General features: G+C 65.0%; 56 protein-coding genes (1 of these 56 only partly in view). 25 read left to right on the plus strand and 31 right to left on the minus strand.

Annotated features, from left to right (window positions below; all coding sequences use genetic code 11):
* Positions 1-170: 170 nt before the first annotated feature.
* The 4 genes from G559_RS0119180 to rpmE form a co-directional block, all read right to left on the minus strand.
* Positions 171-1,439 (minus strand): malic enzyme-like NAD(P)-binding protein, encoded by a 1,269-nt coding sequence (locus G559_RS0119180; protein ID WP_028629798.1) that lies wholly within the window; start codon positions 1,437-1,439, stop codon positions 171-173.
* A 99-nt stretch (positions 1,440-1,538) separates the two neighbouring features.
* Complete coding sequence (locus tag G559_RS0119185) at positions 1,539-2,990, minus strand: M48 family metalloprotease (protein ID WP_028629799.1); 1,452 nt, start codon at positions 2,988-2,990, stop codon at positions 1,539-1,541.
* Positions 2,987-3,787, minus strand: coding sequence for a thermonuclease family protein (locus G559_RS0119190; protein WP_028629800.1), 801 nt, complete (start codon positions 3,785-3,787; stop codon positions 2,987-2,989). Before G559_RS0119190 ends, G559_RS0119185 begins: the two co-directional genes overlap by 4 nt.
* A 26-nt stretch (positions 3,788-3,813) precedes the next feature.
* Positions 3,814-4,026 carry a 50S ribosomal protein L31 gene (rpmE, locus tag G559_RS0119195; protein ID WP_028629801.1) on the minus strand — a complete coding sequence of 71 codons (213 nt, stop codon included), beginning with the start codon at positions 4,024-4,026 and terminating at the stop codon, positions 3,814-3,816.
* A gap of 167 nt (positions 4,027-4,193) precedes the next feature.
* On the opposite strand from rpmE, the gene G559_RS0119200 reads away from it, so the two are divergent.
* From G559_RS0119200 to G559_RS0119245, 10 genes are all read left to right on the plus strand, one after another.
* On the plus strand, positions 4,194-6,416 hold the full coding sequence (locus tag G559_RS0119200) for a primosomal protein N' (RefSeq protein ID WP_028629802.1): 2,223 nt from the start codon (positions 4,194-4,196) through the stop codon (positions 6,414-6,416).
* A 138-nt stretch (positions 6,417-6,554) separates the two neighbouring features.
* On the plus strand, positions 6,555-8,294 hold the full coding sequence (argS, locus tag G559_RS0119205; protein ID WP_028629803.1) for an arginine--tRNA ligase: 1,740 nt from the start codon (positions 6,555-6,557) through the stop codon (positions 8,292-8,294).
* A gap of 6 nt (positions 8,295-8,300) precedes the next feature.
* Entirely contained in the window at positions 8,301-9,014 is a 714-nt protein-coding gene (locus G559_RS0119210; RefSeq protein ID WP_028629804.1) for an SPOR domain-containing protein, read from the plus strand.
* Positions 9,015-9,110: 96 nt separating this feature from the next.
* Complete coding sequence (hslV, locus tag G559_RS0119215; RefSeq protein WP_028629805.1) at positions 9,111-9,641, plus strand: ATP-dependent protease subunit HslV; 531 nt, start codon at positions 9,111-9,113, stop codon at positions 9,639-9,641.
* A 29-nt stretch (positions 9,642-9,670) separates the two neighbouring features.
* Entirely contained in the window at positions 9,671-11,008 is a 1,338-nt protein-coding gene (gene hslU / locus G559_RS0119220; protein WP_028629806.1) for an HslU--HslV peptidase ATPase subunit, read from the plus strand.
* Positions 11,009-11,066: 58 nt separating this feature from the next.
* On the plus strand, positions 11,067-11,441 hold the full coding sequence (locus G559_RS0119225; protein ID WP_028629807.1) for a gamma-butyrobetaine hydroxylase-like domain-containing protein: 375 nt from the start codon (positions 11,067-11,069) through the stop codon (positions 11,439-11,441).
* Between the two features lie 276 nt (positions 11,442-11,717).
* A complete protein-coding gene (phaC, locus tag G559_RS0119230) occupies positions 11,718-13,397 on the plus strand; it encodes a class II poly(R)-hydroxyalkanoic acid synthase (RefSeq protein WP_028629808.1) in 1,680 nt (559 codons plus the stop codon).
* Positions 13,398-13,550: 153 nt separating this feature from the next.
* Entirely contained in the window at positions 13,551-14,408 is an 858-nt protein-coding gene (phaZ, locus tag G559_RS0119235; RefSeq protein ID WP_028629809.1) for a poly(3-hydroxyalkanoate) depolymerase, read from the plus strand.
* 172 nt (positions 14,409-14,580) lie between these two features.
* Positions 14,581-16,263 (plus strand): class II poly(R)-hydroxyalkanoic acid synthase, encoded by a 1,683-nt coding sequence (phaC, locus tag G559_RS0119240; RefSeq protein ID WP_028629810.1) that lies wholly within the window; start codon positions 14,581-14,583, stop codon positions 16,261-16,263.
* Between the two features lie 75 nt (positions 16,264-16,338).
* A complete protein-coding gene (locus G559_RS0119245; RefSeq protein ID WP_028629811.1) occupies positions 16,339-16,953 on the plus strand; it encodes a TetR/AcrR family transcriptional regulator in 615 nt (204 codons plus the stop codon).
* Positions 16,954-17,001: 48 nt separating this feature from the next.
* Here G559_RS0119245 and G559_RS0119250 read toward each other — a convergent pair whose 3' ends face one another.
* The 3 genes from G559_RS0119250 to G559_RS0119260 form a co-directional block, all read right to left on the minus strand.
* Positions 17,002-17,907: a phasin family protein gene (locus G559_RS0119250; RefSeq protein WP_028629812.1), complete on the minus strand. Its 906-nt coding sequence runs from the start codon at positions 17,905-17,907 to the stop codon at positions 17,002-17,004.
* Positions 17,908-17,917: 10 nt separating this feature from the next.
* Positions 17,918-18,349: a phasin family protein gene (locus G559_RS0119255; RefSeq protein ID WP_028629813.1), complete on the minus strand. Its 432-nt coding sequence runs from the start codon at positions 18,347-18,349 to the stop codon at positions 17,918-17,920.
* Positions 18,350-18,524: 175 nt separating this feature from the next.
* A complete protein-coding gene (locus tag G559_RS0119260) occupies positions 18,525-18,800 on the minus strand; it encodes a polyhydroxyalkanoic acid system family protein (RefSeq protein WP_028629814.1) in 276 nt (91 codons plus the stop codon).
* A gap of 130 nt (positions 18,801-18,930) precedes the next feature.
* Between G559_RS0119260 and ubiE the strand changes: the two genes are divergently transcribed.
* The 10 genes from ubiE (at position 18,931) to G559_RS0119310 (ending at position 25,492) form a co-directional block, all read left to right on the plus strand.
* A complete protein-coding gene (gene ubiE / locus G559_RS0119265; RefSeq protein ID WP_028629815.1) occupies positions 18,931-19,701 on the plus strand; it encodes a bifunctional demethylmenaquinone methyltransferase/2-methoxy-6-polyprenyl-1,4-benzoquinol methylase UbiE in 771 nt (256 codons plus the stop codon).
* The gene (locus G559_RS0119270) at positions 19,701-20,318 is read left to right on the plus strand and encodes a ubiquinone biosynthesis accessory factor UbiJ (protein ID WP_028629816.1); all 618 of its coding nucleotides are present in this window, start codon (positions 19,701-19,703) and stop codon (positions 20,316-20,318) included. Before ubiE ends, G559_RS0119270 begins: the two co-directional genes overlap by 1 nt.
* A complete protein-coding gene (gene ubiB, locus G559_RS0119275) occupies positions 20,315-21,907 on the plus strand; it encodes a ubiquinone biosynthesis regulatory protein kinase UbiB (RefSeq protein ID WP_028629817.1) in 1,593 nt (530 codons plus the stop codon). The genes G559_RS0119270 and ubiB overlap by 4 nt, the downstream gene beginning before the upstream one ends.
* Before the next feature lie 78 nt (positions 21,908-21,985).
* Positions 21,986-22,387 (plus strand): phosphoribosyl-AMP cyclohydrolase, encoded by a 402-nt coding sequence (gene hisI / locus G559_RS0119280; protein ID WP_028629818.1) that lies wholly within the window; start codon positions 21,986-21,988, stop codon positions 22,385-22,387.
* Positions 22,380-22,715, plus strand: coding sequence for a phosphoribosyl-ATP diphosphatase (locus G559_RS0119285; RefSeq protein WP_028629819.1), 336 nt, complete (start codon positions 22,380-22,382; stop codon positions 22,713-22,715). Before hisI ends, G559_RS0119285 begins: the two co-directional genes overlap by 8 nt.
* A gap of 25 nt (positions 22,716-22,740) precedes the next feature.
* Positions 22,741-22,998 (plus strand): twin-arginine translocase TatA/TatE family subunit, encoded by a 258-nt coding sequence (locus tag G559_RS0119290; RefSeq protein ID WP_028629820.1) that lies wholly within the window; start codon positions 22,741-22,743, stop codon positions 22,996-22,998.
* 6 nt (positions 22,999-23,004) lie between these two features.
* Positions 23,005-23,529, plus strand: coding sequence for a Sec-independent protein translocase protein TatB (tatB, locus tag G559_RS0119295; RefSeq protein ID WP_028629821.1), 525 nt, complete (start codon positions 23,005-23,007; stop codon positions 23,527-23,529).
* Positions 23,526-24,326, plus strand: a complete 801-nt coding sequence (tatC, locus tag G559_RS0119300) for a twin-arginine translocase subunit TatC (protein WP_028629822.1) — start codon at positions 23,526-23,528, stop codon at positions 24,324-24,326. The genes tatB and tatC overlap by 4 nt, the downstream gene beginning before the upstream one ends.
* A complete protein-coding gene (locus G559_RS0119305; RefSeq protein WP_028629823.1) occupies positions 24,323-25,030 on the plus strand; it encodes a 16S rRNA (uracil(1498)-N(3))-methyltransferase in 708 nt (235 codons plus the stop codon). The genes tatC and G559_RS0119305 overlap by 4 nt, the downstream gene beginning before the upstream one ends.
* 39 nt (positions 25,031-25,069) lie before the next feature.
* Entirely contained in the window at positions 25,070-25,492 is a 423-nt protein-coding gene (locus tag G559_RS0119310) for a UPF0158 family protein (RefSeq protein WP_028629824.1), read from the plus strand.
* Between the two features lie 173 nt (positions 25,493-25,665).
* Here G559_RS0119310 and G559_RS0119315 read toward each other — a convergent pair whose 3' ends face one another.
* The 5 genes from G559_RS0119315 to pip all read right to left on the minus strand — a co-directional run bounded on the left by G559_RS0119315 (position 25,666) and on the right by pip (position 29,759).
* Complete coding sequence (locus G559_RS0119315) at positions 25,666-26,400, minus strand: amino acid ABC transporter ATP-binding protein (protein WP_028629825.1); 735 nt, start codon at positions 26,398-26,400, stop codon at positions 25,666-25,668.
* Positions 26,393-27,355, minus strand: a complete 963-nt coding sequence (locus tag G559_RS0119320; protein ID WP_028629826.1) for an amino acid ABC transporter permease — start codon at positions 27,353-27,355, stop codon at positions 26,393-26,395. Before G559_RS0119320 ends, G559_RS0119315 begins: the two co-directional genes overlap by 8 nt.
* A gap of 80 nt (positions 27,356-27,435) precedes the next feature.
* Complete coding sequence (locus G559_RS0119325) at positions 27,436-28,227, minus strand: transporter substrate-binding domain-containing protein (RefSeq protein ID WP_028629827.1); 792 nt, start codon at positions 28,225-28,227, stop codon at positions 27,436-27,438.
* Positions 28,228-28,347: 120 nt separating this feature from the next.
* On the minus strand, positions 28,348-28,785 hold the full coding sequence (dtd, locus tag G559_RS0119330; RefSeq protein WP_028629828.1) for a D-aminoacyl-tRNA deacylase: 438 nt from the start codon (positions 28,783-28,785) through the stop codon (positions 28,348-28,350).
* Positions 28,785-29,759, minus strand: coding sequence for a prolyl aminopeptidase (gene pip / locus G559_RS0119335; protein ID WP_028629829.1), 975 nt, complete (start codon positions 29,757-29,759; stop codon positions 28,785-28,787). Before pip ends, dtd begins: the two co-directional genes overlap by 1 nt.
* Before the next feature lie 93 nt (positions 29,760-29,852).
* On the opposite strand from pip, the gene G559_RS0119340 reads away from it, so the two are divergent.
* The 4 genes from G559_RS0119340 to G559_RS0119355 all read left to right on the plus strand — a co-directional run bounded on the left by G559_RS0119340 (position 29,853) and on the right by G559_RS0119355 (position 33,314).
* Positions 29,853-30,284 carry a hypothetical protein gene (locus tag G559_RS0119340; protein WP_028629830.1) on the plus strand — a complete coding sequence of 144 codons (432 nt, stop codon included), beginning with the start codon at positions 29,853-29,855 and terminating at the stop codon, positions 30,282-30,284.
* Positions 30,281-30,754 carry an NUDIX domain-containing protein gene (locus tag G559_RS0119345; protein WP_028629831.1) on the plus strand — a complete coding sequence of 158 codons (474 nt, stop codon included), beginning with the start codon at positions 30,281-30,283 and terminating at the stop codon, positions 30,752-30,754. Before G559_RS0119340 ends, G559_RS0119345 begins: the two co-directional genes overlap by 4 nt.
* A 175-nt stretch (positions 30,755-30,929) precedes the next feature.
* Positions 30,930-32,342, plus strand: coding sequence for an NAD(P)/FAD-dependent oxidoreductase (locus G559_RS0119350; RefSeq protein WP_028629832.1), 1,413 nt, complete (start codon positions 30,930-30,932; stop codon positions 32,340-32,342).
* Between the two features lie 15 nt (positions 32,343-32,357).
* A complete protein-coding gene (locus G559_RS0119355; protein WP_028629833.1) occupies positions 32,358-33,314 on the plus strand; it encodes an alpha/beta fold hydrolase in 957 nt (318 codons plus the stop codon).
* A 51-nt stretch (positions 33,315-33,365) separates the two neighbouring features.
* Here G559_RS0119355 and hutG read toward each other — a convergent pair whose 3' ends face one another.
* The 12 genes from hutG to hutC all read right to left on the minus strand — a co-directional run bounded on the left by hutG (position 33,366) and on the right by hutC (position 47,209).
* On the minus strand, positions 33,366-34,169 hold the full coding sequence (gene hutG, locus G559_RS0119360; RefSeq protein ID WP_028629834.1) for an N-formylglutamate deformylase: 804 nt from the start codon (positions 34,167-34,169) through the stop codon (positions 33,366-33,368).
* Positions 34,162-35,370, minus strand: a complete 1,209-nt coding sequence (gene hutI / locus G559_RS0119365) for an imidazolonepropionase (RefSeq protein ID WP_028629835.1) — start codon at positions 35,368-35,370, stop codon at positions 34,162-34,164. Before hutI ends, hutG begins: the two co-directional genes overlap by 8 nt.
* Positions 35,367-36,899 carry a histidine ammonia-lyase gene (gene hutH / locus G559_RS0119370; protein WP_028629836.1) on the minus strand — a complete coding sequence of 511 codons (1,533 nt, stop codon included), beginning with the start codon at positions 36,897-36,899 and terminating at the stop codon, positions 35,367-35,369. Before hutH (G559_RS0119370) ends, hutI begins: the two co-directional genes overlap by 4 nt.
* An 11-nt stretch (positions 36,900-36,910) precedes the next feature.
* The gene (locus tag G559_RS29105) at positions 36,911-37,741 is read right to left on the minus strand and encodes a quaternary amine ABC transporter ATP-binding protein (RefSeq protein ID WP_081668116.1); all 831 of its coding nucleotides are present in this window, start codon (positions 37,739-37,741) and stop codon (positions 36,911-36,913) included.
* Positions 37,738-38,589 (minus strand): ABC transporter permease, encoded by an 852-nt coding sequence (locus G559_RS0119380; protein ID WP_028629837.1) that lies wholly within the window; start codon positions 38,587-38,589, stop codon positions 37,738-37,740. Before G559_RS0119380 ends, G559_RS29105 begins: the two co-directional genes overlap by 4 nt.
* 71 nt (positions 38,590-38,660) lie before the next feature.
* Positions 38,661-39,629, minus strand: a complete 969-nt coding sequence (locus tag G559_RS0119385; RefSeq protein WP_028629838.1) for an ABC transporter substrate-binding protein — start codon at positions 39,627-39,629, stop codon at positions 38,661-38,663.
* 209 nt (positions 39,630-39,838) lie between these two features.
* Positions 39,839-41,377: a histidine ammonia-lyase gene (gene hutH, locus G559_RS0119390; RefSeq protein WP_036997587.1), complete on the minus strand. Its 1,539-nt coding sequence runs from the start codon at positions 41,375-41,377 to the stop codon at positions 39,839-39,841.
* Positions 41,374-43,044: a urocanate hydratase gene (gene hutU, locus G559_RS0119395; protein WP_028629840.1), complete on the minus strand. Its 1,671-nt coding sequence runs from the start codon at positions 43,042-43,044 to the stop codon at positions 41,374-41,376. Before hutU ends, hutH (G559_RS0119390) begins: the two co-directional genes overlap by 4 nt.
* Positions 43,045-43,083: 39 nt before the next feature.
* The gene (locus G559_RS0119400) at positions 43,084-44,409 is read right to left on the minus strand and encodes a YjiH family protein (protein WP_028629841.1); all 1,326 of its coding nucleotides are present in this window, start codon (positions 44,407-44,409) and stop codon (positions 43,084-43,086) included.
* A 255-nt stretch (positions 44,410-44,664) separates the two neighbouring features.
* Positions 44,665-45,672: an ABC transporter substrate-binding protein gene (locus G559_RS0119405; protein ID WP_028629842.1), complete on the minus strand. Its 1,008-nt coding sequence runs from the start codon at positions 45,670-45,672 to the stop codon at positions 44,665-44,667.
* 185 nt (positions 45,673-45,857) lie between these two features.
* On the minus strand, positions 45,858-46,457 hold the full coding sequence (locus tag G559_RS0119410; RefSeq protein WP_028629843.1) for a HutD/Ves family protein: 600 nt from the start codon (positions 46,455-46,457) through the stop codon (positions 45,858-45,860).
* Positions 46,454-47,209, minus strand: a complete 756-nt coding sequence (hutC, locus tag G559_RS0119415; RefSeq protein WP_028629844.1) for a histidine utilization repressor — start codon at positions 47,207-47,209, stop codon at positions 46,454-46,456. Before hutC ends, G559_RS0119410 begins: the two co-directional genes overlap by 4 nt.
* 193 nt (positions 47,210-47,402) lie before the next feature.
* Here hutC and G559_RS0119420 point away from each other — a divergent pair, with 193 nt between their 5' ends.
* Positions 47,403-48,767, plus strand: a complete 1,365-nt coding sequence (locus G559_RS0119420; RefSeq protein WP_028629845.1) for a formimidoylglutamate deiminase — start codon at positions 47,403-47,405, stop codon at positions 48,765-48,767.
* Positions 48,768-48,794: 27 nt separating this feature from the next.
* Here the strand turns inward: G559_RS0119420 and G559_RS0119425 are convergent, their stop codons facing one another.
* The 7 genes from G559_RS0119425 to G559_RS0119455 form a co-directional block, all read right to left on the minus strand.
* Positions 48,795-49,328, minus strand: a complete 534-nt coding sequence (locus tag G559_RS0119425) for a lipocalin family protein (RefSeq protein WP_036997598.1) — start codon at positions 49,326-49,328, stop codon at positions 48,795-48,797.
* Between the two features lie 32 nt (positions 49,329-49,360).
* Positions 49,361-49,615 (minus strand): outer membrane protein assembly factor BamE domain-containing protein, encoded by a 255-nt coding sequence (bamE, locus tag G559_RS0119430; RefSeq protein WP_028629847.1) that lies wholly within the window; start codon positions 49,613-49,615, stop codon positions 49,361-49,363.
* Between the two features lie 68 nt (positions 49,616-49,683).
* Positions 49,684-50,283, minus strand: coding sequence for a DUF924 family protein (locus G559_RS0119435; protein ID WP_028629848.1), 600 nt, complete (start codon positions 50,281-50,283; stop codon positions 49,684-49,686).
* A gap of 3 nt (positions 50,284-50,286) precedes the next feature.
* Positions 50,287-51,297: a class 1 fructose-bisphosphatase gene (locus G559_RS0119440; RefSeq protein WP_028629849.1), complete on the minus strand. Its 1,011-nt coding sequence runs from the start codon at positions 51,295-51,297 to the stop codon at positions 50,287-50,289.
* Between the two features lie 155 nt (positions 51,298-51,452).
* The gene (locus G559_RS0119445; protein ID WP_028629850.1) at positions 51,453-53,102 is read right to left on the minus strand and encodes a histidine kinase N-terminal 7TM domain-containing diguanylate cyclase; all 1,650 of its coding nucleotides are present in this window, start codon (positions 53,100-53,102) and stop codon (positions 51,453-51,455) included.
* A 172-nt stretch (positions 53,103-53,274) separates the two neighbouring features.
* A complete protein-coding gene (locus G559_RS0119450; RefSeq protein ID WP_051246789.1) occupies positions 53,275-54,657 on the minus strand; it encodes a DUF3999 domain-containing protein in 1,383 nt (460 codons plus the stop codon).
* Positions 54,654-56,442: the 3' end of a DUF2339 domain-containing protein gene (locus G559_RS0119455; RefSeq protein ID WP_028629852.1), read on the minus strand. Its footprint extends 1,808 nt past the window's final position; 1,789 of the gene's 3,597 nt are visible here — the last part of the coding sequence; its start codon lies beyond the right edge, outside the window; its stop codon occupies positions 54,654-54,656. The genes G559_RS0119450 and G559_RS0119455 overlap by 4 nt, the downstream gene beginning before the upstream one ends.

Genomic DNA, 56,442 nt, shown 5'->3' on the forward strand with positions numbered 1-56,442 from the left:
CTCGTCCAACGACGGCGGAAACAGGCTGTCCTGACCGCGCGCCTCTCCCTGGATGTAGCCCATAAACGACAATGCCCGTATCGATCGATACGGGCATTGTCTTCAGCTTCGACTCAGACGGCTAGGTTTTCACACAGTCTGGACTGCGGGGCTTTTTATTGCTTCTCGACTTAGCCGTTGAACACGTCATCCACCGAAGTCAGCGGATAGTGCTTCGGATAGGGCAGGGTCGCTACGCCGGACTCGATGGCGGCCTTGGCCACAGCATCGGAGACAACGGTGATCAAGCGTTTGTCCATGGGCTTCGGAATGATGTACTCACGACCGAATTCCAGGGACGCCACGTTGTAGGCATCGCAGACGTCCTTCGGTACCGGCTCCTTGGCCAGGTCGCGCAGGGCATTAGCGGCAGCGATCTTCATTTCCTCGTTGATGCGGGTGGCGCGCACGTCCAGGGCACCGCGGAAGATGAAGGGGAAGCCCAGCACGTTGTTGACCTGGTTCGGATAGTCGGAGCGACCGGTGGCCATGATCACGTCGCTACGGGTCTCGTGAGCCAGCTCCGGCTTGATCTCCGGGTCCGGGTTGGAGCAGGCGAAGACGATCGGGTTGGCCGCCATGCGCTTGAGGTCTTCCGGGCTCAGCAGGTTGGCGCCGGACAGGCCGACGAACACGTCTGCACCGTCGAGCGCCTCGGACAGGGTGCGCTTGTCGGTCTCGTGCGCGAACACGGCCTTGTACTGGTTCAGGTCGTCGCGACCGGCGTGGATCACGCCTTTACGGTCGATCATGAAGATGTTCTCGACCTTGGCGCCCATGCTCACCAGCAGCTTCATGCAGGAAATGGCGGCAGCACCGGCGCCGAGGCAGACGATCTTGGCTTCGGCCAGAGATTTGCCGGCGATTTCCAGGGCATTGAGCATGCCGGCAGCGGTCACGATGGCGGTGCCATGCTGGTCATCGTGGAATACCGGAATGTCGCACTGCTCGATCAGGGTGCGCTCGATTTCGAAGCACTCGGGCGCCTTGATGTCTTCGAGGTTGATGCCACCGAAGGTAATGGAAATGCGCTTGACGGTATCGATGAACGCCTGCGGGCTTTCAGCGTCGACTTCGATGTCGAATACGTCGATGCCTGCGAAACGCTTGAACAGAACGCCTTTGCCTTCCATCACCGGTTTGGAGGCCAGCGGGCCAAGGTTGCCCAGACCGAGGATGGCAGTGCCGTCGGAAATTACCGCTACCAGATTGCCCTTGCCGGTGTACTTGAAGGCCAGTTCAGGATCACGCGCGATTTCGCGTACCGGCTCGGCAACGCCCGGGCTGTAAGCCAGCGACAGGTCGCGGGCGGTGGCGGTCGGCTTGGTCAGCTCGACACTGAGTTTCCCCGGGCGGGGTTGGGCATGGTATTCGAGAGCGGCCGTTTTCAGATCAGACATTTTGGCATTTCCGCTTTTGCTTGTGACAGACGTGACGGGCGAGCATACGCAAGATGCATGGGGCTAACAAGACCGTTCAGTCACCCGGCGTCAACCCCTCTAACGTACGACTTTTAGCCAATCTCCTGGCCTCGGCTCGCCGATTGGATACAAATTATTGAGCAATCGAATACGATTTTCCAGATCCACTTGCGTACCCGGCAGTTTGCTCTCTCTAGCCAGGCTGGCAATGGTCTGCCCCGACTTCACCTGGATCAGGTGCAGTCGTAATGGCTGGGCCAAGGCTTGCTCTTCCTTCTTCAGCGGGCGGAAGCTCCTGATCACAGACATGAAGTGATCGTCCTGGCTTTCCAGCGAGGCCTGATTGCGAATGGCACCGACGAACAGGTACGCCTTATCGTCCTTGTAGATCACCGCCACTCGCCGCGCCGGACTTCCCGGAAGCACCGCAGTAGCCCCCTGTAGCCCCGCTTGCTGCAACGGCTCCTCCATGGACAGGCGCTGACCGGCCTTTTTTCGCAGGTAGTCTGCGGGCATCAGGGTTGGCTTGCGGCCATCCAGGGTCATGGCGATGAATGCCTGCTGGTCGGCGCTGTGGGTGATCACCGCATCAGGGCGATTGACCAGCCCCCAGCCGTCCGGCAAATGCAGGGTGAAATCCAGTTCAGCGTGGTAGAAGTTCTGGTCACGACGCACGCCAGTTTCCGCCGAATCGCCGAAAGGTAGTCCCTCGAGGTGCTTGAGGAAGACCTCCCGGTTCACCACTTGATTACCGCCAGCCAGCGCGCTTGCCGGCCCCACCACCTGCTGCAGACGGGTATCGTTGTCAGGGTGCGTGTCGAACAGTCCGTGATAACCCGACGGCGGCGCGGATTGGCCCTTGCGCTGGGCCTGGTCGCGGGCGAACTCCTCCTGGTTTTTCAGCACCTTCACCACTTCGATCATGGCCTGAGGGTCATAACCACTGCGCGCCAGGTACTGCGCTCCGAGACCGTCAGCCTCCAGCTCCATATCGCGCCCATAGCCACGCACGAATGCGGTACCCAGCACATTGGTCAGGTCGCCGGCAGCACCGACACCGGTACCGATGGCCACCGCCTGCCCGAGGATGTTCCAGGCGGTGGACTGGCTCTGCTGCTGCACGCTGTGCCGCGCGGTGACATGCCCCACCTCGTGCCCCAGCACCGCGGCGAGTTCAGCCTCGGAGTTCAGGTAGGCCAGCAGTCCGCGGTTGATATAGATGTAGCCACCCGGCAGAGCGAAGGCGTTGATGTCGGGCGAGTCAACCACGGTGAACAGGTAGGAGATGTTGCTGCGGTGGCTGTGACGGGAGACACGCGTCCCCACTTCCTGCACATAGGCCTGCAGCTTTTCATCTGCGTATCGCGGATTCTGCTTGGCGATTTCCTGGTTGTAGCGGCGTCCGAGATCCAGCTCCTGCTGTTCGCTCATCATCACAAAGTTGGTCTTGCCGGTTGCAGGGTTGACTGCACAACCAACCAGCTGGGAAGAAGCGAGCAGTAGCGCCATGACGAGCGCAGCGGATCTCATCGAATCACCTCGAGCATTCCATTGTGGGTAAGGGGGAGCATCCAGCGGGAATCCCTCGTATTAACGCCGCCCCTGCGCGCGCGGTCAATTACCCAGCCCCGCGCCTCTACACGCCGCCCCACCAGGCGCTGCAGCGCGGCCGCATCGAACTGGCGCAGCTGCTTCAGCTCGATCCGCAATACCAGCGGCCCCTCCAGTTGAAGCCAGACGCCGCCGCGGTTGCGATCAACCTTCGTCACTCGCCCCTGCACCAGCGCAAAGCCACTCCGCCGCAGCTGCCAGGGCGACTGCTGGGGCGGGCGACGCCAAAGCCCACGACCAGCCCGACGCGCCGCGCGCTCGGCAATAGCGTGACAATCACTCAGGGCAGCGTTGGGGCCAATGGCGATGCGAAACGCCAAGCCCTCGGCAAGCAGGTGCTCCTCAAGGTTTCGTCCGCGACTGTCGTACAGGTGCGCCAGCGTGCGACCGTACTTGTCTTTCGATTCGCGCCCGAGCCGAAGCCCCACCCGTCCGCCACTGGACTTCACCAGCTCGTCCAAGCGCTGGCGTGCCGCTTTGGCGTAGGGTTCATCCGACCGCCCCTTGCGCGCCAACTCAGGCGCATTCAGACCGATCATACGAATGCTTCGCCCATCGATCAGACGCAGGGTGTCGCCATCAACGACTTTTCGGACTTTATAGGTAGGAAGCTTACCCGGAGCCGGGCAGGCGGCCTGCAGGGCGAAACTCAGTGCCCAGAAAAAGAAAAAGGCGCCTGCTAGAGGCGCCTTTTTTGTCAGCGGGGACATGGCCATTGGGCCTTCCCGGGCTGCTCGGACCCTTACTTGGTGCCGAACACGCCGAAACGCTGCTTGAAGCGATCGATACGGCCGCCGGTGTCCAGAACCTTCTGCTTACCGGTGTAGAACGGGTGGCACTCGGAGCATACGTCGAGGCTGATGTTCTTACCCAGGGTGGAGCGGGTTTTGATGACGTTACCGCAGCTGCAGGTAGCTTCGATCGCTACGTACTCGGGATGGATTTCCGGTTTCATTGCTTGATCCTCAGGTCTGGCGTGCCGCCACCCGACCCTATGTCGAGCACCGCACGGAAACAGGCGGCGGATGATACCAGAGTGAGGGGGCGTTGCAACCAGCCGGCCGCACCGGCTGTCGCGGCGGGCCATGCTAAGATCGCGCCTTTTCCGAAGGGACCGCCCGCTTGCCCGACGCCCTCATTCTGCGCCTTGCCCTGCCCTCTCCGCTGCGCCGCCTGTTCGACTATCGGGCGCCTGCCGGCGTGCCGCGTGCCGCCCTGCAGCCAGGTGTGCGCCTGCGCGTCCCCTTCGGCCGTCGCGAGATCATCGGCGTGCTGGTGGAGCTGGCGGAGACGAGCGAGGTGCCCGCGGACAAGCTCAAGCCCGCCCTCGAACTGCTGGACAGCCGACCGCCCCTGCCGCCGCCGCTGTTCAAGCTGTGCCTGTGGACCGCCCAGTACTACCAGCACAGCCTGGGCGACACCCTGAGCTGGGCATTGCCCGTGATGTTGCGCCAGGGTGAACCGGCCGAGGCACGGCAGGAGCGCTTCTGGCATGCAGCCCCCGGTGCCAGCGTCGACGATCCGCGCCTGGCCCGCGCACCACGCCAGCGCCAGGCCCTGGCTACCCTCGCCCAACACCCCCATGGCGTAGCCCACCAATTGCTCGCCCAGCTGCAGTTGAACAAGGACAGCCTCGATATCCTGCTGGAGAAGGGTCTGGCCCGCGTCGAAGTGCGCCGCCATGCCCCCAGCGAACGCCACGGCCCGCTGCTGGCCCAGCCGGAACTCCCGCTGAACTCGGAACAGCGCGCTGCCTTCGATGCCGTCCACGCCTCCTTTGGCAGCTTCAACGCCCTGCTCCTGGCGGGCGTCACCGGCAGCGGCAAGACCGAGGTCTACCTGCAACTGATCCGCCAGACCCTTGAAGCCGGTAAGCAAGCCCTGGTGCTGATCCCCGAGATCAACCTTGGCCCGCAGACCCTCGAGCGCTTTTCGCGACGCTTCAACGCACGGATTGCCCTGCTCCACTCGGCGGTCAACGACCGCGAACGTCTGGATGCCTGGCTAGCCGCCCGCGACGGTGAGGCCGATATCATCATCGGCACGCGCTCGGCACTTTTTACACCGCTGAAAAATCCTGGCCTGATCATCATCGACGAGGAGCACGACGCCTCATATAAACAGCAGGAAGGCCTGCGCTATCACGCCCGCGACCTCGCCCTGGTGCGCGCCCGCCAGGAGAACATCCCGATCCTGCTGGGCTCAGCCACACCCTCCCTGGAAAGCCTGCAGAATGCCCATGCCGGTCGTTACGGCCTGCTGCGCCTGACCCAGCGGGCCGGTGGCGCCAAGCAGCCACGCTTCCTGCGCCTGGATGTGAAGAGCCTGCCGCTGGACTCCGGCATCTCCATACCGTTGCAGCAGGCAATCGCACAGACCCTGGCCGCCGGCCAGCAAGTGCTGGTGTTCCTCAATCGCCGCGGCTTCGCACCCACCCTGCTGTGCCATGACTGTGGCTGGATCAGCCAATGCCCGCGCTGTGATGCGCGCATGACCCTGCATCAGCGCTTCAACGAACTGCGCTGCCACCATTGCGGCCACACCCAGCGCCAGCCGGCGTGCTGCCCCGATTGCGGAAAGGTTGACCTTCGCCCCGTCGGCGCCGGCACCGAGCGCGCCGAAGAGCGCCTGGCAATCCTCTTCCCGAAAACGCCGGTACTGCGCATCGACCGTGACAGCACCGCGCGTAAAGACGCCATGGACAAGTTGTTCACCACCATCCAGCGCGGTGAGCCCTGCATCCTTGTCGGCACCCAGATGCTCGCCAAGGGGCACCACTTCCCGAGGGTGACCCTGGTGGCCATCCTTGATGCCGACGGCGGTCTGTTCTCCGCCGACTTCCGCGCCAGCGAGCGCATGGCCCAGTTGATCGTCCAGGTCGCCGGACGCGCTGGCCGTGCGGAGGAGCCGGGCCGGGTGATCATCCAGACCCACCTGGCCGACCATCCGCTGCTGGTGCAACTCACCGAACAGGGCTATTTCGCGTTTGCCGAGCAGGCGCTCTCGGAGCGCCGAGCCGCCGGCCTGCCACCCTTCGCCCACCTTGCCCTGCTGCGTGCCGAAGCGCACAAGCCTGGCCAGGCGGAAGCTTTTCTCGACAGCGCCTGCATCGAAGCCGAGCAGCAATTGGCCGAGATGAGCCTCAATGGCGTCGAACTCCTGGGGCCGGTGCCCGCCCCCATGGAACGCCGTGCCGGCCGCTATCGAGCGCAATTGCTGCTGCAGGCCCATGCCCGCGCGCCCCTACACCGTCTGCTGACGCCCTGGAGCCAGGTATTGGAGCAGCTGCCTGGTGGTCGCACAGTGCGCTGGTCGCTGGATGTCGACCCTATTGACCTGTTCTAGCGCGGACCAACCGACCGACAGCACCCACTGGTCCTTGCAGCTCGCAGCTTAAAACTTGAAGCTGCTGCCGCAGCCCACCGATAATGCACAGTTTTCAACCAGTGCCAGCCCTCTCCGGGGCGGCCGGAAGAGCAGAAGATGAAAGACACCATTCGCCAGCTGATCCAGCAAGCCCTGACCCGACTCGCCACCGAGGGCGTGTTGCCCGAGGGCCTCAGCCCGGCCATCCAGGTGGAAAACACCAAGGACAAGAGCCACGGCGACTTCGCCAGCAACATCGCCATGATGCTGGCCAAACCCGCCGGCATGAAGCCGCGCGACCTGGCCGAGAAGCTCATCGCAGCCCTTCCCCAGGACGAGCAAGTGGCCAAGGTGGAAATCGCCGGCCCAGGCTTCCTCAACTTCTTCCAGAACACCCAGGCCCTGGCCCAACGCCTGGAGGCCGCCCTGGCCGACGACCACCTCGGTGTGCGCAAGAACGGCCCGCAGCAACGCGTCGTCGTCGACCTGTCGGCACCGAACCTGGCCAAGGAAATGCACGTCGGCCACCTGCGCTCCACCATCATCGGTGACGGCGTGGCTCGCGTCCTCGAGTTCCTCGGTGACACCGTCATCCGCCAGAATCACGTAGGCGACTGGGGCACCCAGTTCGGCATGCTGCTGGCGTACATGCAGGAGCAGCCGGTGGGCAGCGATGCCGAGCTGAGCGACCTGGAGTCTTTCTACCGCGCCGCCAAGAAGCGCTTCGACGAGTCCGAGGAGTTCGCCAACCGCGCCCGCGAGCTGGTGGTCAAGCTGCAGGCCGGCGACCCCGATTGCCTGCGCCTCTGGAACCGTTTCAACGACATTTCCCTGAGCCACTGCCAGGCCGTCTACGACCGCTTGGGCGTCAAGCTCACCATGGCTGACGTGAAAGGCGAGAGCGCCTACAACGACGACCTGCCCAACGTCGTTGCCGACCTGCGCGCCAAGGGCCTGCTCACCGAGAGCGACGGCGCCCTGTGCGTGTTCATGGACGAGTTCAAGAACGCCGAAGGCAACCCCCTGCCGCTGATCGTACAAAAAGCTGGCGGCGGTTACCTCTACGCCACCACCGACCTGGCCGCCACCCGCTACCGCGCCAATGTGCTCAAGGCCGACCGCGCGCTGTACTTCGTCGACCAGCGCCAGGCCCTGCACTTCCAGATGGTCTTCGCAGCTGCGCGCCTCGCTGGATTCGTGCCCGCGTCGTTCGAGATGGAGCACATGGGCTTCGGCACCATGAACGGTGCTGACGGCCGCCCGTTCAAGACCCGCGATGGCGGCACTGTGAAGCTGATCGATCTGCTGGATGAAGCCGAACAGCGCGCCTACGACCTGGTCAAAGGCAAGAACCCTGAGCTGGACGAGGCCGAGCTGCGCTTGATTGCCCGCGCCGTAGGTATCGGCGCCGTGAAGTACGCCGACCTGTCCAAGCACCGCACCAGCGACTACAGCTTCAACTTCGAGCTGATGCTGAGCTTCGAGGGCAACACGGCCCCCTACCTGCTCTACGCCTACACCCGCGTAGCCAGTGTGTTCCGCAAGCTCGGCAAGGACTTCTCCGAAGTCGACGGCCAGATCATCCTTGCCGCCGACCAGGAACAGGCACTGGCTGCCAAGCTGGCGCAGTTCGCCGATACCCTGGGCAACGTCGCCGAGAAGGGCGTCCCGCACCTCCTCTGCGCCTACCTCTACGACCTGGCCGGTCTGTTCTCCAGCTTCTACGAGAACTGCCCGATCCTCACCGCCGACGACCAGGCTACCCAGCAGAGTCGCCTGCGCCTCGCCGCGCTGACCGGCCGCACCCTGAAACAGGGTCTTGAGCTGCTCGGCCTGCAAACCCTGGAACGTATGTAACGGACTATGGCGAAGAAAAAAGCTGCACCCAAGCGCGGGGCCAGCCGCTACCAGGCGCCGGCCAAGAAGCCAGTGCCCGGCTGGGTCTGGCTCGCCATCGGACTGGTCATCGGTGGCTTCGTCGTTTTCCTGAACCAGCTCGAGCCGGGCCGCGACGAAGTACGCCGGACCAAGCCAGAGCAAGCCGCGACCGGTGCCGCCAGCGGCAAGGCCGGCAGTGATGCCGGCAAGCCACAGGCCAAGCCCGCACCGCAGCCCCAGGAGCCAGTGAAGCCGAAGTACGACTTCTACACCCTGCTGCCGGAGTCCGAGGTCATCGTGCCGCCGGAAGCGGTGCCCAAGGAGACGCCGCCCACACCGCCCGAGCAGAAGCCGGTCACGCCGGAGGAAGCCGCCAAGATCGACGCGGCGCGCGCCCAGGCCGCCCTCAACGGCGAGACCCCGCCCCCGCCGCCGGTGGTGGCCAAGGCGCCGGTCACCAACCAGTTCTTCCTCCAGGCCGGCTCGTTCCGCAAGCGCGACGACGCCGACCAGGTGCGTGCACAGATCATCCTGCTCGGACAAAACGTCCAGGTGGAGTCCGGCACCGTTCGCGAAGAAACCTGGTACCGCGTGCTGGTTGGCCCCTTCGCCAATCGCGAGCAGCTCGCCTCGGCACAAAAGCAGCTCGCCGGCAGCGGATTCAGCAATTTGCTGTTACAGCAGCGCCAGAGCCGTTGAGTCCATTGATAACCTTGCCCGGTTGAAAACCCGGGCAGGACCCCCCATCTGAGTTTCCATTCGGGCATTTCGCCCCGCTGCGTGGAGACTCTCCCCTTGACCACCATCGTTTCAGTCCGCCGCAACGGCAAAGTCGTCATGGGCGGCGACGGCCAGGTTTCCCTCGGCAACACCGTCATGAAGAGCAACGCCCGCAAGGTCCGTCGCCTCTACCACGGCCAGGTCCTGGCCGGCTTCGCCGGCGCCACGGCCGACGCCTTCACGCTGTTCGAACGCTTCGAGGGCCAACTGGAAAAGCACCAGGGCCACCTGGTCCGGGCCGCCGTCGAGCTGGCCAAGGACTGGCGCACCGACCGCTCCCTGAGCCGCCTGGAAGCCATGCTCGCCGTCGCCAACAAGGATGCCTCGCTGATCATCACCGGCAATGGTGATGTGGTCGAACCCGAGCACGGCCTGATCGCCATGGGCTCCGGCGGCGGCTTCGCCCAGGCCGCTGCCCTGGCGCTGCTGCAACACACAGAACTGTCCGCTCGCGAAGTGACCGAGACCGCCCTGAACATCGCCGGCACCATTTGCGTGTTCACCAACCAGAACCTGACCATCGAGGAGCTGGACAGCGCCGAGTAAGGCCGCTGTCCCGCAATGGAGCAATTTTCATGTCCATGACGCCCCGCGAAATCGTCCACGAACTCAATCGCCACATCGTTGGCCAGGACGACGCCAAGCGCGCCGTCGCCATCGCCCTGCGCAATCGCTGGCGCCGCATGCAGCTGCCGGCCGAACTGCGCGCCGAGGTGACGCCGAAGAACATCCTGATGATCGGCCCGACCGGTGTCGGCAAGACCGAAATCGCCCGTCGCCTGGCCAAGCTGGCCAATGCGCCGTTCATCAAGGTGGAAGCCACCAAGTTCACCGAAGTCGGCTACGTTGGCCGTGACGTCGAGTCGATCATCCGCGACCTGGCCGATGCCGCCGTGAAGATGATGCGCGAGCAGGAAATGCACCGCGTGCGCTACCGCGCCGAAGACGCCGCCGAAGACCGCATCCTCGACGCCCTGCTGCCCCCGGCCCGCACCGGCTTTGGCGATGAGCAGCCACGCGAGGACTCCAACACCCGCCAGCTGTTCCGCAAGCGCCTGCGCGAAGGCCAACTGGATGACAAGGAAATCGACATCGAAGTGGCCGAGTCCCCGGCTGGCGTGGAAATCATGGCCCCGCCCGGCATGGAGGAAATGACCAACCAGTTGCAGAACCTCTTCTCCAACCTCGGCAAAGGCAAGCGCAAGACCCGCAAGCTGAAGGTCAAGGAAGCCATGAAGCTGGTGCGCGATGAAGAAGCTGCACGCCTGGTCAACGAGGAAGAGCTGAAAGCCGCCGCCCTGGAAGCGGTTGAGCAGAACGGCATCGTCTTCATCGACGAGATCGACAAGGTGGCCAAGCGCGGTAACGTTGGCGGCGCCGATGTATCCCGTGAAGGTGTGCAGCGCGACCTGCTGCCGCTGATCGAAGGCTGCACCGTGAACACCAAACTGGGCATGGTGAAGACCGACCACATCCTGTTCATCGCCTCCGGCGCCTTCCACCTGTCCAAGCCCAGCGACCTGGTGCCGGAACTGCAGGGCCGCCTGCCGATCCGCGTCGAGCTGAAGGCACTCTCTCCGCAAGACTTCGAGCGCATCCTCACCGAGCCCCACGCCTCGTTGACCGAGCAATACAGCGCACTGCTCAAGACCGAGGGCCTGAACATCGAGTTCGCTCCGGACGGCATCAAGCGCTTGGCGGAGATTGCCTGGCAGGTCAACGAGAAGACCGAGAACATCGGAGCCCGACGCCTGCACACCCTGCTCGAACGCCTGCTGGAAGAGGTGTCTTTCAGCGCCGGCGACCTCGCCGCGCAGCATGACGAGACGCCGATCCTCATCGACGCCGCCTACGTCAACGGCCACCTCGGCGAACTGGCACAGGACGAGGACCTTTCGCGCTACATTCTCTGACAGGCGCGTATCACGGACAGCCGGCACTCGCCGGCTTTCTGTTTTTGGAGACTTCGAAATGCGAATTCCCAGCGGTATCGAACTGCACAAGACCTCCAGGACCTTGACCCTGAAGTACGGGCCGGAGGAAAGCTACACCCTGAGCGCCGAGTTCCTGCGTGTGCACTCTCCCTCGGCAGAGGTCCAGGGCCACGGCAAGCCCATTCTCCAGTACGGCAAGCTGAATGTCGGCCTGAGCAAGCTGGAACCGGCCGGCAACTATGCCCTGAAATTGACCTTCGACGACGGCCACGACAGCGGCCTCTTCACCTGGGACTACCTCTATCAGCTCGCCACCCGTCAGGAAGCGCTGTGGAACGACTATCTGCAGGAGCTTGCAGCCGCGGGCCGTTCGCGCGACCCCGACGAATCGGTGGTCAAACTCATGCTCTGAAGCGGTGCAGTCCGCGCCCCATACCGGCCCTTGCCGCCCAAGGTTAGGGCGCATTTTCTAAACGCTCGCGACATACTCCCGCTGCAGCGAACTCTCTGCGGTCAGCTTGCGCAAACTGACAAACTCGGGTAACCAAGTTCTGGCAGGTTCCATGCATTTGGCATCGCCAGATACAGAGAAATACGCGAAGTTCGCTTCGCCTTCCCGGTAACCCGAGCGTGTCAGCGCGCTAGTCCGCCAGGGCGCTGTTCGACTCAGGACAATGGAGCGTCGTAGATGAGCAACAAGAACAATGAAGACCTGCAGCGCCAGGCCTCGGACAACACCCTGAACCTCAATCCGGTGATAGGTATCCGCGGCAAGGATCTGCTGTCTTCAGCACGGATGGTGCTGTTGCAAGCCATCAAGCAACCTTTCCACAGTGCAAAACACGTCGCCCATTTCGGCCTGGAATTGAAAAACGTGTTGCTTGGCCAGTCCGGTCTGCAACCGGAAGCCGATGACCGTCGCTTCAATGATCCGGCCTGGAGCCAGAACCCGCTGTACAAGCGCTATCTGCAGACCTACCTCGCCTGGCGCAAGGAGCTGCACAGCTGGATCGACGAGAGCAACCTCTCGTCACAGGATGCCAGTCGCGGCCACTTCGTCATCAACCTGATGACCGAGGCGATGGCGCCCACCAACAGCATGGCCAACCCGGCCGCAGTCAAACGGTTCTTCGAGACCGGCGGCAAGAGCCTGCTGGATGGCCTCTCCCACCTGGCCAAGGACATGGTGAACAACGGCGGCATGCCGAGCCAGGTCAACATGGATGCCTTCGAGGTCGGCCAGAACCTCGCCACGACCGAAGGTGCGGTGGTTTTCCGCAATGACGTGCTGGAACTGATCCAGTACAAGCCCATCACCGAGAGCGTGTACGAACGCCCGCTACTCGTGGTGCCGCCCCAGATCAACAAGTTCTACGTCTTCGACCTGTCACCGGAGAAGAGCCTCGCGCGCTTCTGCCTGCGCAGCAACCTGCAGACCTTCATCGTCAGCTGGCGCAACCCGACCAAGGCGCAGCGCGAGTGGGGCCTGTCCACGTACATCGAGGCCCTCAAGGAGGCCATTGACGTCATCCTGAAGATCACCGGCGCCAAGGACCTCAACATCCTCGGCGCGTGCTCCGGCGGCATCACCACGGTCGCCCTGCTCGGCCACTACCAGGCCATTGGTGAAACCAAGGTCAATGCCTTCACCCAGATGGTCAGCGTGCTCGACTTCAACCTCGATAGCCAGGTCGCGCTGTTCGCCGACGAGCAGACCCTCGAAGCCGCCAAGCGCCGCTCGTACCAGGCCGGCGTACTGGAAGGCAAAGACATGGCCAAGGTCTTCGCCTGGATGCGCCCCAACGACCTGATCTGGAACTACTGGGTCAACAACTACCTGCTGGGCAACGAACCGCCGGCCTTCGACATCCTCTATTGGAACAACGACACCACGCGTCTGCCTGCAGCGTTCCATGGCGAACTGGTGGAAATGTTCAAGACCAATGCCCTGACCCGTCCAAATGCCCTGGAGGTCTGTGGCACGCCCATCGACCTGAAGCAAGTCACCAGCGACTTCTTCTGCCTTGCCGGCACCACCGACCACATTACCCCCTGGGAAGCCTGCTACCGCTCGGCGCTGCTGCTGGGCGGCAAATGCGAGTTCGTGCTGTCCAACAGCGGCCACATCCAGAGCATTCTCAACCCACCGGGCAACCCCAAGGCACGCTTCTCCACCGGCAGCGAGATGCCGAAAGATCCGAAGGCCTGGCTGGAAAATGCGACCAAGCACGCCGACTCCTGGTGGCTGCATTGGCAGCAGTGGATCGGCGAACGCTCCGGCAAGACCAAGAAAGCCAGCTTTACCCTGGGCAACAAGGCCTTCCCGGCCGGTGAAGCCTCGCCCGGCACCTATGTGCACGAGCGATGAGAGATTGCGCCCTGCGCACCACTGCCCATGGCACCAGGATGTGCCTTGCGCGCCGCTGGCAGCTGCCAGCGGCGTTGGTCAGGCACCGCCTGGCAAATTCGGGAGGAGCCACGGTTGGTTCCTCCCGACTTTCTAATCAATAGGGCTCCGCGCATGCCGCTACCTTTCGTTTTCCGAACCATCGAGCTGGACGGCCAGACCATCCGCACCGCCGTCCGCCCGGGTCAGTCGCACATGACGCCACTGCTGATCTTCAACGGCATCGGCGCCAACCTCGAACTGGTGTTCCCCTTCGTCCAGGCACTCGACCCGGACCTGGAGGTGATCGCCTTCGACGTGCCCGGTGTCGGCGGATCGTCCACCCCGAGCAGGCCCTACCGCTTCTCCAGTCTGGCCAAGCTCGCCGCGCGCATGCTGGATTACCTGGACTACGGCCAGGTCAGCGTCATTGGGGTGTCCTGGGGCGGCGCCCTGGCCCAGCAGTTCGCCCACGATTATCCGGAGCGCTGCAAGAAGCTGATCCTCGCGGCCACCTCGGCCGGTGCCGTGATGGTGCCGGGCAAGCCCAAGGTGCTCTGGCGCATGGCCAGCCCGCGACGCTACATCCAGCCGTCCTACGGCGTGCATATCGCCCCGGACATCTACGGCGGCGCCTTCCGTCGCGATCCCGGCCTGGCCATGGCCCACGCCAGCAAAGTGCGCTCCTCCGGCAAGATGGGCTATTACTGGCAGCTGTTCGCCGGGCTCGGCTGGACCAGCATCCACTGGCTGCACCGTATCCGCCAACCGACCCTGGTGCTGGCCGGCGACGACGACCCGATCATCCCGCTGGTGAACATGCGCTTGCTGGCCTGGCGCATCCCCAATGCGGAACTCCACGTGATCGACGACGGCCACCTGTTCCTGGTGACCCGCGCTGAAACGGTGGCGCCGATCATCATGAAGTTCCTCGCCGAGGAACGTCAGCGGGCGGTGATCCACCCCCAGGCCGTGCCGCTACGGAGCGGTTAACACCGCAACCGCTCCCTTGTGGGGCGGTGCATCGACGCCCGAACCAGAGCGGTGCGCATTGTCATCAACTTGAATTCTGCCCGCGATAGTCTGGAATGCACTTCGGGCTGCTGATGGTACAACCCTTGCTGTAGACCTCCAGAACCACGGACCGAATACGGAGCGATGCCCCATGCGAGAAAAACAAATCCCGGGCACCTTGCCGGTACCTGCCGCTTTCATGAATGCACAGAACGCGATTGTCGGCTTGCGCGGCAAGGATCTGTTTTCCACCGTACGCAACCTGGCACTGCAAGGACTGCGGCATCCGGTCCACAGTGCACGGCATGTGCTTGCCTTTGGCGGCCAGGTCGGTCGCGTGCTGCTCGGCGATACCCTGCACCAGCCAAATCCGCAGGACAGCCGCTTCGTCGACCCCTCCTGGCAGCACAACCCCTTCTACCGCCGCGGCCTGCAGGTCTACCTGGCCTGGCAGAAGCAGCTCGGCGCCTGGATTGACGAGAGCGACCTCAGCGACGACGACCGCGCCCGTGCCCGTTTCGTCCTCGCCCAATTGAGCGACGCCCTCTCGCCCACCAACAGCCTGCTCAACCCGCAGGCCGTGAAGGAGCTCTTCAACACCGGTGGTTTCAGCCTGATCAAGGGGCTCGGCCACCTGGTCGACGACCTGCTGCACAACGACGGCATGCCCAGTCAGGTCAGCAAGCATGCCTTTGAGGTTGGCCGTAACCTCGCCACGACCTCCGGTGCAGTGGTCTTCCGCAACGAGCTGCTGGAATTGATCCAGTACAAGCCCATGAGCGAAAAGCAGTACCTGCGCCCGTTGCTGGTGGTGCCGCCACAGATCAACAAGTACTACATCTTCGACCTCGCCCCGGACAAGAGCTTCGTCCAGTACGCCCTGAAGAACGGCCTGCAAGTGTTCATGGTGAGCTGGCGCAACCCCGATGCACGCCATCGCGAATGGGGCCTGTCCACCTACGTGCAGGCGCTGGAGGAAGCCTTCGAAGCCTGTCGCGCGATCACCGGCAGCAAGGAAGTCAACCTGATAGGCGCCTGCGCTGGCGGCCTGACCATCGCCGCACTTCAGGGCCACCTGCAAGCCCGCCGCCAGCTGCGCAAAGTCACCAGCGCCACCTACCTGGTCAGCCTGCTGGACAGTCAACTGGACAGCCCCGCAGCGCTTTTTGCCGACGAGCAGACCCTGGAAGCTGCCAAGCGCCGCTCGTACCAGGCAGGCGTGCTGGACGGCAAGGACATGGCCAAGGTCTTCGCCTGGATGCGTCCCAACGACCTGGTGTGGAACTACTTCGTCAACAACTACCTGCTGGGTCGTGAACCCCCGGCCTTCGACATCCTCTACTGGAACAACGACAACACCCGCCTGCCTGCGGCGCTGCACGGCGACATGCTGGATTTCTTCAAGCACAACCCGTTGACCCGCAGCGGTGGCCTGGAAATCTGCGGCACCCCGATCGATCTGCAGAAAGTCACGGTGGACAGTTTCAGCGTCGCAGGCATCAACGACCACATCACTCCCTGGGACGCGGTCTACCGCTCGACCCTGCTGCTGGGTGGTGACAGCCGCTTCGTGCTGTCCAACAGCGGCCACATCCAGAGCATCCTCAACCCGCCGGGTAACCCCAAGGCCAACTTCTACGAGAATGGCAAGCTGAGCTCCGACCCACGCGCCTGGTACTACGACGCCAAACACGTGCAAGGCAGTTGGTGGCAGCAGTGGCTGGGCTGGATCCAGGAGCGCTCCGGCGAGCAGCGGGAAACCATCATGGCCCTGGGCAACCAGGACTACCCGCCCATGGAAGCCGCGCCCGGCACCTATGTACACGTGCGCTGACACCCTTGGAGGCCGGCCGGGCAATGCACCGGCCGTCCCTTCCCCCTTCTACGGAACGTTTGGCAAGAACCCTGGATGAAAACCCGCGACCGCATCCTCGAATGCGCCCTCGACCTGTTCAACCGCAACGGCGAACCCAACGTCACCACCCTGGAAATCGCCACCGAGCTGGGCATCAGCCCTGGCAACCTCTACTACCACTTCCATGGCAAGGAACCACTGGTGATGGAGTTGTTCGCGCGATTCCAGGACGAACTCGCGCCGTTGCTCGACCCACCCGCCGACGCACAACTCGACGCCGAAGACTACTGGCTGTTCCTGCACCTGATCGTCGAGCGCCTGTCCCAGTACCGTTTCCTGTTCCAGGACCTGTCCAACCTGGCCGGACGCCTGCCAAAGCTGGCCCGCGGCATGCGCAATTGGCTGAACGCCCTCAAGCGGACCCTGGCCTCGCTTCTGGCCCGGCTCAAGGCGGAGCATCAGCTGACCAGTGATACCGAGTCCCTTGGCCAACTGGTGGAGCAGATCACCCTCACGCTGTTGTTCTCCCTCGACTACCAACGCGTGCTGGGCAGCGGCGGCGAGATTCGTCTGGTGGTCTATCAGGTGATGATGCTGGTGGCTCCGCATCTGCGGCCCGGCGCGCGACACGCCGCAGAGAGCCTGGCCAGGCGCTATCTGGAAGCCTGAAACGCAAACGCCCGGACAAGCCGGGCGTTTGCGTCATACCGATAAAGCTCAGGACTGGCTGGTCGGCGGTGTTGCCGATGCTGCCGGAGCCGGTGCCGCCGGTGCCATGCTGGGAGCCGGAGCAGCTGCGGCGGCCGGAGCAGACGGAGCCGGGCTCGCGGCAGGTGCAGCAGGCTTGGCAGCCTTTGGCGCAGCGGGCTTCTTCACTGCCGGTTTCTTCGCGGCGGCAGGCTTGGCAACCGCCGGCTTGGCAGCGGGCTTCGCTGCGGCCGGTTTGGCAGCGGCAGCTGGCTTCGCGGCAGCTGGTTTGGCAGCGGCTTTCACTGCCGGTTTGGCCGCTGCAGCCGGCTTGGTAGCCGGTTTCGCCGCGGCTTTGACAGCAGGCTTGGCCGCAGGCTTCGCAACGGCGGGTTTGGCGGCCGCGGCCTTGGCTGCAGGTTTCGCAGCGGCGACCTTGGCAGCCGGCTTGGCAGCGGGTTTAGCCGCAGGTTTGGCAGCCGCCTTGACTGCAGGCTTGACCGATTTGGCCGACACGCCCGTGAGTTTCTCGAGCTGCTTGGTCAGGGCATCCACCTTGCCTTGCAGATCCTTCACTTCGGTGCGGCTGGGCACGCCAAGACGGGAAATGGCACTGTTCAGACGCTTGTCGAAAGCCTCTTCCAGCTCGCCCCATTTGCCGATCGCCTTGCCCTTGACCTCTTCGACCTTGGACTTGGCCGTACCCACGCGGGAGCCGACCTTCGACTTGACCGCGTCTACTTGCTTGTCCACCTCGGTCTTGGCCTGCTTTTCAGCCTTCTCACCGTCCTTGACCAGCGTATCGAACAGCTTGTTGCCGTCGTTGCTGATCTTCGAGTAGGCCCCCAAGCCAGCCAGCCAGATCTGGCGCGAGTATTTCTCGATCTCGCCGATCCAGGAGTTGGTGTCTTTATCGGTTTTCTTTTTGCCAGCCATCCTGCTCTCCTTATTTGGTTCGCGCGACGTGCTCGAGCAACGCGCTCAGCTCATCAAGCTTAGCAGAGAGTGCCTCAACGTCCTGCCGGGAGGGAATACCAATGCGGTTGAGTGCACTGGCCACTCGGTTGTCGAAAGCCTTCTCGATCTTGTCGAGTTGAACCTCGACCTTTTCCTTCACACCGGTGACGCTGCTCTTGACACTGTCGAACTGAGTGTTGGCGGCTTCGACCTGCTCGTCCACCAGCTTCTTGCCCTGCTTCTCGACGCCTTCGCCGGCCTTCACCAGCTCCTTGAAGTAGTCGACACCCTCGGCGCCAGCCTTGGCGTAGGCACCCAGGCCAGCCAGCCAGATTTTGCGGGCATAGAGCTTCACGTCGGCAACGACGGTGGACTTGCTTTCGGCTTTCTCGACTTTCTTCTTGACGGCTACTTTGGCCATGGTGCACCTCACGCGGAATGGTAGATGACTCGCCCTTTTTCAGGACTTGAGCGCAAGGTAGCGAGGAAAATTAGAAACCGCATACTAGCCGCGAGATGGGGCATTTCGGGCGAGGCACGGCGGGAGCGAATCCATTGACGAAGGGCCGCGAAGCGGCCCCGGAAAAGCTCCTGGCTCAGACCAGATACTCATCCAGCGCCTTCTCGATTTCCCGCTTGATGCTCCCGCTCATGGCCGACAGCAGCAGGCCCAGCTTGACCTCCACCCGCACCTTGGCATCACTCACCTCGATCGCCCCTTCGGCGCCGCTGCGCTTGAACTCCAGGGTGTCGCCGCGCCACTGGTAACGCACGTCGTACTCGCGCGCCAGGCGCTCAGCCAGTTTTTCGGCTTTCTCCCGGACGGCCTCGTGGCCTAGGGCATGGGAACGTTCGACGTGGATGCGGGACATTGGCAACTCCTGACTGCGACTTTCGGTCGCGCGACTATAGCGCGCCCACCCTGGCCGCCGCACGCCGTTGCCAAGACAAAGCCGGACGCGGGCATTAGAATGGCCGCCATTCAATTCCGGTGGCAGCGACATGAACGATCCTCGCAAAGGCAACGACGCCGAACCCACGACCCACTTCGGTTATCAACAGGTCCCCGAGAGCCAGAAGGCCGACAAGGTCGCCGAGGTGTTCCACTCGGTGGCAGCCAAGTACGACCTGATGAACGACCTGATGTCCGGCGGCGTCCACCGCCTGTGGAAGCGCTTCACCATCGAGCTGTCCGGCGTCCGCCCGGGCAACCGCGTGCTGGACATCGCCGGCGGCACCGGCGACCTCACCCGCCAGTTCTCGCGCCTGGTGGGCGTGACCGGTGAAGTGGTGCTGGCCGACATCAACGCCTCCATGCTCAAGGTGGGTCGCGACAAGCTGCTGGACAGCGGCGTCGCCGGCAACGTCAGCTTCGTCCAGGCCGATGCCGAGAAGCTGCCCTTCCCCAACAACCACTTCGACGTGGTCACCATCGCCTTCGGCCTGCGCAACGTCACCCACAAGGACGAAGCCATTCGTTCCATGCTGCGCGTGCTCAAACCGGGCGGCCGCCTGCTGGTCCTGGAGTTCTCCAAACCCACCAGCGGCCTGCTGTCCAAGGCCTATGACGCCTACTCCTTCAGCCTCCTGCCGCTGATGGGCAAGCTGATCACCAACGACGCCGAAAGCTACCGCTATCTGGCCGAGTCGATCCGCATGCACCCGGACCAGGAAACCCTGAAAGCGATGATGGTCGAGGCCGGTTTCGAACGGGTCACCTACCACAACATGACGGGCGGCATCGTCGCCCTGCACCGCGGCATCAAGCCCTGATGCTGACCCAGGCGCTGCTGGCCGGTATCGAGCTCGGCCTCAACCGGGTGCTGACCCTGGACAGCACCGCGTTGCCGCGCATGGCCGCGCTGGAAGGCAGCGTCATCGAAGTCGACTGCCAAAACCCCGCGCTGACCTTGTTCCTGCTTCCCGGAGGCGATGGCCTGAAGCTTTCCGCCCACTGGTCCGCTCCCGCCGATTGCCGCCTGCGCGCACCGGCCAGCAGCCTGTTGAAGCTGGCCACCACGCGGGAGAAGACCGCCGTCCTGCACAGTCCGGAAGTGACCCTGGAAGGCGACAGCGCTGCGCTGCTGGAACTGGCTGCCATCCTCCAGGACCTAGAGCTGGACTGGGAGTATGAGCTGTCACGCTGGCTCGGCCCGGTAGGCACCCAACTGCTCGCCGGCCACTTGCGCAGCCGGGCCAACTGGGCCGGACAGGGCCTGGACAGCCTGCGGCAGAACCTCGCCGACTACCTGGCCGAGGAGTCGCGTACCCTGGTGGGCCGCCGTGAAGCCGACGCGCGCTTTGCTGAACTGGATCGCCTCAAGCTCGCCCTCGACCGCCTCGACGCCCGCGTCGAGCGTCTGAACCAGAGACTCAAGCCCAACGCATGAAGCTGCTCGCCGCCCGCCGCCTGTTGCGCATCCAGCAGGTCGTCATCCGCTACCGCCTCGATGACCTGCTGCTCGAACTGCCGCTGCCCTGGTGGCTGCGCACGCTGAGCTACGCCCTGCCCTGGCGCTGGCTACCGCGCAAGGAACTGACCCTTTCCCGTGGCGAGCGCCTGCGTCTGGCCCTGGAAGACCTCGGCCCGATCTTCATCAAGTTCGGCCAGTTGCTCTCCACCCGTCGCGACCTGATGCCGCCGGATATGGCCGATGAACTGGCGCGCCTGCAGGACCAGGTACCGCCCTTCGCACCGGCGAAGGCCGTCGCGCGCATCGAGGAACAACTCGGCGCCAAGGTCAGCGAAGTGTTCGCCCGCTTCGACGTCGAGCCGCTGGCCTCGGCTTCGGTGGCCCAGGTCCACGCTGCCCAACTCAAGAGCGGCGAGGAAGTGGTCGTCAAGGTGATCCGCCCCAACCTGCGGCCGATCATCCGTCAGGACCTCGCCTGGTTGTTCACCCTCGCCGGCCTGGCCGAGCGCGTGTCCGCCGATGCCCGCCGCCTGCGCCCGGTGGAAGTGGTGAGCGACTACGAGAAGACCATCTACGACGAGCTCGACCTGCTCCGCGAAGCGGCCAACGCCAGCCAGCTGAGGCGCAACTTCGACGGCTCGCCGCTGCTCTACGTCCCGCAGGTCTACTGGGACTGGTGCCGCCCCAAGGTGCTGGTGATGGAACGCATCTACGGCATCCCGGTGACCGATCTGGCCACCCTCGCCGACCAGCGCACCGACATGAAACTGCTGGCCGAGCGCGGCGTGGAGATCTTCTTCACCCAGGTGTTCCGCGACAGCTTCTTCCACGCCGACATGCACCCCGGCAACATCTTCGTTGCCACCCGCCAGCCCTGGAACCCGCAGTACATCGCCATTGACTGCGGCATCATCGGCAGCCTCACCCCCGAGGACCAGGACTACCTCGCGCGCAACCTGATCGCCTTCTTCAAGCGCGACTACCGCCGCGTGGCGCAGTTGCACATCGATTCCGGCTGGGTGCCGCCGGAAACCAAGGTCAACGATTTCGAGGCGGCCATCCGCACCGTCTGCGAACCGATCTTCGAAAAGCCGCTCAAGGACATCTCCTTCGGTCAGTTGCTGCTACGCCTGTTCCAGACCGCGCGCCGCTTCAACATGGAAGTCCAGCCGCAATTGGTGCTGCTGCAGAAAACCCTGTTGAACATCGAAGGCCTGGGCCGCCAGCTCTACCCCGACCTGGACCTGTGGAGCACTGCGCAACCGTTCCTCGAGCGCTGGATGCGCGAACGGGTCAGCCCTTTGCACCTGCTGCGCAACCTACAGCAACAGGCCGAGCAGGTACCGCACCTGTCGCAGATCGCTCGCGACACCCTGGAGCGCCTGGCCCAGCCCATCAGCGCCCCGCAGAAGGCCGAACAACCGATTGGCGCCCAGTGGCCGGCACGTCTGCTCGGCGCCCTGCTGATCGCCGGCGCAGCCACGCAAGGCCTGGCCCCCACGGCCGAAACCTGGCCCAGCTGGCTGATGCTGGCCGGCGGTCTATATCTGGTGCTGCGCCGATAGCCAGCCCCGAGTGGCACTGGCACACTATTTCGATCCGAGTGCCGGCCCCGTGAGGCCGGCCCAGTTGTGGAAGACACGATGAAAGACTGGCTGGAAGAGATTCACTGGAATGCCGAAGGCCTGGTCCCGGCGATTGCCCAGGACCACAAGACGGGTCGCGTGCTGATGATGGCCTGGATGAACCGCGAAGCCCTCGCCCTCACCGTTGCCGAGAATCGCGCCATCTACTGGTCACGCTCCCGTGGCAAGCTGTGGCGCAAGGGCGAGGAGTCCGGCCATGTGCAGCACCTCCACGAGCTGCGCCTGGACTGCGACGCCGACGTCGTCATCCTGCGGGTCGAGCAACTGGGCGGCATCGCCTGCCATACTGGACGCGAAAGCTGCTTCTACCGCGTCTTCGAGGACGGCGGCTGGAAGACCGTCGACCCCGTGCTCAAGGACCCGCATGCCATCTACGCCGCAGGACACAGCCATGAGTGATACCCTCGCCCGCCTGGCCGAGGTGCTGGAAGAGCGCAAGAATGCCGCGCCTGACAGCTCCTATGTCGCCAGCCTGTACCACAAGGGCCTGAACAAGATCCTGGAAAAGGTCGGCGAAGAAGCGGTGGAAACCATCCTCGCCGCCAAGGACGCCGCCGTCAGCGGCGACCACAGCGACCTGATCTACGAAACCGCCGACCTCTGGTTCCACAGCCTGGTCATGCTCGCCGCCCTCGGCCAGCACCCCCAGGCCGTGCTCGATGAACTGGACCGTCGCTTTGGCCTGTCCGGGCACGCCGAAAAGGCTGCCCGCGAGCCTTCCGCCTGACAAAGACAATCAAGAGGAACACTCCATGGGTATTTTCGACTGGAAACACTGGCTGGTCATTCTCATCGTCGTCGTCCTGGTATTCGGCACCAAGCGCCTGAAGACCCTTGGTTCCGACGTCGGCGACGCCATCAAGGGCTTCCGCAAGGCGATGAACACCGAAGAAGAAGGTGCCAAGCCCGAGCAACCCGCCGCGCAGCAATCCAACACCCCGCTGAACCAGCCGCACACCATCGACGGCCAGGCGCAGAAGGTGCAGGACCCGGTGACCCGCAAGGACTGATGCCCCATGTTCGGTATCAGCTTTGGTGAACTGCTGCTGATTGGCCTGATCGCCCTCCTGGTGCTCGGGCCTGAACGGCTGCCCGGCGCGGCACGCACCGCCGGCCTGTGGATCGGACGCCTGAAACGCAGCTTCAATGCGATCAAGACCGAGGTCGAACGCGAAATCGGCGCCGACGAGATCCGTCGCCAGCTGCATAACGAACACATCATGGCGCTGGAGAAGCAGATCAAGGAGAGCATTGTGCCTCCGACCGCCGAATCCCTGCTTTCCGAAGCCGAGCCTGAAAGCGACGCTGCGCCCCCCGCTCCCGCGAACCCCGCAGCACCGGCAGCGCAAGCAGTACCGGCAACAGCGGCGCCAGCTCCAGCTCCAGCGACGACTGCAGCAGCGGCAGCGGCGGCTCCGGCTCCGGCTCCGGCCACACCGAACCAGCCCGGCGCGGGCACGCCCGCCCAGGCGCCCAACGCCACGTCGGCTCCCCAGCCACAGGCCCCCATCGAACCGCAGCAGCCGTCCCGCATCCCATGAGCGACCAGAAGCCGGAACAAGACCAGGAAATGCCCCTGGTCTCGCACCTCACCGAACTGCGTACGCGCCTGTTGCGCTGCGTGGCGGCGATCTTCCTGATCTTCGCCGGCCTGTTCTACTTCGCCCAGAAGATCTACACCCTGGTATCCGCGCCCCTGCGCCAGTACCTGCCGGAAGGCGCGACCATGATCGCCACCGACGTGGCTTCGCCCTTCCTCACGCCATTCAAACTGACCATGATGGTGGCGCTTTTCCTCGCCATGCCGGTCATCCTGCACCAGGTCTGGGGCTTCATCGCACCCGGCCTGTACAAGCACGAGAAGCGCATTGCCCTGCCGCTGCTGGTGTCGAGCATCGTCCTCTTCTACGCCGGCATGGCTTTCGCCTACTTCCTGGTGTTCCCGCTGATCTTCCACTTCTTCGCCAGCGTGACCCCGGAAGGCGTGTCGATGATGACCGACATCAGCAGCTACCTCGACTTCGTGATGACGCTGTTCTTCGCCTTCGGCGTGGCCTTCGAGATTCCCGTGGCGGTGATCCTGCTGATCTGGGTCGGCATCGTCGACGTTGCCTACCTCAAGCGTATCCGCCCCTATGTGATCATTGGCTGCTTCGTCGTGGGCATGATCCTGACCCCGCCAGACATCTTCTCGCAGACCCTGCTGGCCGTGCCCATGTGGCTGCTGTTCGAAGTCGGCGTGTTCTTTGGCGGCATGATCCGCAAGCGCGGCGACCATCCGGATGACGGCGCCGAAGAACCCGAAGACGGCGACCAACCGCCTGCTACCCACCCGTGAATCTGCTTCTACTCGAAGACGCCGACTTCATCGCGGCGGACCGTGCGCACCTGGAAGGCCGGCGCCTGAAGCACCTCCATGAGGTGCACCGCGCCGAGGCTGGCGACAGCCTGCGAGTTGGCCGCCTTGGCGGACAAATGGGCCAGGGCCACCTGCTGCGCCTGGAAGCCGACTGTGCGGAGTTGGAAGTCAGCTTCGACCAGCCGCCTCCTGCGAAGCTGCCCATCACCCTGCTGCTGGCGCTGCCACGGCCAAAGATGCTCCGCCGCGTGTTCCAGACCGTCGCCGCCATGGGCGTGCCGCGCCTGGTGCTATTGAACAGCTACCGCGTGGAGAAGAGTTTCTGGCAAACCCCCTTCCTCGAACCGGCCGCCATCCGTGAGCAGTTGATCCTGGGGCTGGAACAGGCGCGGGATACCGTCCTGCCCGAGGTAATCATCGAGAAGCGCTTCAAGCCCTTCGTCGAGGACCGCCTGCCGCAACTCGCCGCCAACACCCTGGGTCTTGTGGGCCATCCTGGCGACTACCCACCCTGCCCGCGCGCGGTTAGCCAGCCCATCACCCTGGCCATTGGCCCGGAAGGCGGCTGGATTCCCTATGAAGTGGAGAAACTGCGCGAGGCCGGCCTGCAGCCGGTGCAACTCGGCGAGCGCATCCTGCGCGTCGAGACAGCGGTCACCGCATTGCTCGCCCGGCTTTTCTGAGGCAGGCTGACGGCATCCTTTCGACATCGAGATTGAGCCATGCGCCCGCTGACCATCGACCTCGACCAACTCGCCTTCGCCCTCAACACCGCCGGCCTCGACCATTACCTGGACCTGCTAAGCGGCAAGGTGCTGCTGATCCCCGAAGAAGACGCCGACCCCGAACTCGAAGCCTTGCTGCGCGACGAACCGGAGCGTTTCCTGCTGGTGGAGCCGCTCGGCCATGGCGATGAGCTGGCGTTGATGCAGGAATTCCTCAGCGAAGTGGTCCATCCCCATGCCTTCGCCGCCCTGCAGCAGGCCCTCGCGGGCCGCAAGCCGGTACGCACCTTTCGCCACGTGCTGATGGAGTACCCGGTACTGCTGGAAGCCTGGCACCAGTTCGAAGCCGCCCGCCTGCGCGAGCTGGCCCAGGACTGGCTGGAAGAGAACGAGCTGAGCCCGGCCACGCCGCTGCATTGAGGGTGCCCCTCCCATTATGGGAGCGAACTCATTCGCGAAAGGCTACGCCTACCCTCACCCCGGCCCTCTCCCGGAGGGAGAGGGGGCTGTCTGTGCCGGTGCCTGGCACAGCGCACTTTCTGTAGGGGCGAGTTCATTCGCCAAGGGCCGCACAGCGGCCCAAAGCAATCCGATCAGAGCACCTGCCGCAGGAAGCTCTGTGCGCGCGGGTCCTGGGGCTTCTCGAAGAACTGCGCGGGGGGCGCATCTTCCAGCAGCTTGCCGTGATCGAAGAACAGCACCCGGTCGGCAACCTCGCGGGCGAAGCCCATTTCGTGGGTCACGCAGACCATGGTCATGCCTTCCTGGGCGAGCTGCTTCATCACGTCCAGCACTTCGCCGACCATTTCCGGGTCCAGTGCCGAAGTGGGCTCGTCGAACAGCATCACCTTGGGCTCCATGCACAGGGCGCGGGCGATGGCCACGCGTTGCTGCTGGCCGCCGGAGAGGCGCGACGGGTACTCGTTGGCCTTCTGCCCGATGCCCACCTTTGCCAGCAGCGCCTGAGCCTTGGCCTCGCGCTCGGCCTTGCCACGCTTGCGCACGACTTTCTGCGCCAGACAGAGGTTTTCCAGCACGGTCATGTGCGGGAACAGGTTGAAGTGCTGGAACACCATGCCCACCTCGCGGCGGTAGGCGTTCACGTCGGTTTTCGGGTTGGCGAGGTCGACGCCGTCGATGCTCACCGAACCGGAATCCAGCTCTTCCAGGCCGTTCAGGCAGCGCAGGAAGGTGGATTTACCCGAGCCCGAGGGGCCGATCACCACCACGACCTCACCACGCTTCACCTGCGTGGTGACGTTATCCACAGCCCGCACTTCATGGCCGCGGGCATCGAAGACTTTCACCAGATTGCGGACTTCAATCACTTTTCCCGAGCCTCCGCTCCAGGCGGCTGGCGATTTGCGACAGCGGCAGGTTGATGACGAGGTAGAGGGCTGCGACGCAGAACCAGATCTCGAAGGTGGAGAAGGACGTGGTGATCGCTTCGCGGCCACTCTTGGTGAGTTCGGTGATGGCGATCACCGAAACCAGCGAGGTGTCCTTCACCAGGCTGATGAACTGCCCGGCCAGCGGTGGCAACACGCGCTTGAAGGCCTGCGGCAGGATCACATGACGCATGGACTGGCCTGCGGTCAGGCCAAGGGAGCGCGCCGCCTCGTTCTGGCCACGGGCGATGGACTGCACCCCGGCGCGGACGATCTCGCCCACATAGGCGCCAGTGAACAGCGCCAGCGCGGCCACCCCGGCGAACTCGCGGGAGAGGTTCAACACGGTGCCGATGAAGAAGTAGAAGATGAAGATCTGCACCAGCAGCGGCGTACCACGCACCAGCTCGACATAGACGGTGGACAGGTCGCGCAGCGTGGGGTTGTTCGACAAGCGGCAGAGGCCGGTGAACAGGCCGATGGCCAGGCCGAACACACCAGAGGCCACGGAAATCCACAGGGTGGTCCAGAGCCCCCAGAGCAGCGGTCCGGCAGCCCAGTGGCGTGTCACGCCAATCAGGTCGCCTTCGGAAACATCGTCGCCCTGACTCACCTGCAGGCTGTCGCGGGCCACTTCCAGTACCTGTTCCTCACCGCCCTCGGCGGTCAGGGTCACACGGGCGTTGTCGCCGGCATCGGCAATAGCGCTGACGGTGCCGTAGTCGGCTGCGCGCTGACCTTCCTCTGCCTGGTAGGCGAAGTACTGGGGCACGCGATTCCAGCGCCATTCGTAGGAAATCAGTGAGGTGGAGTACCAGAGGCCCCAGCCCGTCACGACCAGGATCAGACCGGTCAGGACGTGCCAGGGCCAGGTGCGGCGATGTTTGCTAGTCACGGGAAATCTCGCTCATGGCGGGGTACAAAAGGCAGGCCCGGCCTTGTGGGCCGGGCCTGTCGAAGCCAGCGTCAGCCGACTTATTCCATCTCTTTCAGCCAGTCGGTCTTCTTGAACCACTTGGCATGGATGCGATCGTAGGTGCCGTCATGGCGGATCTGGTGCATCCAGTTGTTGATCCAGTTGATGCTGTCGTAGTCACCCTTCTTCAGGCCGAAGGCCAGGGGCTCGAAGGTGAAGGGCTCTTCCAGGAACACCAGCTTGCCGGCGCCGGCCTTGTTCACCGCCACCACGTTGTACGGGGCGTCGTAGATGAAGGCGTCCGCCTTGCCGTTGACCACGTCCATCACCGCTTCCTGCTCGTTGTCGAAGCCGTGGTACTGGGCCTTGGCAATCAACTTCTTGGCGACCATTTCGCCGGTGGTGCCGATCTTGGACGTGATGCGGTACTTGGCATCGTTCAGGTCCTTGTAGGACTTGATGTCGCCTTGCAGCTCCTTGCGGATCAGCAGGGTCTGGCCGACCACGATGAAGGGCTCGGAGAAGTTGATGCGCAGGTTGCGCTCCTGGGTCAGGGTCATGCCGGAACCGATCATGTCGAACTTGTCGGTCAGCAGGGCCGGGATGATGCCGTCGTAGCTGGTGGATACCAGCTCCAGCTTGACGCCCATGGCCTTGGACATGGCTTTGAGCAGGTCGACTTCGAAGCCGATGATCTCACCACGCTTGTTGGTCATTTCGAAGGGCATGTAGGTCGGGTCCATGCCGACGCGCAGGGTGCCGCGCTTGACTGCATCATCGACCATGCCAGCGTGGGCCAGACCAGTCAGGGCGCTGGCGGCGAACAGCAGTGACGCGAGAAACTTTTTCATTCTTTCTCCTAATGGGGCAGCTCGTTGTTGTTGTGCAGCCCACGAACGACGGGGCATGGCGCGCATGCTAAACGGCATCTACGTGGATGGCGAGTCACGGGAAGCAGATATCGGGCCAGCTCAGCTTTCGAGCAGGAAAGTCACCGGCCCGTCGTTGACCAGATGGACCTGCATGTTGGCGCCGAAGCGGCCGGTGGCCACCTGCGGATGCTTGAGCCGCGCCTGCTGCACCAGATAGTCGAACAGTTCCTCGCCGCGTGCCGGTGCGGCAGCGGTGGAGAAACTCGGGCGCAGCCCGCTCCTGGTATCGGCGGCCAGGGTGAACTGGGAGACCAGCAGCAGGCCGCCGCCAACCGCGCCGAGAGACAGATTCATCTTGCCCTCGGCATCGGCAAACACGCGGTAGTTGACCAGCTTGTGCAGCAGCTTGTCGGCGCTGGCTTCGGTGTCCTGGGGCTCGACGCCCACCAGCACCAGCAGCCCTTGGTCGATGGCGCCGACCACGTCCCCTTCGACCTCTACACGGGCGGCACTGACCCGTTGCAGCAGCGCCTTCATCAGGCGTCTTCGTCCTGCGGCATGTCCAGCAGGCGGCGAGCCATCTGGTTCGACGCACGCACCAAGGCGTCGGTGATGCCAGCCTCGGACGCGGCATGACCCGCGTCACGGACAATCTGCAATTCGCTGTTGGGCCAGGCTTTGTGCAGCGCCCAGGCATTGTCCAGCGGGCAGATGGCGTCATAGCGGCCATGCACGATCACGCCCGGCAGATGGGCGATGCGCGGCATGTCGCGGAGCAATTGATTGGGCTCGAGGAAGGCGTTGTTGACGAAGTAATGGCACTCGATGCGGGCGATGGACAGGGCGCGCATCGGCTCGCTGAAGCGTTCCACCACCGGTGCACTCGGGCGCAGGGTGGCCGTGCGGCCTTCCCAGGTCGACCAGGCCTTGGCGGCGTGCATCTGGGCGATCTGGTCCGGGCCGGTCAGGCGTTTGTGGAAGGCCTGCATCAGGTTGCCGTGCTCCTCGGCCGGAATCGGCGCCAGGTAGTCCTCCCAATAGTCCGGGAACAGGCGGCTACAGCCTTCCTGGTAGAACCAGTGGAAGTCCTCCGGGCGGCACAGGAAGATGCCCCGCAGGATCAGGCCGAGCACGCGCTCCGGGTGCGCCTGGGCGTAGGCCAGGGACAGGGTGGAACCCCAGGAGCCACCGAACAGTACCCACTTGTCGATGCCCAGATGCTGGCGGATGCGCTCGAGGTCGGCCACCAGGTCCCAGGTGGTGTTCTTCTCCAGGTTCGCGTGGGGCGTGGAGCGGCCACAGCCACGCTGGTCGAAGGTGACGATGCGGTACAGGTTCGGATCGAAGAAGCGCCGGCTCAGCGCATCGCAACCGGCCCCCGGCCCACCGTGGATGAACACTACCGGCAGGCCCTCCGGCGTGCCGCTCTCGTCCACATAGAGCACGTGTGGCGCATCCACCGCCAGATCGTGCCGGGCGTAGGGTTTTATCTCCGGATACAAAGTCTGCATGCTGGGCTCCCGAAACTGTGCGTAAGGTCGACCCCTGGGCGAGTCCGGCCTTCTAATCTGCCGGGCATCATAACGAGGAAAAAGGAGTTCAGCATGCTACTCAGGAAGTTCGCGCTGCCGACGCTCTGCGTTCTGGCAATCCTAGCCGGTTGTGGCCGAAACGACCCGGCCGCGGAGCTGGATGCGGCGGTGCAACAACTACAGGACAACCTCGAAGCGAAGAAAACCAGCGCGGTACTGGAGCAGTTGCACCCGCAGTTCATCGCCCAGCAGCAGAACGACCGCGACTGGGCCAAGCGCACCATGACCCTGCTGTTCATGCGCCACAAGAACGTCAGCGTGCTCGCCCTCAGCAAGGCCAGCCGGCTCGACCCGACCTACCACGAGAAAGGCTACACCGAGGCCCAGGTGGCCCTCACCGGCGCCGAAGGGCTGATTCCCGACAGTGCCCGCCACTACGGGGTGAAGCTGGAGTGGTGGCTGGACGATGGCCAGTGGAAGCTCGCCCGGCTGGACTGGCAATGAGCGCGCCGCTCACCCATCGCATCCGCGCCGCCGGCCTGCTGGTAGAGGACGGTCGCATCCTGCTGGTCAAGCACGTGGTGGGCGACGACACCTACTGGATCCCGCCGGGCGGCGGCTTCGAGTCCCAGAGCGACGAATCCACCCGCGACACCGTAAGTCGAGAGTTCAGGGAGGAAACCGGACTGGACGTGGCGGTCGGACCGCTGGTCTACGTCCGCGAATTCGCCGAACCGGCCCTGGGCCGCTTCCACATGGAACTGTTCTACCGGATCGACGCCTGGCGCGGCGAACTCAGCCTGGCCAACCTCAATGGCCTGGGCGGCGACGAGTTCGAGATTCGCGAACTGGGCTGGGTCAGCCGCGAGGAACTCGCCGCCCTGCCCTTCTACCCGGCGGAGCTGCTGGATGATGTGTGGGAGCGGGTGGCCGCCGAGGAAGTGGTGATCCGCCACCTCGGCCTGCAGCGCTAGCGCGAGACCAGCGTCGGGCGGAGTGAAGTGCCGCCCGACTACCGGCGAAGGCGCCAAGCAACAAGGGTCATAGAGCCGTTAGCTATGACAGCAATCAGCTCTTGGTCTGGTTTGCCGGCGCCATGGCACTAAGTTTGGGAGTTTGGGGGCATTCATCTTCACGAGGACAGCCACCATGGACCCAAACCTGCTGGAGGTCGACTACCTGGTGATCGGCGCCGGCGCTGCGGCAATGGCATTCGTCGACACCCTGCTCAGCGAATCTGACGCCACCGTGCTGATGGTGGACCGGCACGCCCAGCCCGGCGGCCACTGGAACGATGCCTATCCATTCGTGCGCCTGCACCAGCCCTCGGCCTGCTACGGGGTCAACTCCCGCGAACTCGGCAGTGGCAGGAAGGACGCCTCCGCACTGGGCAATGGCCTGTACGAACTGGCTTCCGGCACGGAGATTCTCAGCTACTACGAGCAGGTGATGAATCAGCAGTTCCTGCTGTCGGGGCGCGTGCGCTACTACCCCATGTGCGACTACATCGGTGACCGCGCGTCCGACCATCGCTTCATCTCCCTGCTCAGTGGCCGGGAGTACCGGGTACAGGTGCGGCGCAAACTGGTGGATGCCACTCACGCCCGGACCCAGGTGCCCTCCACCCACCCCCCGAAATACCGGGTCGCCAGTGGGGTGGCTTGCGTGCCCCCGAATGACCTGCCGCGAATCGGCCAGCCGTGCCCGGCCTATGTGGTGGTTGGCTCGGGCAAGACCGGCATCGATACCTGCGTGTGGCTGCTGCAGAACGGCGTGGCGCCGGAATCGATCTACTGGATCATGCCCAAGGACGCCTGGCTGGTGGACCGCGCAAACATTCAGCCCGGCCTGGAGTATTTCGAACAAGTGGTCCAGGGCGTCGCGGCACAGTACGACGCCATCGCCGACGCCACGTCCCTGCCCGACCTGTTCGGCCGGCTGGAGCAGTCTGGCCAGCTCCTGCGCATCGACCCTGCCGTCACGCCGACGGCCTATCGCGGGGCGACCGTATCGCAAGCAGAACTGGGCGCCCTGCGCGGCATTCGGCACAAGGTGCGCCTGGGTCATGTGCAAGCGATAGAGCCGGGACGAATCGAGCTCGAGCGGGGCACCCTCGACGTGCCCCCCGGCGCCTTGCATGTGGACTGCAGTGCAAAGGGCCTCGACGGCTGGGACCCGGTGCGGGTATTCGACGCCGAGCGGATCAACCTGACCCTGGTCAGCAACAACCAGCCGGTCTTCTCCGCAGCGCTGATCGCTTATGTCGAATGCCACTTGGCGGACGACCACGAGAAGAACGCCTGTTGCGGACCGGTTCCCGCCCCCCGATTACCCGAAGACTGGATCAGGATCTGGGCGAGTTATATGAACAACTTCGTGCGCTGGCGTGCTGATCCGGGATTGACCCAGTGGCTGGGGAAGTCACGCCTGTTTCTGATGACCACCGTCATGCGCGATCTGCGTCCGGAAGACACGGAACGACATGCCCTGCTCCATAAGCTGGCGAATGCCCGGCAGCGCGGAGTGGAAAACCTGCCGCGGCTGATGGCGATGCTCACCTGAGCACGGGACGCGAACATGACCACTCCGCAGCTGGAAACCCTCAGCGTCAATGGCATCCGCATGCAGGTCGCCATGCAGGGTGCCGGGCCACTCGTGCTGCTGTGCCATGGGTTTCCGGAGCTCTGGTACTCCTGGCGGCACCAGCTCGACGCGCTCTCGACCGCCGGATTCCGGGTCGTCGCCCCGGACATGCGCGGCTACGGCGGGACCGACGCGCCGCTGCAGGTGGAGGCTTACACCCGGCTGCATCTGATCGGGGACATGGTGGACCTGGTCCGGGTGCTGGGGGAAAGACAGGCGGTGATTGCCGGCCACGACTGGGGGGCAATGGTGGCCTGGGGCGCTGCGCTGACCAGACCGGACCTGTTTCGCGCCGTCATCGGCATGAGCGTGCCCTTCGCGCCACCTGACCCCACGGATGTCCTGAAAGCGCTGGAGGACCTAGGTATCCATGACTATTACCTGCAGTACTTCCAGGTGCCTGGTGTGGCGGAAGCCGAGCTGGAGCGGGATACCGAAGCGACCATCAGGCGGCTGCTCCATTGCGGCTCCGGGGATTGGCGCGGTGTGCCAGCCTTTGGCCGCCTCCCCGGGCAGGGCTTCCTCGACCACATGGAAGCCCCCAGGCGGCTGCCGACCTGGCTAACCGAAGACGACATCGCACACTACACGGGGGAATTCCGCCGCACCGGCTTTCGCGGCGGGCTCAACTGGTACCGGACCATGCGGCTCTCCGCTGAACTGATGGCGCCCTGGCGCGGTTGCATCGTCCGGCAGCCGTCGCTGTTCATCGCCGGGGCCCGGGACTCCGTACTCGGATTCCCGATGATCCCCCAGCTGATCGCTGCCTTCCCGAAAACACTGCCCGGGCTGCGCGGGTGCCACATGCTCGAGGGAGCCGGGCACTGGATACAGCAGGAGCGAGCCACGGAAGTCAGCAGGCTGATGCTGGAGTTCCTCCGCACCCTTTAAACCGGCATGGGTGACGGGATCACTTCCCGCGTGCACATCGGCTCGGCCAGGTCACCTGCCGTAGCGCTGATGCCCCCACGCCAACATCGCCTGCAACAGCTTGCGCAGCACGGCCTGGGTCGGCACAGCCAGGTCTTCGCGGTAGTCGAAGGGCACCTGCTCGTCCATGTAGGTGCATTGGGCCAGTTCCAGCTGCACCGCGTGGATGTGCTGGTCGGGCTGGCCGTAGTGGCGGGTGATGTGGCCGCCCTTGAAGCGCCCATTCAGCACATGGCTGTAGTCCTGCGCATCGGCGCAAACCGCCACCAGCGCCTCGGCCAGGGTCGAATCGCAACTGGCACCGGCGTTGGTGCCGAGGTTGAAGTCGGGCAGCCGACCATCGAACAGGCGCGGGACGAAAGAGCGGATGGAGTGGGCGTCGAATAGCAGCGCGTAACCGAACTCGGCTTTCATGCGCGCCAGCTCATCACGGAGGGTCTGGTGGTAGGGCATCCAGATTTCCGCCAGATAACGCGCACGCTCCGCCGCGGTGGGCTCTTCGCCCTCGCGGTAGAGCGGCTCGCCATCGAACAGGGTGGCCGGATAGAGGCCGGTGGTGGCCGTGGCATAGAGCGGCGTGTCATCGGCCGGGCGATTGAGGTCGATGACATAGCGCGAATACTGCGCCGCCAGCGTGCTCGCGCCCAGCTCGGCAGCGAAGTCATACAGGCGCGGAATGTGCCAGTCGGTATCGGTAAGGTCCCAGCCGGCCTCCACCATGCCGGCCTCCACCGCCGGGGTCAGGTGGATGCCGGGGTGCGGCATGCTGATCAGCAACGGCGCGCTGCCGCGGCTGAAGCTCAGAACGTTATCCACAGTCGATCTCCTGTCCGTGTCGAATCACCCGCTTGGGCAGGTCGCCGCCCAGCCAATAGGCGAGTTCCGCTGGGCGCTCGATGTCCCAGGCGATGAAGTCGGCCACCTTGCCCACTTCCAGGCTGCCGTGACTGTCGGCCAGCCCCAGGGCCTTGGCCGCGTGCAGGGTGGCGCCGGCAAGCGCCTCTTCCGGGGTCAGGCGGAACGAGGTGCAGGCCATGTTCAGCATCATCCGCAGCGACAGCGCCGGGGAGGTGCCAGGGTTGAGGTCGGTGGACACCGCCATGGCGACGCCGTGCTTGCGCAGTGCGTCGATGGGCGGCAGCTGGGTTTCCCGCAGCAGGTAGAAGGCGCCTGGCAGCAGCACGGCGACCGTTCCGGCCGCCGCCATCGCAATGGCGTCGTCCTCGGTCATGTACTCCAGGTGGTCCGCCGATAGCGCCTGGTAGCGCGCGGCCAGGGCGGAGCCATGCAGGGACGAGAGCTGCTCGGCATGCAGCTTCACCGGCAGGCCCAGCTCACGGGCCACCTTGAATACCCGCTCCACCTGGGCCGGGGAAAAGGCCAGGTGTTCGCAGAAGGCATCCACCGCATCCACCAGCCCTTCACCGGCCAGGGTCGGCAGCATCTCGTTGCAGATGTGGCCGATGTAATCGTCGGCACGACCGGCATACTCCGGCGGCAAGGCGTGGGCCGCCAGGCAGGTGGCGCGCACGGTCATCGGCAGGGTCTCGCCCAGGCGCCGGGCGACCCGCAGCATCTTGCGCTCGCTGGCCAGGTCCAGGCCGTAGCCGGACTTCACTTCCAGGGTGGTAACGCCGTCGCGCAGCAGCTTTCGGGCGCGACGGGTAGCGCTTTCCAGCAGCTCGTCCTCACTGGCCTCGCGGGTGGCGCGCACGGTGCTGGCGATGCCGCCGCCCTGGGCGGCAATCTCGGCGTAGCTGACGCCTTCCAGGCGCTGCTCGAACTCGCGGCTGCGATCCCCACCGAAGACCAGGTGGGTGTGGCAATCGATCAGCCCCGGGGTGACCCAGGCGCCGTTGAGATCGACTTCCACGTCATAGGGAATCGCCGGCAGTGCCTCGCGCGGGCCGATCCACTCGATGCGCCCGGCATAGGTGACCAGCACCGCGTCTTCGATGATCGCGTACTTGCCGTCCTTCATGGTCGCGGCATGGCAGTTCTGCCAGAGGTGTTTCATTGCAGTCCTCCGGTGCGAGCGGCGATCCCTTCCAGCGCGGCACCGTCGCGCAACAGGTCGGCGGCACGGGCGATGTCCGGCGCCAGCCAACGGTCCTGGTCATAGGCGGGCACACGCTCGCGCAGGGTTTCCCAGGCGGCAGCGGTGCCGGCACCAAAGCTCCTGGGCTTGTGGAACTCAAAGGCCTGGGCGGCCAACAAGTATTCGATCGCGAGAATACGGCCGCAGTTCTCCAGCGCCCGGCCCAATTTGAGGGCTGCACTGGTACCCAGGCTCAGGTGGTCTTCCTGCAGCCCGGAGGTGACGAAGTTATCCACAACCGCGGGTTGCGCCAGCTGGCGGTTCTCGCCCACCAGGGCGGCAGCCACGTATTGGGCGATCATCATTCCCGAGTTGACCCCGGGCTGGCTCACCAAGAAGGCCGGCAGGCCACTGACCAGCGGGTTGACCAGCCGATCCAGGCGCCGTTCGGCGATACCGCCCAGCTCGGCCACGGCGATGGCCAGCAGGTCCGCCGCCATGGCGACCGATTCGCCGTGGGGGTTGGCCTGGGACACCACCTTGTAGGCGTCCGGCGTGCCCAGCAGCAGCGGGTTGTCGTTGGCCGCGGACAGTTCGGTGTCGACCTGGCGCGCAGCGTGGGCCAGTTGGTCACGGCAGGCGCCATGCACCTGCGGGATGGAACGGATGCTCAGGGCGTCCTGGGTGCGGACGCCGCGGCTTTCGGCGACCACCTCGCTGCCCGCGAGCAGGGCCAGCAGGTTGGCGCCCACCGTCTGCATGCCCGGGTGTGGCTTGAGGGCGATGATGTCCGGGTCGAAGGCGGCGATCTGCCCGCGCAGGGCTTCGAAACTCATGGCGCCGATCACGTCGGCCCAGCGCATCAGGCGTTCGGCGTCGTCCAGGGCGAGGCAGGTCAGGCCGGTCATGCAGGGCAGGCCATTGACCAGGCAGAGCCCATCCTTGGCGCCTAGGCGCACGGGCTCCAGGCCTTCAGCGGCCAGGGCCTCGACGGCAGGCACCACCTGGCCGCGATAGCTCACCTCGCCAACGCCGAGCAGGGCGATGCCGACATGGGCCATGTGGGTCAGGTAGCCCACGGAACCCTGGGACGGCACCCGCGGGGTGATGCCACGATTCAGCAGGGCCAGCAGCGCCTCCACCACCTGCCGCTGCAGGCCGGAGTGGCCGTGGCTGTAGTTGGCGATGGCGCAGCAGATGATGGCGCGCGTCTGCTCGTCTGCCAGGACCGGACCAACGCCGCAGGCGTGGCTGAGCAGCGTGTTACGTGACAGCGCGGCGAATTGTTCGGCGTTCAGCACAATGTCGCTCAGGGCGCCGAGGCCGGTGCTGATCCCGTAGGCGCGTTCGCCCCGTTCGACGATACGTTCGACGATGCCACGGGCATTCTCGATGCGCGCCCAGGCTGCCGGGGTCAGCTCCAGGCGGGCGCCGTGACGGGCCACCGCCACCACCTGGCGCCAGTTCAGCGGTGAATCGCCCAGCAGGACTTTCTCGGGTAACGACATTCGGATGTTCCTTACAGATTGGCCACGCGGCGCTGGACGAAGCGGTCGACGTAATCGTCCGCGGGCTGGTGGAGGATTTCACGCGGCGTACCGACCTGGATCAGTTGGCCGTCCTTGAGGATGGCGATGCGATTGCCGATGCGCACAGCTTCGTCCAGGTCATGGGTGATGAAGACGATGGTCTTCTGCAGGGTCTTCTGCAGCTCCAGCAACTGCTCCTGCATGTCGGCGCGGATCAGCGGGTCGAGGGCGCTGAAGGCTTCGTCCATGAGGATGATGTCGGTGTCGGAGGCCAATGCACGAGCCAGGCCGACGCGTTGGCGCATGCCACCGGAAAGCTGGTGCGGGTAGGACTTCTCGTAGCCTTTCAGGCCCACGGTGGTGATCCAGTGCTGGGCACGCTCCAGGCAGTATTCCTTGGTCTCGCCGCGCACCTTGAGGCCGTAGGCGACGTTGTCGATCACCGACTTGTGCGGCAGCAGGCCGAAGCTCTGGAACACCATGCTGATCTTCTTGCGGCGGAATTCGCGCAACTGCTCCATGTCGTAGCGCAGGATGTCCTCGCCATCGACCAGGATCTGCCCGCTGGTGGGGTCGATCAGGCGGTTGAAGTGGCGCACCAGGGTGGACTTGCCGGAGCCGGACAGGCCCATGATCACGAAGATCTCGCCCGCGCCGATGGACAGCGACAAGTCGTTGACCCCGACCACGCAACCCGTGTTTTCCAGCACATCGGCCTTGCTCTTGCCTTGCTGGATCAGTGCCAGGGCCTCCTCGGCGCGCTGGCCGAAGATCTTGAATACGTTCTTGACGACGATCTTGCTCATGTTCTCGCCACTCATTTGCTGACTGCGTGCCGCGAACGGCCGTAAGCCTGGGTGATGCGGTCGAAGACCACAGCCAGGATGACGATGGCCAGGCCTGCTTCGAGGCCCTTGCCGACGTTGAGCGTCTGGATGCCCACCAGGACGTCTTCACCGAGGCCACGGGCGCCGATCATCGAGGCGATCACCACCATCGACAGGGCCATCATGGTGGTCTGGTTGATACCGGCCATGATGCTCGGCATGGCCAGCGGCAGCTGCACGCCGAACAGTTGCTGCCAGCGGTTGGCGCCAAAGGCGTTGATGGCTTCCATCACTTCTCCGTCAACCTGGCGGATGCCGAGATCGGTCAGACGGATAAGCGGCGGCGCGGCGTAGATCACGGTGGCGAAAATGGCTGGCACCTTGCCCAGGCCGAAGAGCATCAGCACCGGGATCAGGTACACGAAGCTGGGCATGGTCTGCATGATGTCCAGCAGCGGCATCAGCACGGCGCGCAGGCGGTCGCTACGGGCCGCAAGGATGCCCAGGGGGATGCCGATCAATACCGAGATGAAGGTGGCCACCAGCATCAGCGCCACGGTCTGCATCAGTTTGTCCCAGAGCCCCACCGCACCGACCAGGAACAGCAGGCCGGTGATCACCACCGTCGGCAGGATGCGCCGGGTGGCATGCCAGGTGATGCCGGCGACTATCGCCAGTACCAGCCACCAGGGCGTGGCGCGCAGGGTGCCTTCCAGATAGACGATGGCCCAGAGCAGGGTGTCGGAGATGTGGCGGAACACATCGCCGTAGTTGGTCACCAGGCTGTCTACCCAGCCATTGACCCAATCAGCGATGGAGAAGGTGAAGCGTTCGGGGAACATAGCTCGCTCCGGTCATGTGGGGGGCCTTCTCCACCCTGGGAGAAGGCCGGGATCAGTAGTGCCCAGCGGCCTCAGAGAGCGGCTTCGATTTTCTTCGCCGCATCCTCGCTGACCCAGGCGTGCCACACCTCCGGGTGCTCCTTGAGGAAGAGCTTGGCCAGGTCCGCCGAGTCCATTTTCTCCTTCGCCATCTTGGCCAGGTTCTGGTTCAGCAGGTCGATCGGCAGGTTGACCTTGGTCAGCACCGCCACCAGCTCCGGGGCCTCGTCGTGGAAGGTCTTGGACAGGCCGACCTGGATGGTCACGCTCTTGTCCACGCCGGCCTTCTCTTCCAGCTTGACCAGGTCGGCCTGGCCCATCAGCGGCGTCGGCGACCAGTAATAGAAAAGAATAGGCTCGCCACGGCGATAGCTCGACAACACGGCGGCATCCAGGGCCGGGCCGGTGCCGGGACGGAAGTTGGTGAACTTCTCTTCCAGGCCGTAGCTCTTGAGCATTTCGCTGTTGTCCAGCTCACAGGTCCAGCCGGCCGGGCAGTTGTAGAAACGGCCCTTGCCCGGCTCTTCCGGGTCACGGAACAGCTCGGCGTACTGGCCGAGGTCGGCGATGGCTTTCAGCTGCGGTGCCTTGGGTTCGAGGCCACGCTTGGCGTCACCCTCGATCACGTAGCGCGGCACGTACCAGCCTTCGGTGGCGCCGACGATCGGTGCGCCCACGCCCACCACCTTGCCGGCGGCAGCGGCCTTGTTCCAGGCATCGCTACGGCCGACCCATTCCTCGGCGAACACCTGGATATCGTTGTTGCCCAGGGCCTGCTCCATGGTGATGGAGTTGCCCGGCAGGCTGTCGGTCTCGCAGCCGTAGCCGTTCTTCAGCACGAACTGCAGGAGGTCGGTGAGCAGCATGCCGCTCTCCCAGTTGAGCCCGGCGAACTTCACGGCCTTGCCGGATTCGCACCAGCCCTCCGCCTGGGCGGAAGCTGCCCCGGCCAGCAGGCCAGCGGCACACATCAGACTCAACACTCGCTTCTTGAATTGCATGTTCCGACGCTCCTGAAACTTGGAATGGAATGAGGCAGTTCGTTCATCGACAGGAGCCGGTCGTGCCGGCTCCCGGTGCCAGTAACTGGCAATTGTTGTTTTAAGAACCGGCCACGACTCGTGATCGCCCCGGATAACTCGCGCAGCGGCGAGGTGCCTGAGCCAGGCTGGAACGCATGCGTCCCAACCTCCGGCTCCTTGCTTCAGGTTCACAAGCTCGGCAGCAGCTTCGCCGGCATCAGGCTGTTCAGGCAGCCGCTGGCCAGCAGGTTGCTGGCGGTTTCGATGTCCGGGGCGAAGAAGCGGTCTTCCTGGTAGTAGGCCACCTGGGCGCGCAGCAGGCCTCGGGCTTCTTCCAGCTTCGGCGAGCTCTTCAGGCCGGTGCGGAAATCCAGGCCCTGGCAGGCGCCCAGCCATTCGATGGCGAGGATGCCGCGCACGTTCTCGGCCATGGCCCAGAGGCGTTTGCCGGCGTTCGGCGCCATCGACACGTGGTCTTCCTGGTTGGCGGAAGTGGGCAGGCTGTCGACGCTGGCCGGGTGAGCCAGGGCCTTGTTGTCGCTGGCCAGGGCGGCTGCGGTGACCTGGGCGATCATGAAGCCGGAGTTGACCCCGCCGTTTTCCACCAGGAAGGGCGGCAACTGCGACATGTGCATATCCATCATCAGCGAGATGCGACGCTCGGACAGCGAGCCAATTTCGGCGATGGCCAGCGCCAGGTTGTCAGCGGCCATGGCCACCGGCTCGGCGTGGAAGTTGCCCCCGGAGATCACGTCACCCTCTTCGGCGAACACCAGCGGGTTGTCGGAGACTGCGTTGGATTCGATCTCCAGCACCTCGGCGGCCTGGCGCAGTTGCGTCAGGCAGGCGCCCATGACCTGCGGCTGGCAGCGCAGGGAGTACGGGTCCTGCACCTTGTCGCACTTCTCGTGGGAGCGGGCGATTTCGCTGCTGGCGGTGAGCAGGTCACGGTAGGCGGCTGCTACATCGATCTGGCCACGCTGGCCACGGGCGGCATGGATGCGCGGATCGAAGGGGGCGCGGGAGCCAAGCATGGCCTCGACGCTGAGGCCGCCGCAGACGGTGGCGCCCGCGAACAGGTCCTCGGCCTCGAACAGGCCACGCAGGGCATAGGCGGTGGACACCTGGGTGCCGTTGAGCAGGGCCAGGCCCTCCTTGGCGGCCAGGGTCAGCGGCTCCAGGCCGGCAACCGCCAGGGCTTCGGTGGCCGGCAGCCATTGGCCTTTGTAGCGCGCCTTGCTCTCGCCGAGCAGGATCAGGGACATGTGCGCCAGGGGCGCCAGGTCGCCGGACGCGCCCACCGAGCCTTTCAGCGGAATGTGCGGGTAGACCTCGGCATTGATCAGTGCGACCAGGGCGTCGATCACCTTGCGGCGGATACCGGAGAAACCACGTGCCAGGCTGTTCACCTTGAGCAGCATGATCAGACGCACCATGGCATCGTCCAGCGGCTCGCCAACACCGGCGGCGTGGGACAGCACCAGCGAGCGCTGCAGCTTTTCCAGGTCGGCCGGGGCGATGCGGGTCGAGGCCAGCAGGCCAAATCCGGTGTTGATGCCGTAGGCGGTGCGGCCTTCAGCGACGATGCTCTCGACGCAGGCGACACTGGCGTCGATGGCCTTTCCGGCGCTGGCGTCCAGGGTCACATGCACGGGCGCGTGGAAGACCTGGCGCAGCTGCGCCAGGGTCAGGGTTCCGGGTTTCAGGTTCAGCGCGTTCACGCTCATTCTCCTTTGCCGATCATGGGCAGGTTCAGGCCCTGCTCACGTGCGCAATCAATGGCGATCTGGTAGCCCGCATCGGCATGGCGCATCACGCCGGTGCCTGGGTCGTTGGTCAGTACGCGAGCGATGCGTGCAGCGGCTTCGTCGGTACCGTCGCAGACAATCACCATGCCCGAATGCTGGGAGAAGCCCATGCCCACGCCGCCGCCATGGTGCAGGGACACCCAGGTCGCGCCGCTGGCGGTGTTCAGCAGGGCGTTGAGCAGCGGCCAGTCGGAGACGGCGTCGGAACCGTCCTGCATGGCTTCGGTTTCGCGGTTCGGGCTGGAGACCGAGCCGGAGTCCAGGTGGTCGCGGCCGATGACGATGGGCGCCGACAGCTCGCCGCTGCGCACCATTTCGTTGAAGGCCAGGCCGAGCTTGGCGCGCAGGCCCAGGCCAACCCAGCAGATTCGTGCCGGCAGGCCCTGGAAGCTGATGCGCTCGCGGGCCATGTCCAGCCAGCGGTGCAGGTGAGCGTCGTCTGGAATCAGTTCCTTGACCTTGGCGTCGGTCTTGTAGATGTCCTGCGGATCACCGGACAGCGCGGCCCAGCGGAACGGACCGATACCGCGGCAGAACAGCGGACGGATGTAGGCCGGAACGAAGCCGGGGAAGTCGAAGGCGTTGGCCACGCCCTCTTCCTTGGCCATCTGGCGGATGTTGTTGCCGTAGTCGAAGGTGGGCACGCCCATCTTCTGGAAGTCCAGCATGGCTTGTACGTGGACGGCCATGGACTGTTTGGCAGCCTTGACCACCGCAGCCGGGTCGCTCTTCGCGCGGTCGCGGTACTGCTCCCAGCTCCAGCCGATCGGCAGGTAACCATTGAGCGGGTCGTGGGCGCTGGTCTGGTCGGTGACCATGTCCGGGCGTACGCCGCGGCGGACCAGTTCCGGCAGGATCTCGGCGGCGTTACCCAGCAGGGCGATGGAGATCGCCTTGCCTTCGGCGGTGTACTTGGCGATGCGTGCCAGGGCGTCGTCCAGGTCCTTGGCCTGCTCGTCGACGTAGCGGCTGCGCAGGCGGAAGTCGATGCTGGTCTGCTGGCATTCGATGTTCAGCGAGCAGGCGCCGGCCAGGGTCGCGGCCAGGGGCTGGGCGCCACCCATGCCGCCGAGGCCAGCGGTGAGCACCCAGCGCCCGGTGAGGTTGCCGTCGTAGTGCTGACGACCCGCCTCGACGAAGGTTTCATAGGTGCCCTGGACGATGCCCTGGCTACCGATATAGATCCAGCTGCCGGCGGTCATCTGGCCGTACATGGCCAGGCCCTTGGCATCCAGTTCATTGAAGTGTTCCCAGGTGGCCCAGTGGGGTACCAGGTTGGAGTTGGCAATCAGCACGCGCGGGGCATTGGCGTGGGTCTTGAACACGCCGACCGGCTTGCCGGATTGCACCAGCAGGGTCTCGTCTTCATTCAGCGCTTTCAGGGTCTCGACGATCTTGTCGTAGCACTCCCAGTTGCGCGCAGCCCGACCGATGCCGCCGTAGACCACCAGTTCCTTCGGATTCTCCGCCACCTCGGGGTCGAGGTTGTTCATCAGCATGCGCAGCGGCGCTTCGGTCAGCCAGCTCTTGGCGTTCAGCTTGGTGCCACGTGGGGCGCGGATTTCGGTGTCACGGAATTTGGTCATGGCAGACTCCTCATTAAAGGGTAGTAGCGGGGGCGGCGATCAGAGCCAGCCCATGAATTGGGCCAGGTAAGCCAGCGGGATGCTGAACACCAGGCTGAGAATGGTGCGCTGCAGCCAGACCACCAGCAGGTCGCGCAGGCTCAGCGGAATCCGCGTGGCGAGCACGCAGGGAATCGAAGCAGAGAGGAACAGCACGCTGCTGACCGAAACGATGGCGGCAACAAACTTGACCACGACGTCGGCATCTTTCAGCAGCATGGCGGGCAGGAACATTTCGGCCAGGCCGGCGGAGATCGCGCGGGCCACTTCCATAGGCTCGTTCAGGCCGAACAGCCAGGTGACCGGGTAGAGCAGGACACCGACGGCGTCGAACAGCGGGGTGTATTTGGCCGCCAGCAGGCCCAGCAGGCCGACAGCAAGGATGCTCGGCAGGATCGCGGCGGTCATGCGCAAGCCATCGACGAAGGTTTCCCGCAGCGAGACCGCAAGGGGCGGCGCGACGCTCGCCTGCTCCATGCCGGCCTGCCAGGCGCTGCGCAGGCGGCCCACACCAGGCTGCAGCTGCGGTTCGGGAATGGGCTCGGACGGCAAGCGGGAAAGCGGATAGATGCGCGCGCTGACGGCAGTCACGGCGAAGGTCACGGCCATGGCACCCCAGAAATACAGGTTCCACTGGTCCATCAGACCCAGGGTCTTGGCGATGATCACCATGAAGGGGGCGGAAACCGTGGAGAAGCCGGTGGCGATGATGGCCGCTTCACGCACGTTGTAGTGGCCCTGCTGGTACATGCGGTCAGTGATCAGCAGGCCGACGGAGTAGCTGCCAACGAAGGAGGCGACGGCATCGATCGCCGATTTGCCCGGCGTGCGCCAGATCGGCCGCATCACCGGCTGCATCAGCACACCGATCAATTCCAGCAGGCCGAAACCGATCAGGAACACCAGCGACAGCGCGCCCAACGGCACGATCAGGGCCAGGCTGAGCACCAGCTTGTCGAACAGGAAGGGCAGCATCCCAGGCTGATAGATGGCTGCCGGGCCGAACTGGAACAGGTAGGCCACGCCGATCAGCAGGCCAATCACCTTCAGCACGCTGAACACGAGCCGCGTCGTGCCGTTGCGCCAACTGCCGCTGTACCAGGGCTCGATCGCGCCAAACAGCATGAACAGCAGCGCAAGACCGATCACCACGGGCCGCGCATGCGTCTGCAGCGCCGTGGCGGCGTGGTCCAGCAGGATGGTCGAACGGCCGGCGATCTCGAACGGCACGAAGAACAGGACCAACCCGATCAGGCTATAGCCCAGCAACCGGGCCAAGGCATATCCGCGGGAGGAGGCGAGGGTTGGCGATAGCTCTTCGGGCATCTTTATTCTCCGTTGGCGATAGAGGGCGGGGTGAATGTCTGAACACATCTCTACTTGTACATACAAGCATAAGCAAGCAAAGGGCCAACTCCTTTGCCATGGAGGTGAATCCACGGAAAAGCCTTGTGTGACGGGGGACGGAGGGAAGCGGTAGGTGGTGCGACGCGAACTGACCAGGCATCTCAATCTGTTACCAAACGGCAAAATGCCCGATTTCGAAGCACTCAGGCCCCAGATTGGGGCCTTAGGTAACAATCACTTCAGGGAAGCATCGACGCGTTGGGCGACTTCCGCCGGCACCCAGCTCGACCAGATGTCCCTGTGCTGGCGAAAGAAGGCGTCAGCCATTGGACCCGCCTCGGCGCGCTCCTCGGCCATGCGTGCCAGGATGCCGTTGAACAGCGGCAGCGGGATCTCCACCTGTTCGAACACCTGCACCAGCGCCGGCGCCTTTTCATGCAGCTCGCGGGAGACGCCGATAGAGAGCTTCGCCGGTAACGAACGCGTACCGATGGGCTTGGGGTGCTTCGGGTCGATCAGCGTTTCCCAGGCCTTCTGATCGAACGGCGGCTCGTCCAGCTGCACCAGCTTGTAACGCCCCATCAGCGGCGTCGGCGACCAGTAGTAGAAGAGGATCGGCTGGCGTTGGCGGATGGCCGAAGTAATGGCCGCATCCAGCGCCGGGCCGGTGCCCGTGCGGAAGTTCACGTAGCTGCCTTCCAGTCCGTAGGCCTTGAGTTTCTGGCTGTTGACGCCTTCGCAGGTCCAGCCGGTGGGGCAGTTGTAGAAGCGCCCCTTGCTGCGATCCTCCGGGTCCTTGAACAGCGCCTTGAAGCGCGGCAGGTCGCTCACCGAACGCAGGTCCGCGGCGGGCGCACCCTCGCCCTTCACCAGGTAATCCGGCACCCACCAGCCTTCGGTGGCACCCTTCACCGGCTCGCCGACGGCGAAGACTTCACCGGCCGCTTCGGCCTTGCGCCACAACTCGCTGCGGCCAGCCCACTGCTCGGCAATCACCTGGATATCGTTCTGCCGCAGGGCGTTTTCCATGGTCAGGGTGTTACCGGGCAGAACATCGGTCTTGCAGCCGTAGCCCTTCTCCAGCAGCACCCGCAACACTTCGGTGGTGAACATGCCGCTTTCCCAGTTCAGGCCAGCCAGCATCACCGGCTTGGGATAGGGACACTCGGCGGCTTCGGCCTCCAGAGAGGCCGGCAGGACCAGGGACAGGACAATGGCAACGAGAACGCTGTGGCGGGGCATGGGCGGCTCCGGTAGGCGTGGCGGGCGACAGGGTTAGGTGTAGACCCTATGGCGCGGTCGTGCCCGACGGAAACTCGGTGGAAGACTTTTCCTGTGGGGGCGAACTCATTCGCCAAGCAGGCCGAAGGCCTGCCGTTGGAGGCTCTCGGGGGCAGCTGCGCTGCCCTTGGCGAATGAATTCGCCCCTACGCAGTTGGAGCCGGCTTGGGAATCAGCTCGATCAGGCAGACCGTGCCGGTGCCGCTCAGCTTCACCCCGGCCAGGGCGCCGGCGCTTTCCAGGTGCAAGCAGTCGTGCCGACCCAGGACCGCTGACACCTGGCCTTCGTGCGCAAGGCTCACTCCGCCTTCGGCAGCGAACAACAACAGGGGGCTGGCGGACGAGAAGAATTCGGCCTCACCCGCGACCTGCAGCCATTGCAGACGTGCGGCGTAACGCGTGGGCGAGTAGATGAGGTTGAAATCGCGGATCGGCCCGTCGATCAGCTCGCACCGCACTGCGCTACCGCCATCGAAAGCGAACGCATCCAGGGCGGTGAGTGTGCGGGACCATTGCCCATCCACTTCCAGGCGCATGCCGGCACCTTCCAGCACGGTGATCACCCGCTGGTAGCCGGTAAAGGCGGAGAAGCCGCCGGACTCGCCGACATCGGCGATGGACAGGCGCCAGCCGAAGCCGTCGAGACCGTCGCCTGCGTCGCGGGCGATTTCCAGGGTGGAACCGGCGCCGTTCTTCCACGGCATACGGGGGTAATCGGCGGCGCGCAGCAGGCGGGATTGGGTCATGAACCGAAACGTCCTTCGAGGCGGTAGCGGGAACCGGGGTAGAGCAGGCGTGCGCTGGTCACGGTATTGCGCCCGGACCAGGTGCGCCGGCGAATCAGCAGGCAGGGCTCGCCCCGCTCGATCTGCAGCAGCTTGCATTCATCGGCGTCGGCCAGGATGGCTTCGACCACATGCTCGCCTTCGGTCAGCGGTGCCACCTGGGACAGATAGGCGTAGGGCGTCAGGCGGGTGAAGTCCTGCTTCAGGTAATCAGGGGCGACGGCGGGGTTCACGAAGCGGTCTTCGATCTGCACCGGCACGTCGTTCTCGAAATGCACGATGCGCGAGTGGAACACCCGTTGGCCTTCGCGCAGGTCCAGCGCCATCGCACGCTCGGGCCCGGCCACTTCATCCACCAGGCTGACCACCACGCAGTGGTGGCGATGGCCGCGTGCGGCGATCTCTTCGGCGATGTTGTGCACTTCGAACAGGGCCGACTGGCCCTTGGGCTCGGCGACGAAAGTGCCCACGCCCTGCATGCGCACCAGCAACCCTTCGGCGGTCAGCTCGCGCAGCGCGCGGTTGATGGTCATGCGGCTGAAGCCCAGCTCATTGACCAGTTCGCTCTCGGACGGCACGCGGTAGTGCGGTGGCCAGGCTCCGCTCTGGATCTGCTGGCTGATCATCTGTTTGACGCGGGCATAGAGGGGTGCAGGAGCTTCCCCGATCTGGGCGGCCAGCGAGGACGGTGCGACGACGGGTGAACTGGGCACGGGAATCTCCTTGTCGGCGAAGAGGCAGGACCCTGGAAGGAAAACAGGCTGAGCCCGGAACTGGGTGCCCGCTCCCGGCATGTACCGGAATCGACAACTCCAGACAAGTGCGCGACTGACGTGAGTTTACGTTACCCGCAAACGTCTGTATATGTATATACAAATAAAACCACCCATGCCAGGGCCCCTCACCATGTCCGCATTCTTCGCCGAACGCGCCCTCTTGCCGCAAGGCTGGGCTCGCAACGTCCGCCTCGAAGTATCCATCAACGGCCTGATCGAGCAGGTCCTGACCGATGCCAGCTCAGAAGGCGCCGAGCGCCTCCAGGGCCCCGTGCTGGCGGGCATGCCGAACCTGCACTCCCACGCCTTCCAACGCGCCATGGCCGGGCTTGCCGAAGTCGCGGGCAACCCCAACGACAGCTTCTGGACCTGGCGCGACCTGATGTACCGGCTGGTGGGCCGACTCAACCCGGAGCAGGTGGAGGTCATCGCCCGCCAGCTCTATATCGAAATGCTCAAGGCCGGCTACACCGGCGTCGCCGAGTTCCACTACGTGCACCATGACGCTGACGGCCGCCGCTATGCCGACCCCGCCGAGCTGTCCCTGCGGGTCAGTCAGGCCGCTCGCGACGCCGGCATCGGCCTGACCCTGCTACCGGTGCTCTACAGCCACGCAGGCTTCGGTGGCCAGGCGCCCAACGACGGGCAACGACGCTTTATCCACAGCACCGACAGCTACCTGGCCCTGCAAGAGCGCCTGCGCGGCGAAATCGCCCGACAACCCAATCAACAACTGGGGCTGTGCTTCCACTCCCTGCGCGCGGTCACGCCCGAGCAACTGAGCGCAGTGCTGGCGGCGGAACAGGGCGCTCGCCCCATTCATATCCACATCGCCGAGCAGCAGAAGGAAGTGGATGACTGCCTGGCCTGGAGTGGCCGACGCCCACTGCAATGGCTGTACGAGCATGCGCCGGTGGACGAACGCTGGTGCCTGGTGCACGCCACCCATGCCGAAGCCGGAGAAGTAGCGGCCATGGCCACAAGCGGCGCGGTAGCCGGCCTCTGCCTGACCACCGAAGCCAACCTGGGCGATGGCATCTTCCCGGCGGTGGACTTCCTCGCCCAGGGCGGCCGCCTGGGCATCGGCTCCGATAGCCATGTGTCGGTCAGCGTGGTGGAGGAACTGCGCTGGCTGGAGTACGGCCAGCGCCTGCGTGACCAGCGCCGCAACCGCTTGTACCGCGCCGACCAGCCCCAGGTCGGCCGCACCCTGTTCGATGCCGCCCTTGCCGGTGGCGCCCAGGCCCTTGGTCAGCCTGTGGGCGCACTGGAAGTCGGCAAGCGTGCCGACTGGATCGTGCTTGACGGCGATGACCCCTATCTCGCCACCGCCGACGGTGACGCCCTGCTCAACCGCTGGCTGTTCGCTGGCGGCGACCGCCAGGTGCGTGATGTGATGGTGGCGGGGAACTGGGTAGTGCGCGAGGGCCGACATGCGGCGGAAGCGGAAACGGCCAAGGCCTTTGCCGGGGTACTGCGGGAAGTCCTGCGCTAGCCCGAGCCGTCCTCACCCCTCTCCTCTTCAGGGAGAGGGGCTGGGAGAGAGGGCACTGTCCGGCGTGCGCCAGATCAGCAGGTCGGTGTCATAGCCCTGCTCTTCCACCCGTTCCAGCAACTGCTCGCGAGTCTTCTCCGAAACCACCGGCGTTCGCGACAGCAGCCAGAGGTACCGGCGATCAGGATTGCCCACCACGGCGGTGCGGTAGTCGTCATCCAGGTACAGCACCCAGTAGTCGCCCTTGGCAACGTCCGGAAAGAGCCGCGAGAACCAGTTATCGAAGCGCACCCACAGCTTGTCGGTACGTCCTTCCACCTGGGGCACGGCGTTGCCACGGGCTTCCTTCCAGTCACCGTCCAGGGTGCGGCAGCGGTTCAGCACGCCCAGGCGGCCGTCGTCCTGCAGCCGGTAGTGCGCCTCGGACTGGGCGCAGCCGCGCTGGAAGAACATTGGCAACCGCGCCAGCTCGTACCAGGTGCCCTGGTAGCGTTCCAGGTCCACCGCCGCCACCGTGCGCGGTGCTGGCGGCGCCTCGTGATGACTGGCGCAGCCGGCCATCAGCAGGGCTGCCAGCAGTACGCCGGTTCGCGTCACTTGAGCCCCTTGCCGGAGAACATCAGCACCTTGTCACCGGCGTACTGCACGCTGACGAAGGCCTTCTCGTCACCCCAGGTGCAGCTGGTCAGGCCCACGGCACCGGAGCACTCGGTCGGGCTGCCGAGCAGCATCTCGACCTCGGCCTTGGTCATGCCGGACTTGAGCTTGGAATAGTTTTCCTGGTTGAGCTTGTTGCAGGCGGCCAGCACCAGGCAGCAGGACAAAAGAGCGAGGGTACGCAGAGACATGAAGCACTCCTTGGCGGATGGGACGCGACAAGCTTGGCACAGCGGTCGCGAGACTGCCCCATTTGAGCCTAGAAGCGTGAGCCGGGTTCCAGCAGGAAAGCGGATTCTTCAGCGCTGGATGATCGTCCGAGGACGGCGTTGCGATGGGGGAAGCGACCGAAGCGGGCGATGACCACCCGGTGGCGCTCGGAGAAATCGAGGAAGCCTTCGAACAGTGATCTGTCCGCTAGGTCGACGCCGTCGAGCAAAAGGCGATAGCGATAGAGGGCGCGCTCCTGGCTGGCCAGGTCTTCGGCGTGCTCCAGCACCAGGTAGATGAACACCTGACGGATCGGCACGAGGTACCGCTCCAGGCCACGGGCCAGGCCGTCGGCCACCAGTGCCTGGGCGCGCGCGTCGCCGGCGAAACCGCGCGGGCTATTGCGAAAGATCATGCGCGGCAACTGGTCCAGCAGGAGCACCAGCGCCAGCCAGCCATCCGGCTGCTCGGCCCAGTCGGCAAGTTCGCCGGCCAGGGCCTGTTCGACCAGGTCGCCGAAGCGCTCGCGGGCTTCGGCATCCTGATGGTCTTTCTTGCCGAACCAGAGCCCCTGGCGCGCCGCGGCGGTCTGGCTGGCGGAGGCCTCGGGGCCGAACCACCAGTCGAGCAACGGCTGCCAGGGCTGCACGGGTTACTCCTGGTGGTAACCGGTGACGCGGGCGACTTCTTCCTTGGAACCGAGGAAGACCGGCACGCGCTGGTGCAGGGAGGTCGGCTGGATCTCGAGGATGCGCTGGCGGCCATCGGTGGAGGCGCCGCCGGCCTGCTCGATGATGAAGGACATCGGGTTGGCCTCGTACATCAGGCGCAGCTTGCCGGGCTTCTCCGGCTCACGGGCGTCCCAGGGGTACATGAAGATGCCGCCGCGCGTGAGGATGCGGTGCACGTCGGCCACCATGGAGGCGATCCAGCGCATGTTGTAGTTCTTGCTCAGCGGGCCTTCCTTGCCGGCCAGCATCTCGCCGACGTAGCGCTTCACCGGCTCTTCCCAGTGACGCTCATTGGACATGTTGATGGCGAACTCGGCGGTGGTTTCCGGTACACGGATGTTGTCGTGGGTGAGCACGAAGGAACCCAGTTCGCGGTCCAGGGTGAAGCCCTTCACGCCATCGCCCAGGGTCAGCATCAGCATGGTCTGCGGGCCGTAGATGGCGTAACCGGCGGCGACCTGCTGGGAACCCGGCTGGAGGAAAGCCTGCTCGTTGAGGCTGTCGTTCTGCGAGAGGTGCTGGTCGGGGCAACGCAGTACCGAGAAGATGGTGCCCACCGACACGTTGACGTCGATGTTGGAGGAGCCGTCCAGCGGGTCGAACACCAGCAGGTAGGCACCCTTCGGGTATTTGCCGGGGATCTGGTAGGCGTTGTCCATTTCCTCGGAGGCCATGCCGGCCAGGTGGCCGCCCCACTCGTTGGCTTCCAGCAGAATCTCGTTGGACATCACGTCCAGCTTCTTCTGCACCTCGCCCTGCACGTTCTCGGTGCCCATGCTGCCGAGCACGCCGCCCAGCGCGCCCTTGGACACCGCATGGCTGATTTCCTTACAGGCGCGCGCGACAACCTCGATGAGGAAGCGCAGATCGGCAGGGGTGTTGTGGCTTCTGGTCTGCTCGATCAGGTAGCGACTCAGGGTAACGCGGGACATGGAATGGCTCCGGAGGGTGGAAAAATGCGCGCAGTTTAGCGCGACTCGATTCGCAATGCCTCTCAGCGGGATGGAAGGTGCTGAAACGGCCTGCGGCGGCAGCCCGCAAGGGCTATGGATTCATCTGACGACAAGGATTTCGACGGGTTCCGCGGTCAGCCTGCAGCAGGCGCCGCCATCCTCCACACCTGGTTACGGCCGTTGCGCTTGGCCTCGTAGAGGCCGGCATCGGCCACCTGCATCAGCTCTTCCAGCGTCTGCCCCTGGACTGGCCAGACCGCCAGCCCGGCGGACAGGGTCACCGACAGCGGCCCCTCGCGGGTAGGCAGCGGCTGGCCGGCCAGCGCCTGGCAGAGCACCTGCAGCCGGGCGAAAGCCTCCTCGCCCGTGGCACCGGGCAGCAACAACAGGAACTCCTCGCCACCAATGCGGAACACCGCATCACTGCCACGCAGGTTGCCGGTCAGGTGGATGGCCACCGCACGCAGCACGTCGTCGCCGACCAGGTGGCCATGACGGTCGTTGAGCTGCTTGAAATGGTCGAGGTCAATCAGCGCCAGGGCGATGGGCGTACGTTCGCGCTGGCTGCGGGCAAGCTCGCGGGCGAACAGCTCACCCAGATGGCGGCGGTTGTACAGGCCGGTCAACGGGTCGCGCAGGGCCTGCTCCTGCAATTGTTCGTGCAGGCGCGTGATGGTACGCAGGCGCTCCTCGCTGGTGGCGAGCGCCTCGGCCAGCTTGAGTTCGCTGCAATGGCGCTCGGTGATGTCGCGCAGGTAGAGCATCTGCCCGAGGATGAAGGTGCCACCCCGGGTAACCCGCTCGATATCACGGGAACGCACTTCGAAATAGCGCGAGGAACTGGCCGGAACCAGCAACATCTCCCTCTCCCCGGCCGTCAGCATTGCCTCCAGCTCCACGCCGTACACCGGCCATTTGGCCAGCACCATGCCCTGCCAGGCCGCTGGCTGCCCGGCCAGCGCCAGGGCGGCGGGATTGGCGTCGATCACCCGACGCCTGGGGTCGACCACCAGCACCGGGTCGGGCAACTCCTCGAGCAGCAGGTGACGCGCCACCGGCAACATATCGAACAGGCGCACGCCGAGAATCAGGCAGGCAAACGCCACCAGGGTGAAGGCGAAGCTGAAGGGCGTGGGGTCGAAGCCGAACAGCGTCCAGCCGTAGACCACATAGCTCAGGTTGGCGCCCCAGGGCACGCAGGTAACCAGCACGAAGGCCAGATAATGCCGCCGATGGAGGCCATGGCTGGCCAGGGCCGCACGGGTCACCACGGCCAGGCAGAAAACCATGAAGACATAGACGTAGATGGCCACGGCATTGAACAGCGGGCCATGGTCATAGCGGATCGCCGCGCCGGGTAAGTCGTCCACCGGCAGGGTGCCGGGTCCGTAGTACAGCTGATGCCAGGGATTGCTCAACGCCATGCCGGAAGCCACCAGCGGGCCGATGCCCAGCAGCAGGAAGCCGCGCAGGCTCAAAGGTTCACGGATGCTGTTGACGTACTGCCAGAGGAAGACGGCCCAGAACGTTGGCACGCCGATGATGCCGGGCCACGCCATGCTGGCCCAGAACACCTTGCACTGCGGGCCCTGCGCGGCCAGTTCCAGACCTGCGGCGGCCAGCCACCAGCAAATCCCGAAGTGCAGGACGATAAAGCTTTCGCGGCCGGGGAAATGGCGCTGGCGGCTGACCCAGCGCGCCATGAGCATGACCCCCAGCCCAACGGCGATGGTCAGCGCCACCGGACCGTTGAGGCTCCAGCCACTGGCCAGGCAGGCGTTCATCGCCAGGCTCCGAGGAGCGCGGCAAGCGGCGAGGCGGAATCTGGAGAGAACTGCTGAAAGCTGAGCACTGGCCGTCCTGACCTGGCATTGGGACGGCAGGTTGCCGCCCCAGAAAACACAGAACAAAGATACATCAAAAAGCCACTACTACCGTAGGGTCTTCCGTCGATACTCAGGATCGCGCCGTTGGCCGTCGCAACAGGCTGAAGGCCATGGCGCCCAACAGACCAACGCCCAGCAGCAACACCGCCCAGAGCCCGACACGCTTCCAGACGATCTGCCCTGCGGTCTGCCGCTCCGCCGGATGCACGCCAGTTTGCGGCGGTAGTGCCACCGCGTCGGCCTGCCCCATCTTCGCCAGGCTGGAACGGTCGAAACCCGGCACCAGCGTAGCCAGGGGCAGTTCCGTGCGGCTCGCTTCGAGATTGCCCAGGGCCAGCATGAACGGCGGGTTGCCTCGGGCGAGGAACACCACCTGGGTCGCGTGCATGCCCACCTCCAGGCGCGGCACCTGCTGGCCGAAGCCACCGGCACGCGGGTCCACCGTCAGGCGCAGTTGCTTGACCGCCATCCAGCCCGGCAGATCCAGCTCCTCCCGGGCCACCTCCTTGCCGTCCTGGGGCAGTCGGTAGAGCACGCCGGACGTCAACGGCTGCCATTGCGGGGCACCGTCGCGACGGGCCTCCACCTGCACCGGCAACAGGCTGCCAGGCCGTTCTACGGCAATACGCAGACGCTCGATGGGCAGCCCCAGCGGCAAGTCCCAGACATATTGGCCATCTTTGCTGCTGATCGGCTCCAACGGAGCAGACCAGGCCATGGTTGCCGGCAGGCTCTGCCGGCTGGCGCTCACCACGGTCGCGGCCGTCAGCTCTGGTGCCTGCTGCGGGCTCTGCCAGATCAGCCGCAGATAGCGCGCCGAACGTCCGGGCAGAGAGACTTCTCGCTGGTCGATGCGCTGGTCTGCGAAGGACAGCCGGGCCACCTGGCCATCCCCCCAGGACTCCCAATGCTGTAAGTCATCGCTGGCCTCGATGCTGAAACGCTGGAAGCCCTCGCCGTCGGCGTTCCAGTCCAGGTTCAGCTTTTCCAGGGGCGCCTGCACGCCGCTGGCGTCCAGCAGCCAGCCACGCAGCTGCTCACCCGCCGAAGCCGGGCCGTCCGCTACCACCTGCACCACGGTGCCGGTGGTGCTGCGCTCGACCCGCACACTGGGCAGACCTGCCCCTTCGGCCGGACCGCGCAGAGGGAACCTGCGCAACGCATGTTCATGGCGGGCGCGTTGCTCGCTGGCGCTGCTGCGGGTCAGGGCGTAGGCCAGAGCCTCGCCTTCGGCGTTGAACACCCGCAGATCGCGCAGGTCCGCATGGCGAGCGGCGAAGTGCAGCGGCATGGGCAGGTCCATGCGATACCAGGGGCCTTCGCCATCAAGTCGCAACTCAACGCGGGTGGTGAAGTCGTCTGGCTGCACAGCGGCAAGCAGTGGCTGGCAGAGCAATCCCAGGCCGGCCAGCAGGGCCAGGCCTGGGCGGCGCAGACTAGAGAGCCCGATCATGCGTTGACCCGCTCCTGTTCAGGTTCCGCGCGCCTGGGCGGCAGGGGCGCGAAGTAGCCGACGACCAGCAGCAGGACGCCGACGCCAATGAAGGACACGATGCGCTCCAGGCCACCGCGATTGCCCAGTTCGACGAAGAACAGCTTGGCCACCACCAGCGCGATCAGCGCCGCGCCTACCAGCCAGAGTTCACGGCGGGCACGCAGGTGTCCGCCGACCATCAGGCCAAGGGCAATGCTGGTCCAGACGATGGAGAGTCCGGCCTGCACCAGCATCGAGTCGAGCTGCGCCTCCAACTGGTACGGCACACCGCCCCAATGGTGGGCGCAGCGGAACACCGCCGCGGTGGCCAGGGCAAACAGCGACACGCCGGCCACCCCTTGCGCAAGCCAGGCCGGCAGCGTGATCAGGCCGAACTGCGGCAGGCAATCACGCAGCCAGAGGCAAACGCCGAGCAGCGCGAACAGCAGCCCCAGTTCCAGCGGGTTGAGCAGCGGCAGGTAGGGCAGCGGTTCGGCAGCGCCATCGCTCCAGGCGTTGGCGATCCAGAACCAGGCGAGCATCAGCAGCGCCAGCGGTAGCGATGCCCAAAGGCGGTACTCCTGTGGGTAGGCGGCGACCGGCCACGGCAGGCGCGGTCGCAGCGCTACCAGCAGCAGCCAGGCGCTCGGCAACAGCGCCCAGCCCAGCCATCGCCAGGCGTTGTACTGCTCGGACATCAGCATCAGCAGGTAACGCAGCTCCAGCGCCAGCACGCCGAGCAGCAACCAGCAACCCAACACATGGGCGGCACCGCGCGCACCGGCCGGCAACAGACCGTCGAGCCGCCGCAGCGTCAGCAGGTGAACCACGAACAGCGCACTCCAGCCGGCCCAGCCAAGCTGCGCCGCCGGGTGATACTGCGGCGCCCAGGCAACCGCCAGCGCCACCAACCCCGCTGGAGCCAGTACCAGGCAAAGCAAGGCCAGCGCGCGCCACTGCTCACGCCCTGCCAGCCAGGTGGTGAAGGCCACGCTGGCGGCGGCCAGTAGCAATGCCAGCGGCACCTGCATCCCGGGCTCCACGAAGCGGCCGATTTCCGCCAGCCAAGCCAGCGCCCACCAGCCGGCGCTCCAGGCCAGCAGCAACTGCGCCAGGTGCGCCAGGCTGAGCCCCGCCATGGCCGCGTCGACACGCGCCACGCGCTGCAGGCGCCAAGCCCCGATAAAGGCCGCCATGGCCAGCACCGCTGGCGTCCAGAAGCCGGCATGGGCCAGCGGCCGCAAGCCTTCGCCACTCAGCTCGCCCAACAGCAGCGGGCTGACCGCGAGGAAGCTCATGCCCGCCAGCAACTGCAAGAACAGGCCGAACCAGAATGCCGCGCGTTGCTGCAGATAGAGGCTGAGCCAGAGGATCAACAGCCCACTGCCCGCCCAGACCGCACCTGCCGTGCGCCAGGGCAGGACGAACAGCACCGCCAGGTTGACGAAGGCCAATCCTGCCAATAGCACCAGCGACAGACCGCGGAGCAGCCGCGCATCACTGCGCGCCAGCGGGTGGCGTGCCGTCAGCAGCATCCCGGCGATCAGCGCCAGGCCGATCAGCGACGCCACCATCAGCCCACGCCAGCCCTGCACATTGCCGCTGCCCAGGCCCGTGCCATCCAGATCGAAGAGGAAGATCGCCCCGCCGAGCAACTGCACCGCGAACGCACTGAACAGGAAGGTGCGCGACCCCAGCCGCAGCCCAACAAAGAGCGTCGCCAGACCGGCCAGGGCCCAGGCGATGGCCGTGCCTTGGGCGGCA

Source organism: Metapseudomonas resinovorans DSM 21078 (genome assembly GCF_000423545.1).
Lineage (GTDB): Bacteria > Pseudomonadota > Gammaproteobacteria > Pseudomonadales > Pseudomonadaceae > Metapseudomonas > Metapseudomonas resinovorans.

Excerpts from the sequence above, each read along its gene's own strand:
- G559_RS0119420 (WP_028629845.1), top strand. The coding sequence starts at position 47,403 with ATGTCCGCATTCTTCGCCGAACGCGCCCTCTTGCCGCAAGGCTGGGCT.
- G559_RS0119445 (WP_028629850.1), bottom strand. The coding sequence starts at position 53,102 with ATGAACGCCTGCCTGGCCAGTGGCTGGAGCCTCAACGGTCCGGTGGCG.
- G559_RS0119185 (WP_028629799.1), bottom strand. The coding sequence starts at position 2,990 with ATGAGATCCGCTGCGCTCGTCATGGCGCTACTGCTCGCTTCTTCCCAG.
- rpmE (WP_028629801.1), bottom strand. The coding sequence starts at position 4,026 with ATGAAACCGGAAATCCATCCCGAGTACGTAGCGATCGAAGCTACCTGC.
- G559_RS0119225 (WP_028629807.1), top strand. The coding sequence starts at position 11,067 with ATGCGAATTCCCAGCGGTATCGAACTGCACAAGACCTCCAGGACCTTG.
- G559_RS0119210 (WP_028629804.1), top strand. The coding sequence starts at position 8,301 with ATGGCGAAGAAAAAAGCTGCACCCAAGCGCGGGGCCAGCCGCTACCAG.
- G559_RS0119310 (WP_028629824.1), top strand. The coding sequence starts at position 25,070 with ATGCGCCCGCTGACCATCGACCTCGACCAACTCGCCTTCGCCCTCAAC.
- ubiE (WP_028629815.1), top strand. The coding sequence starts at position 18,931 with ATGAACGATCCTCGCAAAGGCAACGACGCCGAACCCACGACCCACTTC.
- G559_RS0119190 (WP_028629800.1), bottom strand. The coding sequence starts at position 3,787 with ATGGCCATGTCCCCGCTGACAAAAAAGGCGCCTCTAGCAGGCGCCTTT.
- G559_RS0119180 (WP_028629798.1), bottom strand. The coding sequence starts at position 1,439 with ATGTCTGATCTGAAAACGGCCGCTCTCGAATACCATGCCCAACCCCGC.
- G559_RS0119290 (WP_028629820.1), top strand. The coding sequence starts at position 22,741 with ATGGGTATTTTCGACTGGAAACACTGGCTGGTCATTCTCATCGTCGTC.
- G559_RS0119380 (WP_028629837.1), bottom strand. The coding sequence starts at position 38,589 with ATGTTCCCCGAACGCTTCACCTTCTCCATCGCTGATTGGGTCAATGGC.
- G559_RS0119270 (WP_028629816.1), top strand. The coding sequence starts at position 19,701 with ATGCTGACCCAGGCGCTGCTGGCCGGTATCGAGCTCGGCCTCAACCGG.
- hutI (WP_028629835.1), bottom strand. The coding sequence starts at position 35,370 with ATGAAACACCTCTGGCAGAACTGCCATGCCGCGACCATGAAGGACGGC.
- G559_RS29105 (WP_081668116.1), bottom strand. The coding sequence starts at position 37,741 with ATGAGTGGCGAGAACATGAGCAAGATCGTCGTCAAGAACGTATTCAAG.
- phaC (WP_028629808.1), top strand. The coding sequence starts at position 11,718 with ATGAGCAACAAGAACAATGAAGACCTGCAGCGCCAGGCCTCGGACAAC.
- G559_RS0119250 (WP_028629812.1), bottom strand. The coding sequence starts at position 17,907 with ATGGCTGGCAAAAAGAAAACCGATAAAGACACCAACTCCTGGATCGGC.
- phaZ (WP_028629809.1), top strand. The coding sequence starts at position 13,551 with ATGCCGCTACCTTTCGTTTTCCGAACCATCGAGCTGGACGGCCAGACC.
- hutH (WP_028629836.1), bottom strand. The coding sequence starts at position 36,899 with ATGTCGTTACCCGAGAAAGTCCTGCTGGGCGATTCACCGCTGAACTGG.
- dtd (WP_028629828.1), bottom strand. The coding sequence starts at position 28,785 with ATGAAGGCGCTGCTGCAACGGGTCAGTGCCGCCCGTGTAGAGGTCGAA.
- hutU (WP_028629840.1), bottom strand. The coding sequence starts at position 43,044 with ATGACCAAATTCCGTGACACCGAAATCCGCGCCCCACGTGGCACCAAG.
- G559_RS0119400 (WP_028629841.1), bottom strand. The coding sequence starts at position 44,409 with ATGCCCGAAGAGCTATCGCCAACCCTCGCCTCCTCCCGCGGATATGCC.
- tatC (WP_028629822.1), top strand. The coding sequence starts at position 23,526 with ATGAGCGACCAGAAGCCGGAACAAGACCAGGAAATGCCCCTGGTCTCG.
- G559_RS0119260 (WP_028629814.1), bottom strand. The coding sequence starts at position 18,800 with ATGTCCCGCATCCACGTCGAACGTTCCCATGCCCTAGGCCACGAGGCC.
- argS (WP_028629803.1), top strand. The coding sequence starts at position 6,555 with ATGAAAGACACCATTCGCCAGCTGATCCAGCAAGCCCTGACCCGACTC.
- G559_RS0119245 (WP_028629811.1), top strand. The coding sequence starts at position 16,339 with ATGAAAACCCGCGACCGCATCCTCGAATGCGCCCTCGACCTGTTCAAC.
- ubiB (WP_028629817.1), top strand. The coding sequence starts at position 20,315 with ATGAAGCTGCTCGCCGCCCGCCGCCTGTTGCGCATCCAGCAGGTCGTC.
- G559_RS0119285 (WP_028629819.1), top strand. The coding sequence starts at position 22,380 with ATGAGTGATACCCTCGCCCGCCTGGCCGAGGTGCTGGAAGAGCGCAAG.
- G559_RS0119345 (WP_028629831.1), top strand. The coding sequence starts at position 30,281 with ATGAGCGCGCCGCTCACCCATCGCATCCGCGCCGCCGGCCTGCTGGTA.
- hutH (WP_036997587.1), bottom strand. The coding sequence starts at position 41,377 with ATGAGCGTGAACGCGCTGAACCTGAAACCCGGAACCCTGACCCTGGCG.
- hslU (WP_028629806.1), top strand. The coding sequence starts at position 9,671 with ATGTCCATGACGCCCCGCGAAATCGTCCACGAACTCAATCGCCACATC.
- G559_RS0119440 (WP_028629849.1), bottom strand. The coding sequence starts at position 51,297 with ATGTCCCGCGTTACCCTGAGTCGCTACCTGATCGAGCAGACCAGAAGC.
- G559_RS0119355 (WP_028629833.1), top strand. The coding sequence starts at position 32,358 with ATGACCACTCCGCAGCTGGAAACCCTCAGCGTCAATGGCATCCGCATG.
- G559_RS0119340 (WP_028629830.1), top strand. The coding sequence starts at position 29,853 with ATGCTACTCAGGAAGTTCGCGCTGCCGACGCTCTGCGTTCTGGCAATC.
- phaC (WP_028629810.1), top strand. The coding sequence starts at position 14,581 with ATGCGAGAAAAACAAATCCCGGGCACCTTGCCGGTACCTGCCGCTTTC.
- G559_RS0119405 (WP_028629842.1), bottom strand. The coding sequence starts at position 45,672 with ATGCCCCGCCACAGCGTTCTCGTTGCCATTGTCCTGTCCCTGGTCCTG.
- G559_RS0119325 (WP_028629827.1), bottom strand. The coding sequence starts at position 28,227 with ATGAAAAAGTTTCTCGCGTCACTGCTGTTCGCCGCCAGCGCCCTGACT.
- bamE (WP_028629847.1), bottom strand. The coding sequence starts at position 49,615 with ATGTCTCTGCGTACCCTCGCTCTTTTGTCCTGCTGCCTGGTGCTGGCC.
- G559_RS0119255 (WP_028629813.1), bottom strand. The coding sequence starts at position 18,349 with ATGGCCAAAGTAGCCGTCAAGAAGAAAGTCGAGAAAGCCGAAAGCAAG.
- G559_RS0119385 (WP_028629838.1), bottom strand. The coding sequence starts at position 39,629 with ATGCAATTCAAGAAGCGAGTGTTGAGTCTGATGTGTGCCGCTGGCCTG.
- pip (WP_028629829.1), bottom strand. The coding sequence starts at position 29,759 with ATGCAGACTTTGTATCCGGAGATAAAACCCTACGCCCGGCACGATCTG.
- G559_RS0119425 (WP_036997598.1), bottom strand. The coding sequence starts at position 49,328 with ATGGCCGGCTGCGCCAGTCATCACGAGGCGCCGCCAGCACCGCGCACG.
- G559_RS0119350 (WP_028629832.1), top strand. The coding sequence starts at position 30,930 with ATGGACCCAAACCTGCTGGAGGTCGACTACCTGGTGATCGGCGCCGGC.
- G559_RS0119450 (WP_051246789.1), bottom strand. The coding sequence starts at position 54,657 with ATGATCGGGCTCTCTAGTCTGCGCCGCCCAGGCCTGGCCCTGCTGGCC.
- tatB (WP_028629821.1), top strand. The coding sequence starts at position 23,005 with ATGTTCGGTATCAGCTTTGGTGAACTGCTGCTGATTGGCCTGATCGCC.
- G559_RS0119410 (WP_028629843.1), bottom strand. The coding sequence starts at position 46,457 with ATGACCCAATCCCGCCTGCTGCGCGCCGCCGATTACCCCCGTATGCCG.
- hisI (WP_028629818.1), top strand. The coding sequence starts at position 21,986 with ATGAAAGACTGGCTGGAAGAGATTCACTGGAATGCCGAAGGCCTGGTC.